We start from the raw sequence: 56,529 nt of genomic DNA, 5'->3' as shown, positions 1-56,529 counted from the left end.
CGACGGCCTCGATGCCAGCAGCCTTCGCACGCTCGGCGATGAGCTCGCCCACGCGCTTGGCCTTGGCGGTCTTGTCGCCGTCGAACGCGCGGAGGTCGGCCTCGAGGGTCGAGGCGGAGACCAGCGTGATGCCCTTGCTGTCGTCGACAACCTGGACGAAGACGTGACGCGAGGAACGGTTCACCACGAGACGGGGACGCTCGGCGGAACCGATGACCTTCTTGCGGAGACGGAAGTGGCGACGGGTCCGAGCCTGCTGCTTGGACTTGGCGGCGCGCTTCTTGTTGATACCCAGAGCCATGGTTACTTACCAGCCTTTCCGACCTTGCGGCGGACAATTTCGCCGGCGTAGCGGATGCCCTTGCCCTTGTACGGGTCGGGCTTGCGCAGCTTGCGGATGTTGGCCGCAACCTCACCGACCTGCTGCTTGTTGATGCCGGAGACCGAGAACTTCGTCGGGTTCTCGACCGCGAACGTGATGCCCTCGGGGGCATCGACGTTCACGGGGTGCGAGAAGCCGAGCGCGAACTCGAGGTTCGAGCCCTTGGCCTGCACACGGTAACCGGTGCCGACGATCTCGAGCTTCTTCTCGTAGCCCTTGGTCACGCCCTCGATCATGTTCGAGATCAGGGTGCGGGTCAGGCCGTGCAGCGAACGCGAGGCGCGCTCGTCGTTCGGGCGGGTCACCGAGAGGGTCGTGTCGTCGAGGGAGACCTCGATCGGGCTGGCCACAGTGTGGGTCAGCTCGCCCTTGGTGCCTTTGACGGTCACCACGGAGCCGTCGATCTTGACCTCGACGCCGGCGGGGACGGTGATGGGGAGACGTCCAATGCGGGACATATCTTCTTCTTCCTTCCCTTACCAGACGTACGCGAGGACTTCGCCGCCGACGCCCTTCTTGGCGGCCTGACGGTCAGTCAGGAGCCCAGAAGAAGTCGACAGGATGGCGATGCCGAGGCCGCCCAGCACGTGCGGGAGGTTCGTGGACTTCGCGTACACGCGGAGGCCCGGCTTGGAGATGCGGCGAACACCGGCGATCGAACGCTCACGGTTCGGGCCGAACTTGAGGTCCAGGGTCAGCTTCTTGCCGACCTCGGCGTCCTCTTCCTTCCAGCTGGCGATGTAGCCCTCTGCCTTCAGGATGTCTGCAACACGGACCTTGAGCTTCGACGACGGCATGGAGACCGTGTCGTGGTAGGCCGAGTTGGCGTTGCGCAGACGGGTAAGCATGTCTGCGACGGGATCAGTCATAGTCATTGTGGGCTCATGCCCTTCCTCGTAACGGTTTCCGGCTGTGCCCTCTTGGGCGCGCCGGACCTTTCACGCAGTGATTCAGTCTTCGGTCTTGAACGGGAAGCCGAGGTGCTTCAGAAGCGCACGGCCCTCGTCATCGGTCTTCGCGGTCGTGACAACCGTGATGTCCATGCCACGGAGGCGATCGATCTTGTCCTGGTCGATCTCGTGGAACATCACCTGCTCGGTGAGGCCGAACGTGTAGTTGCCGTTGCCGTCGAACTGCTTGCCCGAGAGGCCACGGAAGTCGCGGATACGGGGCAGCGCGAGGGTGACGAGGCGGTCCACGAACTCCCACATACGGTCGCCGCGAAGCGTCGTGAAGGCGCCGATCGGCATGCCCTCACGAAGCTTGAACTGGGCGATCGACTTGCGGGCCTTCGTGACCTGCGGCTTCTGGCCAGTGATCAGGGTGAGGTCGCGCACGGCGCCCTCGATGATCTTCGAGTCCTTGGCGGCGTCACCGACGCCCATGTTGACGACAACCTTGACCAGGCGGGGAACCTGGTTGACGTTCTCGTACTTGAACTCTTCCTGGAGCGCCTGCTTGATGTTCTCCGCGTACTTCGTCTTCAGACGAGGAACGACCTTCACCGGAGTCTCGACAGTCTCAGTCATCAGATGTCCTTCCCGGTGGCCTTGGAGTAGCGGACGCGGACGTTCTTCGTGACGCCGTCCTTCTCCACCGTCTCGACGCGGAAGCCAACCCGGGTGGGCTTCTTCGTCTCGGGGTCCACGAGGGCCACGTTGGAGACGTGGATCGGGGCTTCGACCTGCTCGATGCCGCCGGTCTTGGTGCCGCGCTGCGACTGGCCGACCTTGGTGTGCTTCGTGACGCGGTTGATGCCCTCGACGAGCACGCGGTTCGTCTCGGTGAACACCTTCAGGACCTTGCCCTGCTTGCCCTTGTCACCGCCCTTGTCCTGCTTGGTGCCGGTGATGACCTGGACCAGGTCGCCCTTCTTGATCTTTGCGCCCATAAGTCAGAGCACCTCCGGAGCCAGCGAGACGATCTTCATGAACTTCTTGTCACGCAGCTCGCGGCCGACCGGGCCGAAGATGCGCGTGCCACGGGGGTCGCCGTCGTTCTTGAGGATGACTGCAGCGTTCTCGTCGAACTTGATGTAGGAGCCGTCCGCACGGCGGCGCTCCTTCTTGGTACGGACGACGACGGCCTTGACCACGTCGCCCTTCTTCACGTTGCCGCCAGGGATCGCGTCCTTGACGGTGGCGACGATCACGTCGCCGATGCCTGCGTAGCGGCGGCCAGATCCACCGAGAACACGGATGGTGAGGATTTCCTTCGCACCCGTGTTGTCGGCGACCTTGAGCCGCGACTCCTGCTGAATCACTTCTACTCCTTACGTCACGCCGGTTCTCGTACCGCGTTGCAGCATGCGGCCGAGCCTTGCGGAACGGTTGTTGGGGCGTCTCTCGACCCGTCTGGATGTGGCCAGAACGGGCCTGAATCACCGTGCCGAGCGCATTTGTCCCCTTCCTGCCCGAGAGCAGCGCCGGGGCGCTCCCCTTCGGCAGAAGGGCATTATGCGGTGGCACGATGGTTCACGAGGTACTGACGGCATGGCGAAGCCAACCGTACAAGCTCAATATCGTACCACGGCGCTCCTGTCCACCCCGAACGCCCACCTCCAACCCTCGCCTCCACCCCGAACGCCCACTGAGCAGCCCACGCAGGCAGGAACGCCCGACGCCGCTCATGTCCACCCCGAACGCCCACGCCCACCCCGAACGCCCACTGAGCAGCCCGCGCAGGCAGGAACGCCCGACGACGCTCACGTCCACCCCGAACGCCCACTGAGCAGCCCGCCCAGGCGGGAACGCCCGACGCCGCTCATCTCCACCCCGAACGCCCACGCCCACCCGAACGCCCACTGAGCAGCCCGCACAGGCAGGAACGCCCGACGACGCCGCTGGGGTCCCGACGTCGTGCTCCCACTGGCAGTGCTGCCGTAGCGGACAAGCGCCCTTCAAGCGCGCTTGTCCGCTACGGCAGCGCTGCTGGCTGGTCGCAGGCCCATCTGGATGAGCTTCGCGCGAAACTGGGCAGGCCTTTTCAGATCGGACCAATCGAGCCGCAGCACCGGATGGTTGAGACCGAGGAGCCGATTCTCCCGCTTCTTCTCGCGGCGGATGATCTCGCGGGGGTCCTCGCCATGCGTGAGTTCGGTGCGGAAGTACTTGCCCCAGCCATCGAACTCGCCAACCGGCTCGAGCTTCCCCGGAGCCGTCACGGCACGGTTCCCCTCAACGTCGCCCCAGTAATAGTCAGTGCGTCCCACGAATCCGAGCTGGTCGAAGTGTTCCGCCTGGAGCATCGGTTCCGGGAAGCCGAAGAGCAGCATCAGCGCCCGCCCCACGGACTCACCCGGCGACTCGGCGCCCGAGCGGGCCAGGCGTGCGATCCGCTCCGCCCGGGATCGGTGCGAGCGGTGCGGAAGCGCTGCGATCGCGTCGGCCACCGCAGCGCGGTCAAGCAGCGGGACATCGGGCTGACGGCGAAGAACCCCATCTGCGACGGTCAGCGCCCGCGCGAACTTCGCTGTAGCTAGAACCTCCGCAAGCGCATCGGCGAGCGGGACAGCTTCGAACTCGCCGACCGGGATTGACTCGATGGCGGCGTGGTGGTGCCGTCGGATCTGGTGCGAACCACGTTCTCTGGCCTGCATTGCGGACGCCGATTCCCCCCGGACGTCAAAGGTGCTCGGCCGCACGCCAAGTCGGCTGGTTGTCACTGTCGCGACATCTACCGTCAGCGGCGCCTTCACCGTGGGAACCCGATGAAGGAACAAGGCGGTCTCGCCGCAGAAGACCACGCCTGGATTGGCCAGCGCGTGCGCCGCCAACGTCAGGCGGAAACGGCCATCGGCCTCAAGGCCGCACCACACGTCGGTCGGGACATAGAAACCACGGCGCAACCTCGCGATCGCCCCAGCCGCGAACTGGCTCCGCGGATCGGCCGAGGGCCCGTGGAGGTCGCGGCGCGACGTGTCAATGAGATGTCCGAGTGGGTCCATGACCACGAGTTTTGCGGCCGAGAACGCGACGCGCATGCCCCAGTCCGCGCTATGTGGACAACACGCGCTGCGGTCCGCCTGTGGAGGACGAGGGAGGAGGACGAGCGACCGAGTCCGGTCCATGGGGCCCACGCCTGCCCAGTCGTGCCGACGGACCCGAGCGGACTGACCGACAGGTCTGCCGCTCGGGTCCTGCACCCAGACCCGGCACCCCGGGCCCACCCACCGAGGTCCGGTACCCCGGCACCCCGGGCCCGGCACCCACCAGCTCAGCGCCCCGGGCCCGGCACCCACCAGCCCGGCACCCCCGGGAAGCGCTGACGTAGCCGACGAGCGCGCTTGAGAGCGCCTTGTCCGCTACGTCAGCGCTGCCCGAGTAGTGATTGTGCAGAGCAGGGATTGCGGCCGCAAGGCGCAAGGCGGAAGGCCCGCCCCCTCCGAAGAGGGAACGGGCCTTCGCAGCACTGCAGGGAGACGCGGGAGCCGCGAGTCCTTACTTGGCCTTCTCGAGGATCTCGACAAGGCGCCACCGCTTGGTGGCGGACAGCGGCCGGGTCTCCGCGATGAGAACAAGGTCGCCGATACCGGCGGAGTTGTTCTCATCGTGGGCCTTGCGCTTCTCGGTACGGCGGATGACCTTGCCGTAAAGCGAGTGCTTCACGCGGTCCTCAACCTCGACGACGATCGTCTTGTCCATCTTGTCGGACACGACGTAGCCGCGGGCGGTCTTGCGCTGACCGCGCTCCTGGGCAGAAGCGTTCTCCGTCACGTTGTTCTCTTCGCTCACTTGGCGTCCTCCTCGGCAGCCTCGGCCTGCTCGGCCTTGGCAGCCTTCTTAGCCGCCTTCTTGTCGTCCTTCGCCTCGACGACCGCCGGAGCGGCCTCGGCACGAATGCCGAGCTCGCGCTCGCGCAGGATCGTGTAGATGCGGGCGATGTCCTTCTTGACCGCACGGAAGCGGCCATGGTTCTCGAGCTGGCCGGTGGCCGACTGGAAGCGCAGGTTGAACAGCTCTTCCTTGGCCTTCTTGAGCTCCTCGAAGAGGCGCTCGTTGTCCAGCTGGTCGAGCTTCTCAGCCGTCAGGTCCTTCGAACCGACTGCCATTCTCATTCACCACCTTCGCGGCGCACGATGCGCGCCTTCAACGGGAGCTTGTGGATGGCGAGGCGCAGGGCCTCGCGCGCCACCTCGTCAGAGACACCGGAGAGCTCGAAGAGCACACGGCCGGGCTTGACGTTGGCGATCCACCACTCCGGAGAACCCTTACCGGAACCCATGCGGGTTTCGGCAGGCTTCTTGGTCAGCGGACGGTCCGGGTAGATGTTGATCCAGACCTTGCCGCCACGCTTGATGTGACGGGTCATGGCGATACGAGCGGACTCGATCTGACGGTTGGTCACGTAGGCAGGCGTGAGGGCCTGGATGCCGTACTCGCCGAACGAGACCTTGGTGCCGCCGGTAGCAGCGCCGGAACGACCCGGGTGGTGCTGCTTGCGGTGCTTCACACGACGCGGGATAAGCATTTAAGCCTCTCCTCCTTCTGCCGCCGGAGCAGCGGCTCCTTCTGCTGCCGAGGCTGCAGGGGCCTCGGCTGCCGCGGGGGCAGCCTGAGCCGGACGGTCGCCGGCCGGACGACGGCGGCGCTCGCCACCGGGACGACCCGGACGGTCGCCGCGGTCGCCGCGGTCGCCGCGGGGGCCGCGGGACGGAGCGGCGGCTGCCTGGGCAGCCAGCTCCTTCGACGTCACGTCGCCCTTGTAGATCCAGACCTTCACACCGATGCGGCCGAAGGTGGTCTTGGCCTCGTAGAAGCCGTAGTCGATGTTCGCGCGGAGGGTGTGCAGGGGCACACGGCCCTCGCGGTAGAACTCCGAGCGAGACATCTCGGCGCCGCCGAGGCGGCCCGAGCACGCGATACGGATGCCCTTGGCACCGGCGCGCTGCGCCGACTGCATGGCCTTCTTCATCGCGCGGCGGAACGCGACGCGGCTCGAGAGCTGCTCCGCAACGCCCTGGGCGACGAGCTGTGCCTCGATCTCGGGGTTCTTGACCTCGAGAATGTTCAGCTGGACCTGCTTGCCGGTGAGCTTCTCGAGCTCGCCGCGGATGCGGTCCGCCTCGGCGCCGCGGCGGCCGATCACGATACCCGGACGGGCCGTGTGGATATCCACGCGGACACGGTCGCGGGTGCGCTCGATCTCGACCTTGGCGATGCCGGCGCGCTCCATGCCGTTGGTCATGAGCTGGCGGATCTTGACGTCCTCACGGACGAAGTCCTTGTAGCGCTGACCGGGCTTGCTGCTATCGGCAAACCAGTGCGAGACGTGGTCGGTGGTGATGCCGAGTCGGAACCCGTGCGGGTTGACCTTCTGTCCCATTTAGCGGGCCTCCTCGTTCTCCGGGGTCGCCACGACCACAGTGATGTGGCTGGTGCGCTTCTTGATGCGGTATGCGCGACCCTGGGCACGCGGCTGGAACCGCTTCATGGTCGGGCCCTCGTCGACGAACGCCTCAGAGATGTAGAGGTCGCTCTCGTCGAACGCGACGCCGTCGCGGTCGGCGAGGACACGGGCGTTGGCCATCGCCGAGGCGAGGACCTTGTAGACCGGCTCCGAAGCTGCCTGCTGGGCGAACTTCAGGATTGCCAGAGCCTCATTCGCCTGCTTGCCACGAACAAGGTTGACGACGCGCCGGGCCTTCATCGGCGTTACGCGGATGTGACGCGCAATTGCCTTGGCTTCCATTGCTTTCCTTCTCTTTCTCAGAGCTAAGCGCTGCTGCTGCCTCACGGCAGGGATCAGCGGCGCTTGCCCTTCTTGTCGTCCTTCACGTGGCCGCGGAATGTCCGCGTCGGGGCGAATTCGCCGAGCTTGTGCCCGACCATCGACTCGGTGACGAAGACCGGGATGTGCTTGCGCCCATCGTGCACGGCGATCGTGTGCCCGAGCATGTCGGGGATGATCATCGAGCGGCGGGACCAGGTCTTGATGACGTTCTTGGTGCCCTTATCGTTTTCCCTGGCGACCTTCACAAAGAGGTGCTGGTCAACGAAAGGACCCTTCTTCAGGCTGCGTGGCATGTGTCCAGGCTCCTATCGCTTGTTCTTGCCGGTACGACGACGACGGACGATGAGCTTGTCGCTCGCCTTGTTGGGGCGACGCGTGCGGCCCTCGGGCTTGCCGTTCGGGTTGACGGGGTGACGTCCACCGGACGTCTTGCCCTCGCCACCACCGTGCGGGTGGTCAACCGGGTTCATGGCGACACCGCGGACGGTCGGGCGGACGCCCTTCCAGCGCATGCGGCCGGCCTTGCCCCAGTTGATGTTCGACTGCTCGGCGTTGCCGACCTCGCCGACGGTCGCGCGGCAGCGGACGTCGACGTTGCGGACCTCGCCCGACGGCAGGCGGAGCTGGGCGAACTTGCCCTCCTTCGCCACGAGCTGGATCGAGGCACCGGCGGAGCGGGCCATCTTGGCACCGCCGCCCGGACGGAGCTCAACAGCGTGGATCACGGTACCGACCGGGATGTTGCGCAGCGGCAGGTTGTTGCCGGGCTTGATGTCGGCGTCCGGACCGGACTCGACGATGTCGCCCTGAGCGAGCTTGTTCGGCGCGATGATGTAGCGCTTGGTGCCGTCCACGAAGTGGAGCAGCGCGATGCGCGCGGTGCGGTTCGGGTCGTACTCGATGTGAGCGACCTTGGCGTCGACACCGTCCTTGTCGTGACGACGGAAGTCGATCAGACGGTACTGGCGCTTGTGCCCGCCGCCCTTGTGACGCGTCGTGATCTTGCCCGTGTTGTTGCGGCCGCCCTTCTTGGGGAGCGGACGCACCAAGGACTTCTCCGGCGTCGAGCGCGTGATCTCTGCGAAGTCGGCCACGCTCGAGCCGCGACGGCCCGGGGTAGTCGGCTTGTAGTTACGGATTCCCATTTACCTGTTCCTCGTTAAAGTGGTCTCCGCTCAGGCGAGCGGACCGCCGAAGATGTCGATCGTGCTGCCGTCCTTGAGGGTGACGATGGCACGCTTGGTGGACTTGCGCTGGCCCCAGCCGAACTTGGTCCGCTTGCGCTTACCCGGACGGTTGAGAGTGTTGATCGAGTCGACCTTGACCGAGAAGATGCGCTCGATGGCGATCTTGATCTCGGTCTTGTTGGAGCGCGGGTCCACCAGGAAGGTGTACTTGCCCTCGTCGATCAGGCCGTAGCTCTTCTCCGAGACAACCGGCGCGATGACGACGTCCCGCGGGTCCTTGTAGCTGGATGCGTTCACTTGGAAGCCTCCTCATTCGCAGTGCTGTGTCCCTGGGACTTCGACGCCACGAACGCATCGAATGCAGCCTTCGTGAAGACCACGTCGTCGGAGACGAGAACGTCGTACGTGTTCAGCTGGTCGGCGTAGATCGCGTGGACCTCGGCGAGGTTGCGCACCGAAAGGGCAGCGGCCTCGTCGGCACGGTCGATCACGACGAGCAGGTTCTTGCGGTCCGAGAGGGAGCGCAGGGTGCTGAGCGCGTCCTTCGTGCTCGGCTTCTCACCGGAGACGAGGGACTCGACGACGTGGATGCGGCCGTTGCGGGCGCGGTCAGAGAGGGCGCCGCGGAGGGCAGCAGCCTTCATCTTCTTGGGGGTGCGCTGGCTGTAGTCACGCGGCACGGGACCGTGGACGACGCCGCCGCCGGTCATGTGCGGGGCGCGGATCGAACCCTGACGGGCGCGGCCGGTGCCCTTCTGCTTGAACGGCTTGCGGCCGGCGCCGGACACTTCGCCGCGGCCCTTCACCTTGTGCGTGCCCTGGCGTGCAGCGGCCAGCTGGGCAACGACGACCTGGTGCAGCAGCGGGACGTTCGTCTGGACGTCGAAGATCTCTGCGGGGAGATCAACGTTGACAGTTGCGTTAGCCATGAGTTCAGGCTCCCTTCACGGCGGTGCGGACGAGGACGACCGAGCCGCGGGCACCCGGAAGGGCACCCTTGATGAGGAGCAGCGAGTTCTCGGCATCCACGGCGTGCACGGTGAGGTTCATGGTCGTCTGGCGCTCATTGCCCATGCGACCGGCCATGCGGAGGCCCTTGAAGACGCGGCCCGGGGTGGCGCAGGCACCGATGGAACCGGGCTTGCGGTGGTTCTTGTGAGCACCGTGGGAGGCACCGACGCCGTGGAAGCCGTGACGCTTCATGACACCGGCGAAGCCCTTGCCCTTGGTGGTGCCGACGACGTCGATCTTCTGGCCGGCCTCGAAGGTCTCCACGGAGATCTCCTGGCCCAGCTCGTACGAGTCGGCGTCGGCGGTGCGGACCTCGACGAGGTGACGGCGCGGGGTCACGCCAGCCTTCTCGAAGTGTCCGGTCAGCGGCTTGTTGACCTTGCGCGGATCGATCTGGCCGTAGCCGATCTGGACCGCGGTGTAGCCGTCGGTCTCGGGGTTGCGCAGCTGGGTGACGACGTTGGAGTCGGCCTTAACAACAGTGACGGGGATGAGCTTGTTGGTCTCGTCCCAGACCTGGGTCATGCCGAGCTTCGTGCCCAGCAGGCCCTTCACATTACGGGTAGCGGTCATAGTTTTCTCAGCACCTCCCTCTAGAGCTTGATTTCGATGTTGACGTCAGCCGGCAGGTCGAGGCGCATGAGCGAGTCGACCGCCTTCGGCGTCGGGTCGATGATGTCGATCAGCCGCTTGTGCGTGCGCATCTCAAAGTGCTCGCGGCTGTCCTTGTACTTGTGCGGAGAGCGGATGACGCAGTACACGTTCTTCTCCGTCGGCAGCGGAACGGGGCCCACTACCGTTGCGCCTGCGCGCGTGACCGTCTCAACGATCTTCCGAGCCGAAGTATCGATGACCTCGTGGTCATACGACTTCAGCCGGATGCGGATCTTCTGTCCCGCCATATCGCCTGACTCGCTTTCGTCTGTCTAGCCCTGCTGGTGTCAGTTCACTGTTCTGTTGGCTGTGGCTGCCGAAGCATTCAAGGTTGTAACCACCACCGGCCGCACTGCCTGAATCCGGATTCCCGGGTTCCTCAGACAACCGGCCACTCCGACCCCCGCGGTCGGGCGTGTCGCGCCGATTGGCACGCACGTACCCTTAGCCTTTTGCGAAGGTGGGTCATATTTGGTCTCCAGCCTGGACCCTGCACCCGGCATTATCCGGATCGGGACGCGAAGGAGCGCTTGAACAACTCATCTAGTCTGCCAGACAACTGCCCGTAGCGCCAATCGACGCACGCGGCCGCTTCGCCGCACCTCTTGGCGGACCCCTGCGGTCGGCGCGAAGATAGGCGCATGCCGCGTGCCGCCGTCGAACGCCTCGCCAGCCTGATTCCACACGACTTTACTCTCGGTGTCGCGACTTCCGCGTTCCAGATCGAGGGCGCCCTCGACGAGGATGGCAGAGGATCCTCGAGCTGGGATGAATTCGCGGCGCGCCCGGGCGTGATCGACTCCGACGGCTCCCCCGCCCTCGCGTGCGACCACTACCACCGAAGCGGCGAGGACTTGGACCTCGTGGCGGGCCTCGGAGTGGACGCCTACCGTTTCTCCATCGCATGGTCCCGTGTGCAGCCCGAGGGCCGCGGCGCGTGGAACGAGAAGGGGTGGGACTTCTACGACCGGCTCATCGACGGCATGCTCGCGCGCGGCCTCTCACCCATGGCCACGCTCTTCCATTGGGACACACCGCTCGCCCTCGAGCACGACGGCGGGTGGCTGGCCCGGGCGACCGCCCTGCGGTTCGCCGAGTATGCCGCCGAGGCCGGCAGGCGGTTCGGCGACCGGGTGGACCGCTGGGTCACGCTCAACGAGCCGGTCTCACTGACCCTCAACGGCTATGCACTCGGCATCCACGCGCCGGGGAGGCAGCTGCTCTTCGACGCCCTGCCTGCCGCTCACCACCAGCTCCTGGGCCACGGACTAGCGGTCCAGGCGCTGCGCGCAGCACGTGTGCGCGGGCAGATCGGCATCACGAACATGCACGCGCCGGTCCACCCGGCGAGCCGCGGCCCGCTCGACTGGATCCATGCCAAGAGTGCCGACGTCCTGCTGAACAGGCTCTACGCAGACCCCGTGCTGCTGGGCCGCTACCCGAGGATTCCGTCCCTGGGCCGGCGACTCAACCCCACCGACCGCCGCACGCGCGCGGACGATCTCGCGACCATCCACGCGCCGCTCGACTTCTACGGCCTCAATTACTACTACCCCGCACGGATCCGTACGGGCCCAGGTCCGACCCCCAACGGGGTCCAGCACACGGCCGCCATCGGCAAGACGCCATTCCACCTCGCCGAGCTCCCCGAATACGCGGTGACCGGCTTCGGGTGGCCCATCTCGCCTGAGTACTGCGGGGTGGTGCTCGGCGAGCTCAAGCAGCGCTACGGTGCTTCCCTGCCGCCGGTCTACATCACCGAGAGCGGGGCGAGCTTCCCGGAGCCGTCCCAATCGGACGGCATGATGCACGACGACGCGCGCGTCGCCTACCTCGCGTCGCATCTTGAGGCTGCGCTCGCAGCCGTCGGACCGGGCGGCCCTGCCGAAGGGGTCGACCTGCGCGGCTGGTACGTGTGGACCCTCACCGACAACTTCGAGTGGGCCGCGGGCTACACCCAGCGGTTCGGGCTTGTGCACACCGACTTCGCGACGCTCGAGCGCACGCCGAAGGCCTCGTACTACTGGCTTCAGCAGCTGGCCCGGGCTCGGCACCGGCCAGCCGTGAGCGCGTGAGGCCCGCGCCGGCGTCGCGCCAGCCCGACTGGCGCCGGACCCACCCGTGCCCGCGCTGCCCCCACCCGCGCTACCCCAAGCCGGGGCCCGCACTCAAGCGGACCGGCCCTACTCCCCGCGGTCCGATCTGCGGATCTGCCGGAAGCGCTCGATTTCGCGCTTGAAGTTCTTGCGCACCCAGAAGTAGCCAGCCACCAGGACGATGGCGAAGGCGATGACGACGATCCAGCTCACGGCGAAGGCCTTCCCTCGGTTGGCTCACGGGACTCCGGGCCTGCGCCTACCGTAGCAGGGTGCCACGCGGGCGGCGCGCCAGCCACCAGACGGCCGCCGCGATGATCGCGAGGCCGAGGATGCCCAGCAGCGCGTACACGTAGGCGCGTACGGACCAGAGCACACACGCCACCACGCCGGCCACGCCCCAGATCGTGAAGCGCCTCTCGCTCAGGAGGAGCCCTGCCAGCGTGAGCACCGCGAAGGCCACGAGGAGCCAGACCTGCTGGGCGTTGTCCCCCTCGAAGAGCGTCCACAGGCCCGTGAGCGTCAGGGCGCCGGAGGATCCCTCGAGCCAAGCCCTGCCGACGGCCACGGAGCGTCGGACGTAGTAGCGCAGCAGGGCTATGACGGCGGCGACAACCACGTACCACTGCACGAGCCAGAAGGTGCTCGGGTCATGGCCACCGGCAAAGACCGCGCGCTGCACAGCGGCGGTCAGGACGACCGCGCCCACCTCGACGCCGAGCCGGCGGAACCTGGGCCACAGCTCGGGTACGACGACGGCGACGAGCGCCGCGACGAGGAACGGGAGGACTACGGCGGCGGGCGCATTCCACGCCGTCGTGCCCGAGGCCGCGAGGGCCACGACTGCGGCGCCCGAGAGCGACCAACGGCGGACCGGATCGGCGGCAAACCGACCCGCCGCCCCGACGCGCTGCCCCCGGCGCCCGGGCCACCTGCCCGACCAGCGCAGCGCAACAGCTGCGGCCGCGGGGACGAGTGTTCCGGCCATGACCCGCACCGGCTCGCGCCAGACCACCGGAAGCCCATCGACGAGATCGAGCGCAATGGACGACCCGGCGGACAGGGTGAGGAGGACGCCGAGCGGGAAGGTGATCACGCTGATCCACTCAGTCGCCGTCCACACGTAGCTCGCGGCGAGAAGCACCGCCGCGGCCGCCCCGACCGCCACGCCGAGAATCCACGAGCGCTCCGGCATGGCAAGGACGACTGCGGACACCGCAAAGGCTCCAGCACCGGCAGTCCACGCCCAGGGAAGAACCTGTCCACCCCGCTGCGCGCGCGGCTCCCACCGGGCCATGCCCGCGATGTGGGCGAGCGCGACCGCAGCGAGGAGGAGCGCGGTCGACTGGCCGCTGAGCAGAGGATGGACAAGGATCTGCCCGGCCTGGAAGTGCATGCTGGGCCCGAGTGCCACGGCACCGAGAAGGAGCCCCGCGACACCCACGTACCCCGCCCTGGGGTGGCTCCGGAGCGTCGCGAGGACACTCACCACCACGAACAGCGCCTCGAGCAGGATGACCCAACGGCCGCCCTCCGGCCCCTGCCGGGCGAACAGGAGATAGCCGAGCGGTACCGCGAGCTGGCCCGCGAGGCCGCTCCAGTAGGTCGCTTCTTGGAACGGCAGCGCCGCCGTCGCGTGGGCCAGGACGCGGCGGACGACGTGCTGGAGCGCCAGCCCCACCGCGAGGACGACGCTGATCCATGTGGGCGACGCCGTGGCGTCCTGGGCCACCAGCATGGCCAGCGCCACGGGGAGGGCGCGGGCAGCCACGAGGTGCGCTCCCTTGGATGCGGCCTGGGGAGCGAGATACACCATGGCGGCCGAGAACACCGTGAACAGCGCGGTGAGGATCTCGAGGACCCGGAGGTCTCGAGCCGCGACGACGGCCATGACCGCCAGCGCCACCGGCGCGACGGCGGCCGAGGCACGCCGTAGACGGAGCGCCATCCCTGCGAGCGCCGAGGCTACGGCGAAGGCGACCACGATGATCGCGGCGAGGTGGCTGAGCGAGTCGGTCATGCCGACACCGCGGAGGCGCTCCATCGCCACCGCGGCGGTCGCAGGAAGGGCGACGCCGAGGACGACTGCCGCGTCCTCGAGCGTCCACCGGAAGCGGCGTCCCGTGCGGTGGCCCCACAGCTCGACCGCGATGGGGACGGCAACCTGCACGAGGACCACCGCGGCGAAGATGTGCACGCCCGTGATGCGCTCGCCGAACGCCACCGGCCGCCACCCGTCGAGCTCGAGCTCTCGGAACACACCGAGGGCCAGGAGTGTCGCGGCACCTCGGGCCAGCCAGATGTATGCCCAACGCCGGATGGTGGACGACGCACGCCACGCGGAGATGCCGAGCACCGAGACGGAAAGGGCCAGCACCGCGTTGGAGAGCCCGCCTTCGCCGACAAGGAAGGCCTCGAGGGCAAGCACACCGAGCAGGAGGTTCGGCACGGACTCCCCCACGGCTACAAGCCCCGGACGGCCGGTGACCGAGCCGTCGGGATCCAGGCCGACCGGGACTGACGGCACGAGGAAGAGCCCAGCCCAGAGGCCCACGGCACCCGCGCAGGCGACAGACACGGCGGGACCGTAGAGTGGCGACAGATGGCTCGCCGGGGCGAACAAGGTCCCACCCGCGACGCCGACTGTCGTCACGGACACGAAGGCGGTCGAGGCCAGCACCCACGTCATCGCACCCCGACGGTACTCCGGAAGCCGCGCTGCCCCCAGCACGCCTGTCCCGGCCAGTTGGGCGGCGGCTGTGGCCAGGACCGCAAACGCGACGGCCGCGACCCTGGATGAGGGGCGCGTCGAGTCGGGCAGGAGCGCCGCCACGATCGAGGGCACGGCAAGCAGGGATGCGAGCCGCGCGGCCGCAACGAAATGGATCCGTCCCCAGACGGGCAGGGAATCTTCGACCGCCCGGGCTGGCGGCCACACCGCCCTCGAGGCGAAGTAGAGGCAGCCCTCCACGGCGAGGACAGCGAGGGGCCAACGGGCCAGATCGAGGAACGGCAGCACCGCGAACGCGAGGACCGGCAGCCAATCGGCCGGCGCACCCCACCGCCAGGCCACGAACTGCGCCGTGACCCCGAACACGGCCGCGGCAATGAAGAGGTAGCCGTCCGCCCCCGGAGTCGACACGGCCGAGACAACGGCGACCAGCGCGGCCTGCACGAAGACCCCGGTCGCCTGTTCCACCCGTGCCACGCGCGGCGACAGGCCAAGCCCGGGCGCCGCCCGCCACTCGAGCGCGGCGGAGGCGAGAGTCCCCAGCGCGATCATGACGACGGCGGCCACCGCCCCGGCCGCCAGGGCGGAGTGTCCGAACCAGGTCAGCCCGGCGTCCGCCGCCTGCGCCGCGCCGACCCCGGCAGCGATCGCCGACGTCGTGCGTGCGCCCCACCACGAGAGTCGCCGCATGAGCGCACGCCCGGTGAGGAACGAGGTGGCGGCAAGGTAGACGCTCATCGCCGCCACAAGGCCCGGATACTGCCAGCGGTCCAGGCTTTGGACCGTGACGGTGGCGGCAACGAAGGTCGATGGCACCACGTAGGGGTGCAGCTGTGCGATGGGCCGGAGATACAGGGGCGGCACCCATCTGGGCTCAACTGCGGAGACCAGCGCGAGGACTGCCGCGGCCCCGATGAGGGCTGCATAGTCCGCCGCGAGGGCACCGCCGAGCACTTCCGTGCCAGACCAGGCTGTGGTGAACACGAACGTCAGGCTCAGGTAGACGAGGACCCGGCTTTCGATGCGGACGGCGGCAAAGCCGAAGGCGACGAGCCCCACCAGGCTCGTGATGAGCCACGAGAGGCTGGGCCTGTGCAGCACGACGATATCGAGGCCGAGGCCCGTGACCGGTAGGAGCGCGAGGCCCGTCCCGGCGAAGGCAACGGCCGCAGGGCGGAGCCTGGGGAACCGCGCATGGACCACCAGGCCGGCGACGTAGAACAGTGCGGTAACCCCCGCCAGCCCGGCGAGGCGCAGGCCCTTGTCGACGCTGCTCGTGAGGAAGAGCGCGGCTGCCGCCACCATCAGGAGGGCAGCAGCGTACAGGGCGATGTTCGCACTCTGGATCCCGCGCCGTTCCCTGCGGCGTGCGGCCTCCTCGGCCATTTCCTCAGGAGACCGGCTGGGCATGGGCGATGGCGCCTGGCGGCGGGGAGCCGTCGGAATGGACATCACCCGGCGGCCCGCGCGCGGCATTGCTGCCGCTCCGGGCTGGGCTGGGCCCCAGACGGTGGGCGCACCGGGCGACGCCATGGGCGGCGCTCCCGAGCCGACAGCCGGCCAACTGCCCGGCACCGCGACGGCCGACGGCGCCGCCGGCGTGGGCAGGGCGGCAGGGGCCTTGGGCACCACGGGCGCCGGGGCGGACGTCCGCAGGGCCTGGGCCCAACCGGCACGGTGGCCCTCGTAGTACCCAGCGCGGTGCCCTTCGAGGTATCCCGCCCGATGACCGTCCGTGTAGCCGGCCTCGTAGGGACCCTGCCCTTCTGGTGCCCTAGCGTCCACGACTGCCTCCGTCGCCTGCGGTCTGCCCGATCGTGCAACGTCTATCCGATCGGGCATCATTTATCCATTTGTCAGACGAAGAATATCGCTCCGCGCAGGCACCCCATAGAGCCGAAAGGACCCCGTCGCGGTGAAGCGACGGGGTCCTCTGGGACCAGCCCTGAAGGGCGGCAGTTCCTCGAAAGTGAGGAGACTACTTGATGATCTTGGTCACGCGGCCCGAGCCAACGGTGCGGCCACCCTCACGGATAGCGAAGCCGAGGCCCTCTTCCATGGCGATCGGCTGGATGAGCGCAACGGTCATCTCAGTGTTGTCGCCGGGCATGACCATCTCGGTGCCCTCGGGGAGGGTGATGACGCCGGTCACGTCCGTGGTACGGAAGTAGAACTGCGGGCGGTAGTTCGAGTAGAACGGGTTGTGACGGCCGCCCTCATCCTTGGAGAGGATGTAGACGTTCGCCTCGAAGTCGGTGTGCGGGGTGATGGAACCCGGCTTCACGACGACCTGGCCGCGCTCGACGTCCTCGCGCTTGATGCCACGGAGCAGAAGGCCACAGTTCTCGCCGGCCCATGCCTCGTCGAGCTGCTTGTGGAACATCTCGATACCCGTGACCGTGGTCTTCTGGACCGGGCGGATGCCGACGATCTCGACCTCGGAGTTCAGGGCGAGGGTACCGCGCTCGGCGCGGCCCGTCACGACGGTGCCACGACCGGTGATCGTGAAGACGTCCTCGATAGGCATGAGGAACGGCTTGTCGCGGTCACGGATCGGGTCCGGAACGTTCTCGTCCACAGCCTCCATGAGCTCCTCGACCGACTTGACCCACTTGGGATCGCCCTCGAGAGCCTTGAGGCCCGAGACGCGGATCACCGGGGCGTTGTCGCCATCGAAGCCCTGCGAGGAGAGGAGCTCGCGCACCTCCATCTCGACGAGGTCAAGGAGCTCCTCATCGTCGACCATGTCGGCCTTGTTGAGGGCGACGAGCAGGTACGGAACACCAACCTGGCGGGCAAGCAGAACGTGCTCACGCGTCTGGGCCATCGGGCCGTCCGTCGCAGCAACCACGAGGATGGCGCCGTCCATCTGCGCCGCACCCGTGATCATGTTCTTGATGTAGTCAGCGTGACCCGGAGCATCGACGTGAGCGTAGTGGCGCTTCTCCGTCTGGTACTCGATGTGGGAGATGTTGATGGTGATGCCGCGCTGGCGCTCCTCAGGAGCGGAGTCGATCTGCGCGAAGTCGCGCTTCTCGTTGAGATCGGGGTACTTGTCGGCAAGCACCTTCGAAATGGCAGCGGTCAGCGTCGTCTTGCCGTGGTCAACGTGGCCGATAGTGCCGATGTTGACGTGCGGCTTAGTCCGCTCGAACTTTGCCTTCGCCACTGGTTCCTCCTAGAACTGATACAGAAGACTTGCTTCCAGCCGCGACTGTCGCAGCTGAAACTTTTGCAAGTCTACTGTGGGCTGTGTTTTTTCGTGAAATCACGCGGAAGTATACCCCCGCGCGGAGGGTGACCCACCGCCGTCGTGCGCGTTCTCCCGTGCGGGAGAGCACCCACGACGGCGGCGAGCCGCGGTCCAGAACTACTCGCCGCGCGACTTCTGGATGATCTCGTCGGCAACAGCCTTCGGGACCTCAGAGTAGCTGTCGAACTGCATCGAGTAGACAGCACGGCCCTGGGTCTTCGACCGAAGGTCGCCAATGTAGCCGAACATCTCGGACAGCGGCACGAGGGCGCGGATGACCTTGACTCCGACAGCGTCCTCCATGGCCTGGATCTGGCCACGGCGGGCGTTGAGGTCGCCGATGACGTCGCCCATGTATTCCTCAGGCGTACGGACCTCGACGGCCATCAGCGGCTCGAGGAGCACAGGGTTGGCGCGGCGTGCGCCCTCCTTGAACACCTGCGAACCGGCGATCTTGAACGCCATCTCCGAGGAGTCGACGTCGTGGTAGGCGCCATCGGTGATCGACGCCTTGACGCCGACCATCGGGTAGCCGGCCAGGATGCCGAACTGCATGGCGTCCTGGATGCCCGCGTCGACGCTCGGGATGTACTCGCGCGGCACGCGGCCACCCGTGACGGCGTTCACGAACTCGTACATCGTGCCCTCGGCGGTGTCGAGCGGCTCGAACGTGACCTGCACCTTGGCGAACTGGCCGGAACCGCCAGTCTGCTTCTTGTGCGTGTAGTCGACCTTCTCGACCTTCTTCTTGATGGTCTCACGGTACGCGACCTGGGGCTTGCCCACGTTCGCCTCGACCTTGTACTCGCGGCGCATGCGGTCCACCAGGATGTCCAGGTGGAGCTCGCCCATGCCGCCGATCTCGGTCTGGCCCGTCTCCTCGTTGTGGGAGACGGTGAACGTCGGGTCCTCGGCGGAGAGCTTCTGGATGGCCGTGGACAGCTTCTCCTGGTCACCCTTGGTCTTCGGCTCGATGGCCACGAAGATCACCGGCTCCGGGAAGGACATCGACTCGAGGACGATCGGCGCGTTGACGTCGCAGAGCGTGTCACCGGTCGTGGTGTCCTTGAGGCCGATCACCGCGTAGATGTGGCCGGCGTGGACCTCATCGACGGGGTTCTCCTTGTTGGCGTGCATCTGGAAGAGCTTCCCGATGCGCTCCTTCTTGCCCTTCGTCGAGTTCAGCACCTGGATGCCCGAGGTGGCCTTGCCCGAGTAGACGCGGATGAAGTTGAGCTGCCCGAAGAACGGGTGCGCCGCAATCTTGAACGCGAGAGCCGAGAACGGCTCGTCCTCGCTCGGCTTGCGGGTGAGCTCGATCGACTCGTCCTTGGGATCGTGGCCGACCATGGCCGGGACGTCCAGCGGGGACGGGAGGTAGTCGATGACGGCGTCGAGCATCGGCTGGACGCCGCGGTTCTTGAACGCGGAGCCACAGAAGACCGGGTAGATCTCGGAGTTGACCGTGAGCTTGCGGATGCCCGCCTTGAGCTCGTCGACCGAGACCTCTTCGCCCTCGAGGTACTTCTCCATGAGCTCTTCGGAAGCCTCGGCAACGGCCTCGACGAGGTCGGCGCGGTACTGCTCGGCCTTCTCCTGGAGGTCGGCAGGGATCTCCTGCGTCTCGTAGGAGGCACCCATGGTCACGTCGCCCTTGGCGTCGCCGGGCCACACGAGGGCCTTCATGGTCAGCAGGTCTACAACACCGATGAAGTCGCTCTCGGAGCCGATGGGCAGCTGCATGACGAGCGGCTTGGCACCGAGACGCTTGATGATGGTGTCTACGGTGAAGTAGAAGTCGGCACCGAGCTTGTCCATCTTGTTGACGAAGCAGATGCGCGGAACGTCGTACTTGTCAGCCTGACGCCACACCGTCTCCGACTGGGGCTCGACGCCCTCCTTGCCGTCGAAGACGGCAACGGCGCCATCGAGGACACGCAGGGAGCGCTCAACCTCAACCGTGAAGTCCACGTGGCCCGGCGTGTCGATGATGTTGATCTGGTTGTTGTTCCAGAAGCAGCTCACGGCGGCAGACGTGATCGTGATGCCGCGCTCCTTCTCCTGCTCCATCCAGTCGGTCGTCGACGCGCCGTCGTGCGTCTCGCCGATCTTGTGCGTCATGCCCGTGTAGAAGAGGATGCGCTCGGTCGTGGTGGTCTTGCCGGCATCGATGTGCGCCATGATGCCGATATTGCGGACCCTGCTGAGGTCGGTAAGCACGTCGAGTGCCACGGTGTCTCCCTGTTTGTCCCTAATTGGCTGCGCGCCCGCCGCCGGCCCTCGTGGGGCCGGCGGCGAACCCTGGTCTTACCAGCGGTAGTGGGCGAAGGCCTTGTTCGACTCGGCCATCTTGTGAGTGTCCTCGCGGCGCTTCACCGCGGCGCCGAGGCCGTTGGAAGCGTCGAGGATCTCGTTCTGGAGACGCTCGGTCATCGTCTTCTCGCGGCGGGCCTTGGAGTAGCCCACGAGCCAGCGGAGGGCCAGCGCGGTCGCGCGGCCCGGCTTGACCTCGACCGGAACCTGGTAGGTCGCGCCGCCGACGCGGCGGGACTTGACCTCAAGGGTCGGGCGGACGTTGTCCATGGCCTTCTTCAGCGCGGCGACGGGATCGCCGCCCGTCTTCTGGCGCGCACCCTCGAGGGCACCGTAGACGATGCGCTCGGCGGTGGACTTCTTGCCGTCGACGAGGACCTTGTTGATGAGCTGCGTCACGAGCGGCGAACCGTAGACCGGATCGACGACGAGAGGACGCTTCGGGGCCGGGCCCTTACGAGGCATTACTTCTTCTCCTTCTTGGCGCCGTAGCGGCTGCGTGCCTGCTGGCGGTTCTTGACACCTTGGGTGTCAAGCGCGCCGCGGACGATCTTGTAGCGGACACCCGGGAGGTCCTTGACGCGGCCACCGCGGACGAGCACGATCGAGTGCTCCTGGAGGTTGTGGCCGACGCCGGGGATGTACGCCGTGACCTCGACGCCGCCGTTGAGGCGGACACGCGCAACCTTGCGGAGGGCAGAGTTCGGCTTCTTCGGGGTCGTGGTGTACACACGGGTGCACACGCCACGACGCATGGGGCTGCCCTTGAGGGCAGGAGCCTTGGTCTTGGAGACCTTCGGCGTGCGGCCCTTACGGACCAACTGCTGAATAGTAGGCACTTTCGCTCCGTACTTTGTACTTGCGTACTTCGTTGAACTTTCGCCGACGCGGGCCCCTGTCGGGGATTCGGTAGACGCTGTCGGTTGCTTCGCACTTCCGCGGGCAACCAACCGTAGGCGTGCAAAAGTGTGGCATCCGTTGCGCACCAACCCCGCAACCCGGAAACAGGCCCCGTCATCGCCGCGCGGACGCGTCCAATCTGACGGCCTTCATCCATTGCCACACAGAAACAATCGAAGAAAGCCTATCACGGCCGGGGTCTCCGACTGAAAACGGCGCACGACGGCGGCCCTCGCCGAACGCTGTGCACTCCCCTACCTCGGGGGCCAGCCGAGGCGAGGCGGGCAGACGCCGGCGGCCGGCACCCCGCGAAGGGTACCGGCCGCCGTCGTGCGCACGAGGCGCGTGCACTATGAACGCTACGAACTCAGCGGTAGTCGCCGCCGAGGTCGTAGTCGTCCAGGGGGATCGCGTGGAACTCCTGGACGCCGTCGCCGTTCAGCGGATCGTAAGCGAAGTCGCTGAACGCGCTCGGACCGGTGAAGAGCGTCGCCTTGGCCTCCTCGGTGGGCTCGACCGTAATGTCCGTGTACCGGGGAAGACCGGTACCGGCCGGGATGAGCTTGCCGATGATGACGTTCTCCTTGAGGCCCAGCAGCGGATCGCTCCTGCCCTCCATAGCCGCCTGCGTGAGGACGCGGGTGGTCTCCTGGAAGGACGCGGCCGAGAGCCAGGACTCCGTGGCGAGCGACGCCTTGGTGATGCCCATGAGCTCGGGACGGCCAGAGGCCGGCTTCTTGCCCTCGGACACGACGCGGCGGTTCTCGTCGCGGTAGCGGCGGCCCTCGGCGAGCTCGCCCGGCAGCAGATCCGTATCGCCGGACTCGATGACCGTGACGCGGCGCAGCATCTGGCGGACGATGACCTCCACGTGCTTGTCGTGGATGCCGATGCCCTGGCTGCGGTACACACCCTGGACCTCGTCGACGAGGAACTTCTGCGCCTCGCGCGGGCCCTGGATGCGCAGGACCTGCTTCGGATCGACCGGGCCGTTGACGAGCTTCTGCCCGACCTCGACGCGCTCGCCGTCCTCGACGAGGAGACGGGACCGGCGGGAGACCGGGTAGGCGATCTCCTCGGTGCCGTCGTCCGGCGTCAGCACGAGCCGAAGCTGCTTCTCGGTGTCCTCGACCGTGATGCGGCCAGCCGCCTCGGAGATCGGCGCCACACCCTTCGGGGTACGGGCCTCGAAGAGCTCCTGGATACGGGGCAGACCCTGGGTGATGTCCTCGCCGCCGGACGCCGAGACGGCGCCACCGGTGTGGAAGGTACGCATGGTCAGCTGCGTGCCGGGCTCGCCGATGGACTGCGCGGCGATGATGCCCACGGCCTCGCCGATGTCCACGAGCTTGCCCGAGGCCAGCGAACGGCCGTAGCACTTCGCGCACGTACCGACTGCCGACTCGCACGTGAGCACCGAGCGGACCCGGATCTCCGTGATGCCGGAGTCGATGAGCTCGTTGATGAGCACATCGCCGAGGTCGGCGCCGGCCTCCGCGAGGACATTGCCCTCGGAGTCGGTGACGTCGACCGCAAGGGTCCGCGTGTAGGCCGTGTTCTCGACGTTCTCGTCATGGACGAGCTCGCCGTTGTGGTCCGCCGTCGCGATCGTGACCATGAGGCCTCGCTCGGTGCCGCAGTCGTCCTCACGCACGATCACGTCCTGGGACACGTCCACCAGACGACGCGTCAGGTAGCCCGAGTTGGCCGTACGGAGAGCCGTATCGGCCAGACCCTTGCGGGCACCGTGCGTCGCGATGAAGTACTCGAGGACCGAGAGGCCCTCGCGGTACGAGGACTTGATCGGGCGCGGGATGATCTCGCCCTTCGGGTTGGCCACGAGGCCACGGATACCGGCGATCTGACGGACCTGCATCCAGTTACCACGGGCACCAGAGGAGACCATGCGGTTGATGGTGTTCATCTTCGGGATGGACTCCCGCATGACCGCAGCGATCTCGTTGGTCGCCTTGTCCCAGATCTCGATGAGCTCGGAGCGGCGCTCCTCGTCATCGATCAGGCCCTTGTCGTACTGGCTCTGGATCTTCGCGGCACGATCCTCGTAGCCGGCCAGGATGGCCGGCTTGGCCTCGGGGACGGCGATGTCGGAGATCGCCACCGTGACGCCCGAACGCGTGGCCCAGTGGAAGCCCGCGTCCTTGAGGTTGTCCAGCGTCGCCGCGACCACGACCTTCGGGTAGCGCTCCGCGAGGTCGTTGACGATCTTGGAGAGCTGGCCCTTGTCCGCAACGGCCTCGACCCACGGGTAGTCCTCGGGCAGCGTCTGGTTGAAGACAACCTGACCGAGCGAGGTCTCCACGAGCGCCGGCGTGCCGGGCTCCCAGCCCTCGGGGGCCGGACGCTCGGCCGAGGGCACGAAGCCCTCGAGACGGATCCGGACCTTCGAGTTGAGGTGCAGCTCGCGGGCGTCGTGCGCCATGATCGCCTCGGCCACCGAGGAGAACACACGGCCCTCGCCGACGGCGCCCTCACGCTTGGTGGTGAGGTGGTACAGGCCGATGATCATGTCCTGCGAGGGCAGGGTGACCGGACGGCCGTCCGACGGCTTGAGGATGTTGTTCGAGGAGAGCATGAGGATGCGCGCCTCGGCCTGGGCCTCGGGGCTCAGCGGCAGGTGCACAGCCATCTGGTCGCCGTCGAAGTCGGCGTTGAACGCCGCGCACACGAGCGGGTGCAGCTGGATGGCCTTGCCCTCGACGAGCTGCGGCTCGAACGCCTGGATGCCGAGACGGTGCAGGGTAGGTGCGCGGTTGAGCAGCACCGGGTGCTCGGTGATGATCTCCTCGAGCACGTCCCACACCTGCGGGCGGTAGCGCTCCACCATCCGCTTGGCGCTCTTGATGTTCTGGGCGTGGTTGAGGTCCACGAGCCGCTTCATGACGAACGGCTTGAACAGCTCGAGCGCCATCTGCTTCGGCAGACCGCACTGGTGCAGCTTGAGCTGCGGACCGACGACGATGACCGAACGGCCCGAGTAGTCCACACGCTTGCCGAGCAGGTTCTGGCGGAACCGGCCCTGCTTGCCCTTGAGCATGTCCGAGAGGGACTTGAGCGGGCGGTTGCCCGGACCCGTCACCGGACGGCCACGGCGGCCGTTGTCGAACAGCGAGTCCACAGCCTCCTGGAGCATGCGCTTCTCGTTGTTGACAATGATCTCCGGCGCACCGAGGTCAAGCAGTCGCTTGAGGCGGTTGTTGCGGTTGATCACGCGGCGGTACAGGTCGTTCAGGTCGGACGTCGCGAAGCGGCCGCCGTCGAGCTGGACCATCGGGCGCAGCTCCGGCGGGATCACCGGAACGGCGTCGAGGACCATGCCCGTGGGCTTGTTGTCCGTGGTCAGGAACGCGTTGACGACCTTGAGGCGCTTGAGCGCACGGGTCTTGCGCTGGCCCTTGCCGTTCTGGATGATGTCGCGGAGCAGCTCCGCCTCGGCATCCAGATCGAACGACTGCAGGCGCTTCTGGATCGCCTCGGCGCCCATCGAGCCCTCGAAGTACATGCCGTAGCGGTCACGGAGCTCGCGGTAGAGCGCCTCGTCGCCCTCGAGGTCGGCGACCTTGAGGTTCTTGAAGCGATCCCAGACGGCCTCGAGGCGCTCGATGTCGGCATCCGCACGCTTGCGGATGGTCGCCATCGTCTTGTCGGCGACGTCGCGGGCCTTCTTCTTGTCGGCTGCCTTGGCACCCTCGCCCTCGAGCTTGGCGAGGTCGCCTTCGAGGTCGCGGGCCACCGCCGCGATGTCGGAGTCGCGGGTGTCCACGAGGCGCTTGCGCTCGAGGTCGTGCTCGGCCTGGAGGTTGGGCAGCTGCTCGTGGCGGCGCTCGTCGTCGACCTTGGTGATCATATAGGCCGCGAAGTAGATGACCTTTTCAAGGTCCTTCGGGGCCAGATCGAGGAGGTACCCGAGGCGCGACGGAACACCCTTGAAGTACCAGATGTGCGTCACGGGCGCGGCGAGCTCGATGTGCCCCATCCGCTCGCGACGGACCTTGGCGCGGGTCACCTCAACGCCACAGCGCTCGCAGATGATGCCCTTGAAGCGCACGCGCTTGTACTTGCCGCAGTAGCACTCCCAGTCACGGGACGGGCCGAAGATCTTCTCGCAGAAGAGTCCGTCCTTCTCGGGCTTGAGCGTGCGGTAGTTGATGGTTTCCGGCTTCTTGACCTCACCGTGCGACCAGGTACGGATGTCGTCCGCAGTCGCGAGGCCGATCTGCATGAAGCCGAAGGAGGATTCGTTGGACAATGTGGTCCCTTATCTCTCGTGTCTCTAGAGTCTTTGCTGCTGCCGGTGGTGGCGGAGGGATCAGACCTCTTCGACGGAGCTGGGCTCGTCGCGGGAGAGGTCGATGCCCAGTTCCTCCGCAGCAGTGAAGACTGCATCGTCGGCGTCACGCATCTCGATCGTCGCGCCGTCGGTGGAGAGGACCTCCACGTTCAGGCACAGCGACTGCATTTCCTTGATGAGGACCTTGAAGGACTCCGGAACGCCCGGCTCGGGGATGTTCTCGCCCTTGACGATCGCCTCGTAGACCTTGACACGGCCGTGGATGTCATCCGACTTGATCGTCAGGAGCTCCTGGAGCGTGTACGCCGCGCCATAGGCCTCGAGCGCCCACACCTCCATCTCGCCGAAGCGCTGGCCGCCGAACTGCGCCTTACCACCGAGCGGCTGCTGGGTGATCATCGAGTACGGGCCAGTGGAGCGGGCGTGGATCTTGTCGTCGACAAGGTGGTGGAGCTTCAGGATGTACATGTAGCCCACCGAGACCGGGTCCGGGAACGGCTCGCCGGAGCGGCCGTCGAAGAGCTGGGCCTTGCCGGACGAGCCAATGAGCCGCTGGCCGTCGCGCGTGACGTTCGTCGAGTCGAGGAGACCGGTGATCTCCTCCTCGCGGGCGCCGTCGAACACCGGCGTCGCCAGGTTCTGGTTCGGGCCCACCTCGCGCGGCATCTTCGGCAGGTTCTGGATCCACTCGGGCTCGCCCTCGATTTTCCAGCCCGTCTTGGCAATCCAGCCGAGGTGCAGCTCGAGGACCTGGCCCACGTTCATGCGGCCGGGGACGCCGAGCGGGTTGAGGACGACGTCAACAGGGGTCCCGTCGGGGAGGAACGGCATGTCCTCGATCGGCAGGATCTTCGAGATGACGCCCTTGTTGCCGTGGCGGCCGGCGAGCTTGTCGCCGTCCGTGATCTTGCGCTTGGCAGCCACGTAGACGCGGACGAGCTGGTTGACGCCCGGGGGGAGGTCGTCGTCATTGTCACGGTCGAACACGCGGACGCCGATCACGGTGCCGGACTCGCCGTGCGGAACCTTGAGGGACGTGTCGCGGACCTCGCGGGACTTCTCGCCGAAGATCGCGCGCAGGAGGCGCTCCTCGGGAGTCAGCTCGGTCTCGCCCTTCGGGGTGACCTTGCCGACGAGGATGTCGCCGGCCTCGACCTCGGCGCCGATGTGGATGATGCCGCGCTCATCGAGCTGCGCGAGCACCTCCTCGGACACGTTGGGGATGTCGCGGGTGATCTCCTCGGCGCCCAGCTTCGTGTCGCGGGCGTCGATCTCGTGCTCCTCGATGTGGATCGAGGACAGGACGTCCTCGGCCACGAGGCGCTGGGAGAGGATGATCGCGTCCTCGAAGTTGTGGCCCTCCCACGACATGAACGCGACGAGAAGGTTCCGGCCGAGCGCGAGCTCGCCCTGATCCGTCGCGGGCCCGTCGGCGATGATGCCGCCGAGTTCGAGACGGTCGCCCTCGTTCACGAGCACGCGGTGGTTGTAGCAGTTGCCCTGGTTCGACCGGGAGAACTTGCTGATGCGGTAGTTCGTCTCGGTGCCGTCATCGTTGAGCATGACGACGAGGTCCGCGGAGACCTCGGTGACAACGCCGGCCTTCTTGGCCACGACGACGTCGCCCGCATCCACTGCGGCGGCGCGCTCCATGCCGGTGCCGACGAACGGCGCCTCGGAACGGACGAGCGGCACGGCCTGGCGCTGCATGTTCGCACCCATGAGGGCGCGGTTGGCGTCGTCGTGCTCGAGGAACGGGATGAGGGCCGTGGCCACGGACACCATCTGGCGCGGGGAGACGTCCATGTACTCGACCTCGTCGGCCGGGACGAGCACGGGCTCGCCGCCGCCGCCGCGCTGGCGGACGAGGACCGTCTCCTCGGCAAAGGAGCCGTCCTCGTTCAGGGGCGAGTTCGCCTGGGCGATCTGGACCTCGGCCTCGTCGTCGGCCGTGAGGTAGTCGACCTCGTCGCTGACGACGCCGTCGGTCACCTTGCGGTACGGCGTCTCGATGAAGCCGAACGGGTTGATGCGGCCGTACGAGGCGAGCGAGCCGATGAGGCCGATGTTCGGGCCTTCAGGGGTCTCGATCGGGCACATGCGGCCGTAGTGCGACGGGTGGACGTCACGGACCTCCATGCCAGCGCGGTCGCGGGAGAGTCCGCCGGGGCCGAGCGCCGAGAGGCGACGCTTGTGGGTCAGGCCCGAGAGCGGGTTGTTCTGGTCCATGAACTGCGAGAGCTGGGAGGTTCCGAAGAACTCCTTGATCGCAGCGACCACCGGGCGGATGTTGATGAGGGTCTGGGGCGTGATCGCCTCGACGTCCTGCGTCGTCATGCGCTCGCGGACAACGCGCTCCATGCGGGACAGGCCCGTGCGGACCTGGTTCTCGATGAGCTCGCCCACGGCACGGATGCGGCGGTTGCCGAAGTGGTCGATGTCGTCGACCTCGACGCGGACGTCGACCTCCTCGCCGTCGCGGGTGCCCTTGATCGTCTTCTCGCCAGCGTGGAGCGCGACGAGGAACTTGATCATGGCGACGACGTCCTCGATGTGGAGGATCGACGCCTCGGGGTCCGAGAGCGGGCGGTCGATGCCGAGCTTGCGGTTGACCTTGTAGCGGCCGACCTTGGCCAGGTCGTAGCGCTTGACGTTGAAGTACAGGTTGTCCAGAAGGGCCTGCGCGGCGTCGACCGTCGGCGGCTCGCCCGGGCGGAGCTTGCGGTAGATGTCGAGGAGTGCGTCCTCGCGCGTCTCGGTCGTGTCCTTCTCGAGCGTCGCGCGCATCGAGTCGTACTCGCCGAACTCCTCGAGGATCTGGCCCTCGGTCCAGCCGAGCGCCTTGAGCAGCACCGTGACCGACTGCTTGCGCTTGCGGTCGAGGCGGACGCCGACCTGGTCCCGCTTGTCGATCTCGAGCTCGAACCACGCACCGCGCGACGGGATGATCTTCGCGGTGTAGATGTCCTTGTCGCTCGTCTTGTCCGCGGTGCGCTCGAAGTAGGCACCCGGGGAACGCACGAGCTGCGAGACCACGACACGCTCGGTGCCGTTGACAACGAACGTGCCCTTGTCGGTCATGAGCGGGAAATCACCCATGAAGACGGTCTGCTGCTTGATCTCGCCCGTGTTGTTGTTCATGAACTCGGCCTTGACGTACAGCGGGGCCGAGTACGTGGCGTCCCGGTCCTTGCACTCCGCCATCGTGAACTTCGGGTCGGCGAACTCGGGATCGGAGAAGCTCAGGGACATCGTGCCCTGGAAGTCCTCGATCGGGGAGATCTCCTCGAAGATGTCGGCAAGGCCGGACGTCGTCGCCACACTGTCATCGTTCTTCGCCTGGGCCTCGACAACGCGGGCCTGCCAGCGCTCGTTCCCTACGAGCCAGTCGAAGCTCTCGGTCTGGAGGGCCAGAAGATTCGGAACATCCAGCGGTTCGTGAATCTTTGCGAATGAGAGCCGACGGTTTGCACCGTCGGTGGTAGCGGTTTGGGTTTCAGAGGTGCTCGAGGCGACCAAGAGGGATCCTTCCACAGACCTTCAGGATTGTCCGCACCCTCCCCAGACAAGGCAAGACCCACCCAACTTGTTCAGTTGACCGTGATTGCCGTCCCGAGAGCCCACCGCTATATGAAGGCAACGGTTAAAGGGAGAACGCAAAGAATCACCATACCGCAGATGGGCGCACGTGTCTACCGCAGACTCCGTCCCCGGTCAAGTGTCTCCTCGGAGACGACCCCGGAGGGGCAGTCTCAACGAGTCGCCGGAGGCAAACCGCGAGCAACACTGTACACCCGGGGGACAGACCGCGAGCGGGTGCGCCGATGGCGCGGGTGCGCCGGTAGCACAGAGGTATCACAGAGGGATGCGCCGGTCGCAGAGAGGTGGTTGGGCTGTAGCCTGATGCACAGGAGATCAAAGGAGAGATCCATGAGCAACGGTGCTTCCGGCAACAATGATGTTGTCATCCTGTCCGCCGCGCGGACCCCGCTGGGTCGGCTCAACGGGCAGCTCGTCTCGTTCAGCGCGGTGGACCTCGGGGCTCATGCCATCACCGCGGCGATCGCCCAGGCGGGCATCGGAGCCGACGCGGTCGACGCCGTCATCATGGGCCAGGTCCTGCAGGCCGGTGCTGGCCAGAACCCCGCCAGGCAGAGCGCCGTCGCCGCGGGAGTGGGCTGGAACGTCCCGTGCGTGACCATCAACAAGGTGTGCCTCTCGGGGCTCACCGCAGTGATCGACGCCGCGCGGCTCATCCGCTCGGGCGAGGCGACGGTCGTCGTGGCGGGCGGTCAGGAGTCCATGTCCCGCGCGCCGCACGTCCTTCCCGGCTCCCGCCAGGGCTGGACCTACGGAACTGTCGGCGCGCTCGACGTCGCGGCGCATGACGGCCTCACGGACGCCTTCGACGGACAGTCCATGGGCCTGTCCACCGAGGCGAAGAACCTGACCCTCGGGATCGACCGCAAGTCCCAGGACGAGGTCGCGGTGGCCTCGCACGTGCGCGCCGCGATCGCGCAGAAGGAGGGCGTGTTCGAGGGCGAGATCGCGCCCATCGTTGTGAAGCAGCGCAAGGGCGATCCGATCACGCTGACCGAGGACGAGGGCGTCCGCCCCGGCACCTCGCTCGAGACCCTCGCACCGCTGAGGGCGGCCTTCGCCTCCGACGGCACGATCACCGCAGGCAACTCCTCTCCCCTCTCCGACGGCGCCGCAGCCCTCGTGGTGACGACCCGCGCCTACGCCGAGGAGCACGGGCTGCCCTGGCTCGCCGTGGTGGGGAAGCCGGGACAGGTTGCTGGCCCCGACAACTCGCTGCACTCGCAGCCTTCCCACGCCATCCAGCAGGCGCTCTCCCGTGCCGGGTGGACCACTGAGGACCTCGACTTCATCGAGATCAACGAGGCCTTCGGCTCCGTGGCCGTGCAGTCCCTCAAGGACCTGCACTACTCGCTCGAGAAGTGCAACATCCACGGCGGCGCGATCGCGCTCGGCCACCCGATCGGCGCCTCTGGGGCCCGGCTCGCTGGCCACGCAGCCCATGAGCTCGCCCGCCGCGGTTCGGGCAAGGCCGCCGTGTCGCTGTGCGGCGGCGGCGGTCAGGGCGAGGCGCTCCTCCTCTACAGGGACTGACCCGTGAACGACGACGACGTGGCGCACGACGGCGCCGGGCCGGGTGCCGCCCGAGGCGCGGCTCCCGCGCGGGGTGCGGGACCGGCGTCGGGCGCCCCCGGCGATGGAGAGCCCACCGACGGCAAGCCCACAGATGGCCATGCGCGGTTCCTCGCCGACGCCAAGTCGCGCGGCGTCGAGGTCGAGGTGGCCGAGAGGGGCCGGGCGCACAGCCTCGAAGAGGCGGCCGCCAACCTGGGGATCGAGCCACGGGACATCGTGAAGTCGCTCGTGGTGAAGCGCTCGGACGGCTCGTTCCTGTTCGCGCTGATTCCCGGCGACCGGCAGATCTCCTGGCCCAAGCTCCGAAAGCTCGTCGGCGTCAACAAGCTGTCCATGCCTCCGGCCGGGGTGGCCCTCGAGGCGACGGGCTACGAGCGCGGCACCATTACCCCGCTCGGGTCTACGACCGCGTGGCCGGTGTGGGCGGACTCGTCGATCTCGGGCCGCATCTCGCTCGGGGCAGGTGTCCACGGGCGCAGTGCGTTCGTCGATTCGGGCCAGCTGTTCGCAGCCCTCGGGGCGTCCGTCGCGGACATCAGCGACCCCGCCTGACGCCCGCTCCGACAGCTGGCGCCGCAGCGCACCGTTCGTGAACGATCCCTTCCACACGGAAGAGGCCCCGCATCCGTCGTAGACGGTTGCGGGGCTCTTCGCAGGAGCCGGGGCTCCGGGTGAAGCGGGGAACCTACTTGAGGGTGACCCTGGCGCCAGCGGCCTCGAGGACCTCCTTGGCCTTCTCGGCAGCTTCCTTGGTCGCGCCCTCGAGGACGGCCTTGGGGGCGGCGTCGACGAGGTCCTTGGCCTCCTTGAGACCGAGGGACGTGAGGGAGCGCACCTCCTTGATGACCGCGATCTTCTTGTCGCCAGCAGCCTCGAGGATGACGTCGAAGGCAGTCTGCTCTTCCTCGGCAGCAGCCTCGGCGCCGCCGGCGGGGCCCGCGACGGCAACCGCAGCAGCGGTGACCTCGAAGACCTCCTCGAACTTCTTCACGAACTCGGAGAGCTCGATGATCGTAAGCTCCTTGAAGGCCTCGATCAGCTCGTCCTGGGTGAGCTTCGCCATGATTGGCGTCCTTTCGCTAGGTGGTGCTCCGCCGTCGTACAGCGCCGCACCGAGAGTGGGGGTGGGTGGAAGAGAATCAGTTCTCTTCGGCGGGGGCCTCGGCGGCGGCCGGAGCCTCAGGTGCTTCGGCCGGAGCCGCAGCCTCCTGCGCCGTGGCCTCCTCAGCAGCGGGAGCGTCGGCGGCAGCCGGAGCGCCACCCTCCTCCTCGAGCTTGAGACGCAGTGCGTCGATGGTGCGTGCAGCCGCGGCCATGGGGGCCTTGAGGATGCCGGCAACCTTGGCGAGCTGCAGCTCGCGGGACTCCAGTGCCGCAAGGGCAGCAACGGCGCTCGCATCGAGCGCCTTGCCCTCGAAGAAGCCGGTCTTGATGACCAGCTGCTTGTTGTCCTTGGCAAAGTCGGTCAGGCTCTTGGCAGCCGCAACGGCGTCACCCTTGATGAACGCAATCGCGGTCGGTCCGGCAAGCTGGCCGTCGAACGCATCGACGCCGGCCTCCTTCGCGGCGATGGCGGTCAAGGAGTTCTTGACGACCGAGAACTTGTTCTCGGTGCCGAGCGAACGACGCAGCTTCTTGAGCTGGGCGACGGTGAGCCCGCGGTATTCGGTCAGGACTGCAGCGTTCGACTCCTGGAAATCCTTGGTGATCTCCTCGACAGCTGCCACCTTGTTAGGCGTTGCCATAACCCTCCTTCCGGGGAACAGTGCCGGTGGGGGCGGTCCCGGGAACGTGAAACGCCCCGCGCAGATGCACGGGGCGTGGCATTCGGGCTTGTCGGCCGCGAGCGTTCGCTCAGTTCACCTGCGCAGGCCGCCCCATGCTCGGGGACCTTCGGTGGAGACGCGTACCGCTTATCGGCACGCACCATCCATCGACCGGCGGTCTTTGGTCCTTCAACAGTACGCGACGATGCCCAGCATGCCAAATCGAAGCGCGTCCGATCAGGCGGGCTGGACCGCGTCCGATCGGGCGGGCTGGACCGGGGCCGGGCGGAGGGGGCCCGAGAGGCGGACCGGGGTACGTTCCGCCGCCCGGGACGCGCACGACGTCGGTGACTCACCGGCGGCGACCGGCCCGCCGGCGTCGTGCGTCGCGTGAGGTGTCAGGCCGGCGCGCGTCCTGCCGCAGCCTGCGCGCGCCTGCGGCCCATCAACAGGGCCAGGACAAGTGCCACCAGGGCAGTCGCGGCCAGAAGCAGCAGCCCGATCGCGTAGGAGTGCTCCTGGGCATTGTACGTGGCACCCATGACGAGCGGCGGGAAGTAGCCGCCCAGTCCGCCCGCAGCGCTCACCACGCCTGTCACGGCGCCGACAGTTCCGGGAGGGGCCTGCTTGCCGACCCATGCGAATACGCCGCCCGTGCCGAGCCCGAGGGATGCGGCCATCGCAAGGAACGTGAGTCCGGTGGCGACCTCGCCGGAGGGCTGGGAATTCACGACGAACGCGAGGCCAGAGACGCCGATGAGCGCAACGACCACGACCAGCTTCGACCCGATCCGGTCGGCGATGATCCCGCCGATCGGGCGGGCGATGACCGCCGCGAGTGCGAAGCCTGCCGTGCGCGTGCCGGCCGAGGTGAGGTCGAAGCTGTAGATGTCCCGCAGGTAGGTGGGAAGGTACGTGCTGAAGGAGACGAACCCGCCGAACACCACGGCGTAGAGGAAACAGAGCTGCCACGTGACTGCCATCTTCGCGGCGTTCACGAGCTTGCCGAAGCTCCCGGAGGTGACCGGTGTCCAGGTCGGCGATTCGCGCATGAAGAAGAACACGACCGCCGCCATGATCAGGAGGAGGGCGGCAACGATGATGTGGGTCTGCCAGTATCCGATCGAGGTGACCAATCGCGGCGTCAGGAACGCCGAGAGCGCCGTGCCTCCCATGCCCATCCCGAAGATCCCTGTTGCAAAGCCCTGTCTGCTCTTCGGGTACCACGCCGCAGAGAAGGGGATGCCGGCCGTGAACACTGTGCCCGCCACTCCGAGGAAGAAGCCGACGACGAGCAGGAGCGCATACGACTTCATGCTGCCCGCGAGCGCGATGAGCAGGACGAGGGGCGCAGTCAGCACGAGGATGACGGTCAGGAGCCGCCTTCCACCGAACTTGTCGGTCAGAACGCCCACGGGCACGCGGCCTACGGCGCCGACGAGGACGGGCATGGCAACGAGTGCACCCGTCTGCGCCGCGTTGAGTCCCAGATCATGCGCATAGCGCGTGCCGAGGGGCGCAATCACGGTCCAGCCCCAGAAGCCCACCACGGAGGCCAGGGTCGCGAGGGTGAGGTTGCGGGCGGCCCCCGGGTGGGATGCCGCGGGATCACCCGTGGCGGCTGCCGCAGGGCCGGCAGCTCGGCGGGATCTAGGGTCGGGTGCGGTGCTCACGGGTCCTCCTGGCCTGGGGATGGGTGCTCAGGTGCTCAGTGCTGCTTGGCTCAATGGTCGCGGTCACGCGTGCCGGTGGTCTCCCAGCCTCGGCGAACCTCGCGGGCGCCCGGAGCCGCGCCCTCGTCGCGCGTGCGGTAGACGATGTAGGGACGGAACAGGTAGTGGAACGGTGCCGTCAGGGCGTGCACGAGCCGCGTGAACGGCCACATCGCGAACAGGATCATTCCCACGACCGTGTGCCACTTGAACTCCATCGGCGCGGCGGCCATCGAGGCGACGTCCGGCTGCAGCACGAAGAGCGATCGGAACCAAGGGCTCACGGTCTCGCGGTAGTCGAAGGCGGTGTTGGAGGGCTGCGCGGCGCTCACGAGAGTGGTCCACACGCCGAGCGCGATGGCCCCGACGAGGAAGACGTACATCGCCTTGTCGTTCCGGGTCGTGGCCATGAACACAGGGCCGGTCCGCCGTCGGCGGATGACGAGCAGGACAATGCCCAGCAGCGTCGAGACGCCCGCGATGAGGCCCACCGAGAGCGCGAGGGCGTGATAGAGGGCCTCTGACATGCCCACGGCATCGGTCAAGGACTTCGGGATCACGAGCCCCACGAAGTGCCCAGCGACGACGAACACGAGGCCGTAGTGGAACATCGGCGAGGCGATCCGCAGGAGTCTGGACTCGTACAGCTGGGACGAGCGCGTGGTCCAGCCGAACTGGTCGAACCGGTAGCGCCAGATACTGCCGCCGATGAGGATCAGCACCATGAGGTACGGGGCAACGCCCCACAGCAGGACGTCCATCAGTGCGCTCCTTGAGTCACAGTGCGGCCGCTCCGGTTCTGCGGCGGCGTGGCCTCTGCAAGCGGCAGGAGCCGGGGGTCGAAGGGCTCGAGGCCCACCTGCTCGACGGGCGGGCCCGCGAGCGCCATGGCCTCAGCACGGCTCGTGGGCGACGGGCCTGGCAGCGTGCTGCAGACCGCCTCGAGGACGGGCGCATAGACCGGCGCATCGGCGGCCAGCTCGATCCGCAGGAGCTCGAGGCTCGCACGGTACTCCGCAAGGAGCGATCGGCCGACTGTATAGTCCACCCGCGCGGTGAATTCGAGGACGAGCGGAAGGAAGTCGGGGAGTTCACCGCCGAGGTCCACGAGCCAGCCGCTGTCGCGGTACCGCTGCTTGAACCGCCCGAGGGTCTCTCCGCGGCGGCGCGTGTCCCCGTCTGTCCAGTAGGAAAGGTGCAGGGCGTGCCGTCGCGAGAGGTCGAACGTGTCCACGTAGCGGCGGCACGCGACCGGCTCGTCGTCGTCCGCTATCTGAGCCGCGGTCGCCTCGAGGAGCCGCGGCAGCGGACCAGCTTGCTCTGCGAGCGCGGCCCGCAGCGTGGGGAGCAGTCCGCGGACCCGCACGTCCGGATAGTCGAGGAGCACGGCGGCCGCCGCGTACAGGACACGGTTGCGCGGTTCAGTCCCCCGCATCGCCGCCCCCGTTCGTCGGGAACAGGCCGTCCGGCACACCGCGACCGTCCCAGTTCAGCAGGTTGACGCGCCCGCGCAGGGAGCCCGGCTGCGCCTCGCCTCCCGACGTCTGACGCTGCTTGAGCGCGTGGAACGTCTCCACCGCCACGGGGACGGGCTTGCCGCTGCCCTCGCCGAACACGTCCGACGGGTACATTCCGGGGCCGTCCTCGAAGTCGAGGGAGCAGCCCATCTCCTCGAGGTTGTGCGCCTGCTCGACGTGGGCCTTCGGGATCACGTAGCGATCGCTGTACTTCGCGATCGCCATGAGCCGGTACATCTCCTGGATCGTCTGTCCATCCAGCCCGACGCCCTCGGCGATCGACTCGTCGGTGCCTGTCCCGAGCGAGATTCCGCGCATGTAGGCGCGCATCGCGGCGAGGCGCCGCAGCACGCCGTCGATGATGCCGGTGTCTCCCGCGGTGAACAGCTCGGCGAGGTACTCGGACGGAATCCGGAGGGCGTCGATGGCTCCGAAGAGGGTACCGGCGTCTTCCGCATCGTGGCCCTGGCTGCTGAGGAGGTCCACGATCGGGGACAGCGGCGGGATGTACCAGACCATCGGCATGGTCCGGTACTCGGGATGCAGCGGCAGGGCCACTTGGTAGACCTTGGCCAGCTTGTAGATCGGCGAGCGCCGAGCGGCGTCGAGCCAGTCCTCGGGGATCCCGTCGCGGCGGGCCGCTGCAATCACGTCGGGGTCGTTCGGATCGAGCAGGAGGTCGAGCTGGGCGCGGTAGAGGTCCTTCGGATCGGGGGTCGACGCCGCCGCGGTCACCGCGTCGACGTCGTAGAGGAAGATGCCGAGGTACCTGAGGCGGCCCACGCAGGTCTCGGAGCAGACGGTCGGCAGGCCGATTTCAATGCGCGGGTAGCAGAACGTGCACTTCTCGGCCTTGCCGCTCTTGTGGTTGAAGTACATCTTCTTGTACGGGCAGCCCGTGATGCATTGGCGCCAGCCACGGCAGCGGTCCTGGTCCACCAGCACGATCCCGTCCTCGGCCCGCTTGTAGATAGCCCCTGAGGGGCAGGAGGCCATGCAGGAGGGGTTGAGGCAGTGCTCGCAGATGCGCGGGAGGTAGAACATGAACGTCTGCTCGAACTCGAACTTGATCTTCTCGTTCGACTCCCGGCGGAGCTTCTCAACGATCGGATCGAGTTCGCCGTTCTGCATGGAACCGCCGAGATCGTCGTCCCAGTTCGCGCTCCACGTGATCTTCGTGTCCTCGCCCGTGATGAGGGACTTGGGCCGGGCCACCGGGAAGTCATCGCCGAGCGGGGCCTCGATGAGCGTCTTGTAGTCGTAGGTCCAGGGCTCGTAGTAGTCCTTGAGCTCGGGCTGGACCGGGCTCGCGAAGATCCCGAGGAGCTTCTTGACCCGCCCCCCGCCCTTGAGCCGGAGGCGTCCGCGCCGGTTCAGTTCCCACCCGCCGCGCCACCGCTCCTGGTCCTCGTACCTGCGGGGGTAGCCCTGACCAGGGCGGGTCTCGACGTTGTTGAACCACACGTACTCCGTGCCCGCGCGGTTGGTCCAGGCCTGCTTGCAGGTCACGGAGCACGTGTGGCACCCGATGCACTTGTCGAGGTTCATCACCATGCCGACTTGGGCCATGACCCTCATGAGACTGCCTTCCGGTGGAGAGTTCCCATCAGTACGTGACCTCCTGCGAACGCTTGCGGATGGTGCTGACCATGTCTCGCTGGTTGCCTGTCGGGCCGAGGTAGTTGAACGCGTACGAGAGCTGCGCGTAACCGCCGATGAGGTGCGTCGGCTTCACCAGGAGCCGGGTGGCCGAGTTGTGGATGCCGCCGCGCCGTCCCGTGGCCTCCGACTTCGGGACGTCGATCGTGCGCTCCTGGGCGTGGTACACATACACGACGCCGGCCGGCATGCGGTGGCTCACGATCGCGCGCCCCACGAACACGCCGTTGGCGTTGACGCATTCGATCCAGTCGTTGTCCTCGACGCCGATTGCGGCAGCGTCCTCGGAACTCATCCAGCACGTCGGGCCGCCCCGCGAGAGCGAGAGCATGAACAGGTTGTCCTGGTACTCGGAGTGGATGGACCACTTGCTGTGCGGGGTGAGGAACCGCACCGTGACCTCCATGCCGTTCTGCCCGAGCCGGGGTTCGCCGAAGAGCCGGTGCATGTCCAGCGGCGGCCGGTAGATCGGCAGCGCCTCGCCCAGATCCCGCATCCAGTCGTGGTCGAGGAAGAAGTGCATCCGCCCGGTGAGCGTGTGCCAGGGCTTGAGGCGTTCGACGTTGATGGTGAACGGCGCGTACCGCCGACCACCGGTCTCGGACCCCGACCATTCGGGGCTCGTGATGACGGGGACCGGGGCGGCCTGGGTGTCCGCGAACCGGATCAGCTTCTCCTCCGAGCCCTCGGCGAGGTCTGCGAGGCGGCGGCCCGTGCGGCGTTCGAGCTGGCGGAAGCCCTGCACGGCGAGTTCGCCGTTGGTCGTTCCCGAGAAGGCGAGGACCGCCTCGGCGAGCTTCGCGTCCGTGTCGATCGCCGGCAGGCCCGCCGCCACGCCGTGGGACATGACGCCGTTCGCGCCCGCGAGCCGGTCGAGCGTGTGCCCGAGCTCGAACGTCACGTTCTTGACCGTGAACCCCTTCTCACGGGCGAGGGGACCGATGGCCGCGAGCTTCTCGGCGATGGCAGTGTAGTCGCGTTCCACGACGGTCACCTGCGGCATGGTCACGCCTGGGATGGCCGGGACGTCCGCGTCCCGCCAGTCACGCACGACGCCGCCGGGCTGGGCGATCTGTCCCGGCGTGTCATGCTGGAGCGGCACCGTGACGAGGTCTCGCCGGACCCCGAGGTGGGTGCGGGCCTGCTTGGACAGCTCCTGCGCGAGCAGGTGGAACATCTCGAAGTCCGTCTTCGTCTCCCACGGCGGATCGATCGCGGGGCTGAAGGCATGCACGTAGGGGTGCATGTCGGTAGAGGAGAGATCGTGCTTCTCGTACCAGGTCGCGGCGGGGAACACGATGTCGGAGAGGAGCGTCGTGGACGTCATGCGGAAGTCCGCAGACATCAGCAGGTCGAGTTTGCCCTCCGGCGTCTCCTCGCGCCACGCGACGTCCCGCGGGTGCGGCATGCCCGGCTCGGCCTCGTTCCCCATGACGTTGTGGTGCGTCCCGAGGAGGTTCTTGAGGAAGTACTCATTGCCCTTCGCGGACGATCCGAGAAGGTTCGAGCGCCACAGCACGAGCGTCCGGGGCCAGTTCTCGGGGGCGTCGATGTCGTCGACCGCGGCGGTAAGGGCGCCGGCCTTGAGCTGTGCAGCGACGTAGGCGGCCTCAGTCTCCGCGGCCCCGGCCGCGACGGCCTCGTGGGCCTCATCGGCGACCTCGAGCGGGCTGCGGTTGAACTGGGGGTAGAAAGGCATCCAGCCGAGCCGGGCCGACTGCGCGATGGCGTCCGCCGTATGCATGCCGTCGAGGTTGCCCTCGGCCAGCGGCGAGGCGAGGGACGAGGCGGAGTAGCCGTCGTTGCGCCACTGGCCGGTGTGCATGTACCAGTACGAGGTACCCGTCATCGTGCGCGGCGGCCGCGACCAGTCGAGTCCGTTCGCCAGCGAGACCCAGCCCGTGAGCGGGCGGGTCTTCTCCTGGCCTACGTAGTGGGCCCATCCCCCGCCGTTGCGTCCCATCGAGCCAGTCAGAAGCAGCAGGGAGAGGACCGAGCGATACGTGACGTCGCCGTGGAACCACTGGCAGATGCCGGCGCCCATGATCACCATGGACCGGCCGTTGGACTCCTCGGCGTTGCGGGCGAACTCGCGGGCGACCCGGAGGCACTGGGCGACGGGAACGTTGGTGATGCCTTCCTGCCAGGCCGGGGTGTAGGGGGTGCTTGCGTCCTCGTAGCCGGTGGGCCACTCCCCCGGCAGGCCGGGACGGGCCACGCCGTACTGGGCCAGCATGAGGTCGAACACCGTCGTGACGGTCCTGCCGGACACCTCGCGCACGGGGACACCGCGGCGCAGCACCGATCCGGAGCCGTCCGCGGCTTCGAAGCACGGGAGCATCACTTCGGCGACGCGCGACGGCGGGGCGACCCCGCCGCCGTCGGCCGCGGAGAGCAGCGGGTCGACACTGCCCAGATCGAGGTTCCAGCGGCCCTCGTCGGAGGAGTTGTACCGGAAGCCGATCGATCCGTTCGGGACCACGGGCTCCCCCGTGGCGGAGTCGAGCAGGACCGTCTTCCACGCGGCGTCGGCCTGGCCCTCCTGCCCCGGAAGGTCCGCGGCGGTGAGGAACTTGCCCGGCACGAGCCCCGCGCCGTCCTGCGAGGGGACCAGCGTGATGAGGAACGGCAGGTCCGTGTAGCGCTTCGCGAAGTCGGTGAAGAACGGCACTTCGCGGTCGAGGTAGAACTCCTTGAGGATTACGTGGCCCATGGCCATCGCTAGCGCCGCATCGGTACCGGCCTGCGGCGCCATCCACTCGTCGGCGAACTTGGTGTTGTCCGCGTAGTCCGGGCTCACGACGACGACCTTCGTGCCCCGGTAGCGCACCTCGGTCATCCAGTGGGCATCCGGCGTACGGGTCACCGGGACATTCGATCCCCACATCACGAGGTAGGTCGAGTCCCACCAGTCCCCCGACTCCGGGACGTCGGTCTGGTCGCCGAACACCTGGGGGCTTGCCACGGGCAGGTCGGCGTACCAGTCGTAGAAGCTCGTCATGACGCCGCCGATGAGCTGGATGAACCGCGTACCCACGCAGTGGCTCACGATCGACATGGCCGGGATGGGAGAGAAGCCAGAGCAGCGGTCCGGCCCGTAGGTCTTGATCGTGTGGACATGGGCGGCCGCGGCCATCTCGACGGCCTCGTTCCAGCTCGCGCGGACGAGTCCGCCCTTGCCGCGCGCCTGTTGGTAGCGTCGCCGACGCTCCGGGTCCGAGACGACGTCGGCCCAGGCCTGCACCGGGTCCCCGAGGCGGTGCTTCGCCTCGCGGTACATCTCGAGCAGCACGCCTCGCACGTAGGGGTAGCGCACGCGCGTCGGCGAGTACGTGTACCACGAGAAGGCGGCACCGCGCGGGCAGCCTCTCGGCTCGTATTCCGGACGGTCCGGTCCGACGGACGGATAGTCGGTCTGCTGCGACTCCCAGGTGATAATGCCGTCCTTGACGTACACCTTCCACGAACAGGACCCTGTGCAGTTCACGCCATGGGTCGAGCGCACCACCTTGTCGTGGCTCCACCGGTCCCGGTAGAACACGTCACCGGCCCGTCCGCCCTCGCGGAAGACGGCACGCCCATCGTCCGTCTCCTCCCAACGTGTGAAGAAGCGCCCCATCGCGAGCATCGCGTCTGAAGCGCTTCCATCGAGTCCTGAGCGGATCGGTCCGGCTGCCATGGGCACACTCTAAGAATCGGAGGATCGCCGAGGGAAGGCCATAAGTCCCTAGGGCACACAAATTTGCTCTAATTCGATACCAGCTTTAGGAGAGCGGGTCCTCAAGCCGACGCGCATCCTCGACGGCGGCCGCGACATTCCTCGTCAACAGCACGAGCCACGCTAGGATGTCCCCCGCGACGACGAGCTCCATCGCGGTCATGTTGTAGTACCCGAGCGGCCACCACATCATGACCGAGAGGACCGCCCCCGCCAGCATGAAGTAACCGGCGAGGTAGAACGTCCGGCTGAGCCCGGGAAGCCATGCGTGCGCGCGGAGCACGAGCAGGGTGTAGACGGCGGTCATGGCCGTGGCCATTGAGTTGTGCACCGGAATGGAGAGGTCCACCGCCACGAGCCCGGTAGCCGCAAGGAACGCGCCGATGGCGGCGATGCACGCCAGCAGAACGGCCTCGCGGTTCCGGGCCAGCACGACGCCCGCATGCTCGCGGTAGAGGTCGAGCGCCCGCACGTCGCGGGTCATGTACTCGGCGAGCAGCGCAATCACGGCGCCAGCCGTCACGAGCGTTCCGTTGAACGCGAGGGAGACCCCATAGTCGGCCGCTCCGAGCACGCTCATGTTGACCTGCCACCAGTCGGAGCGGTTGGTCGTGACCATCGAGGTCAGGACCCCGGCAGCCAGGAATGTGGCAATGAGGTTCGAGAGCGCATAGCTGTCCATGCGCGAGCCGGACTGATAGGCAGCGTAGGAGGCGAGCGCGCCCGCGAGCGAGGTCAGGAGTGCCGCCGCGAACGCGTCGAGCGTGACGCCGCTGAAAGCCCGCTGGAAGATCTGGAAGCTCGCCCACGTCACCATGAACGCGATGGCTGCGTGCGCGAACGCGAGCGCGACCAGGCCGAGCAGCCGCCTCCATAGGGCCCGCTCGGCGAGCCATCTTCGGTCGGGCTCCGCATAGGAGCGGCGGTAGGCGACAGCGCAGGCCAGGAGAGCGGCGAATCCGGCCACGAGCGCCGCGACGTCCCCCACGCCGTGGTCGCCGGAAAGTGCCGGACGGCGGCCGGCGAAGGCCGCAAGTGCCACCGCAAGGCCCAGGAGGACGGCCGCAAATGCCGCGAGGAGGGCGTGCGCCTCGACGGCGGTCGCCGTCATCGGCTCCCCCAGCCGGTCGCCGGGCGTGCGGCGCCTGTGGTCGGGCCCGGCGTCCCGGCTCACGCAAGCCTCCGGTACCACTCGCCGTCGTACCCCGCCGGCCTGAAGCCGAGGGCCTCGTTGATTGCGAGCATGTGCACGTTCTCCTCGGCGTTGGACGTCACGACCTTGCGCGCACTGGGGAACCGCGCGCGGTACTGGGCGAGGTTGGCGAGCTTGATCCACATCCCGAGGGAGTGGCCGCGGTGCCCGATCCGCACGAGCGTGTCGTCCTGATCCCCGACCTCCTCCTTGCCGCGCCTGATCCACAGGACCGTGTAGGCCGCAAGCTGACCGCTCGCCCGGTGCCGCGCCACCGCGTACAGAGGCGTGGTCCCTCCCTCAGCGAGCAGGCCGTCCAGGGCCGCGACACGCGCTGCGTCCCAGACGGCGGGCTCGTAGACATCCTCGCCCTGGGGCGCATCGACGGACATGCGCGCGAACAGCTCCGCCATGCCTCCCCGGTGCTCTGGCGGGACCCCCTGCCAGAGCAGGAGGTCGTAGTCGGCCGCCGCCCTGGCGGTCGCGGCCGCCTCGAGTGCCGCCCACACGGCGTCGTGCTCCGAGCCCTCCTCGGGCAGCACCACCTCGCTGAAACGGGTCACCTGGCTCAGCGAGAAGCCGGCCGCCCGCGCGAAGCGGACGGATCGGTCGCGGGCGGGGAGCGTGCCGGTGCCCGTCGAGGGCACGACGGCGTCGGACGGCCCCTCCGCGTGCACCGAGCCCACAGGATGCTCGGTGAAGGTGTCCAGAAGGGTACGGCCGCGGCGCGCGGCCTCCTCGGCCACCGTGGCGGCAAGGAGGCGGCCGATGCCCCGTCCCGAGGCCTTGTCGAGCACCTCGACGTGCACTGTGGCCCGGTTGAGGTCCTCCTTGAGCGGGGTCCGGCAGATCGCCCGGCCCACCATGCGGCCGCCCTCGCAGACAAAGAACAGCGCAGACGAGTCGTAGGCGGAATCCCGCCATACCCGCAGGCGGTACTCAGGCGGGGAGCAGCGGTCCTCGTGCCCCCAGATCTGCCGCTGAACGGCATCCGCGAGCTGCGAGAACTCCATGAACTCAGCGGCCTCCGGCCCCTCAAGGCTCGGGGGCAGGCGCAGCCGCTGAACGCGGTGCTCAGCGCTCATGGGCGCAAGTCTAGTGCGACACCCGCGGGCGCCCGTGGAACGCGGGCCCGCCGGCAGAAGAGCCCCCTCCCGCAGGGGGAGGAGGCTCTTCAGCGGTACAGCCTTCGGGGCTGGATCAGCCCTCGATGATGACCTTGGTAGCGTTCGGGTCAACCGGGATGCCCGGGCCGAACGTCGTCGCGACGGTCGCCTTCGTGATGTAGCGGCCCTTCGAAGCGGAGGGCTTGAGGCGAAGCACCTCTTCGAGAGCGGCCGCGTAGTTCTCGGCCAGCTGGCGGGCGTCGAAGGAGGTCCGGCCGATGATGAAGTGCAGGTTCGAGTGCTTGTCGACGCGGAAGTCGATCTTGCCGCCCTTGATGTCCGTGACGGCCTTCGCGACGTCCGGGGTCACCGTGCCGGTCTTGGGGTTCGGCATGAGGTTGCGGGGGCCGAGGATCTTGCCGAGGCGGCCGACCTTGCCCATGAGCTCCGGGGTGGCGACGGCGGCGTCGAAGTCCGTCCACCCGCCCTGGATGCGCTCGATGAGGTCATCGGAGCCGACGACGTCTGCACCGGCGGCCTCGGCGGCCGCGGCCTTGTCGCCGGTCGCGAACACGACGACGCGGGCGGTCTTGCCCGTGCCGTGCGGGAGGTTGACCGTGCCACGGACCATCTGGTCCGCCTTGCGGGGGTCGACGCCGAGGCGGAACGCGACCTCGACGGTGGCCTCCGACTTCGACGGGTTGATCTCCTTGGCGAGGGCCACGCCCTCGGCGGGAGCGTAGAACTTCCCGGCCTCGATCTTCGCGGCCGCTGCCTCGTATGCCTTGCTGCGCTTTGCCATGCTGCTCTTGATCTCCTTGTGCAGGTGTGGTCATTGTGGGCCGCGCTCGGCCCTGCCACGTACTTCTTCAAGTGGCGGTCCCGTGTGGTGACCGCCCGATAGTGGGGTCGGAACCCCGCTTCGAGGGACTCAGCCCTCGACGGTGATGCCCATACTGCGGGCGGTGCCCGCGATGATCTTCTTCGCGGCCTCGACGTCGTTGGCGTTGAGGTCCTCGAGCTTGGTCTTGGCGATCTCCTCGACCTGCGAGTCGGTGAGCTTGGCGACCTTGACGGTGTGCGGCGTGGCCGAGCCCTTCTGGACGCCCGCAGCCTTCTTGATCAGCTCAGCGGCCGGCGGGGTCTTCGTGATGAAGGTGAAGGAGCGATCCTCGTAGACCGTGATCTCGACGGGGATGACGTTGCCACGCTGGGATTCCGTCGCGGCGTTGTACGCCTTGCAGAACTCCATGATGTTGACACCGTGCTGACCGAGCGCAGGACCGATCGGCGGGGCCGGGTTGGCGGCGCCTGCCTGGATCTGCAGCTTGATGAGGCCGGTGACCTTCTTCTTGGGAGCCAATGTAGGGTCCTTTTCTTCCTTACGTGTCCTGGAGCAGCAGGAGCGCCGCCCAGGTGGTGACTGCCATGGCCCGGCAGTCGGCCGCCCCGGGACCGGAAGGCATCCGGTTCCGGGGCGAAGTCTTCAATTGTACTGTGTCGCGCGTTCCCCGGCCGAGCTCAGATCTTCGAGACCTGATTGAAGGCGAGGGTCACAGGGGTCTCGCGCTCGAAGATCGAGACGAGCACCACGAGAGTCTGCGACTCAGGCTTGATCTCCGAGATCGTGGCCGGGAGGGTCTCGAACGGGCCCTCCTTGACGATGACGGACTCGCCGACCTCGAAGTCGACGGCGACCGGTGCGGCCTGGGCCTTCAGGCCTGCCTTGCCGGCGGCCTTGGCCTCGGCGGCCTGCTCGGCCTCGAACACGGGGGCGAGCATCGAGACGACCTCGTCGAGCGTCAACGGGACCGGGTTGTGGGCGTTGCCCACGAAGCCCGTGACGCCCGGGGTATGGCGGACAGCGCCCCACGAGGCGTCCGTCAGATCCATGCGCACGAGCACGTAGCCGGGGATGCGGACCCGGTTGACGATCTTGCGCTGGGCGTTCTTGATCTCGACGACTTCCTCCATCGGGACCTGGATCTCGAAGATGTAGTCTTCCATGTCCAGCGTCTGGATGCGGGTCTCGAGGTTGGCCTTCACACGGTTCTCGTAGCCCGCGTAGGAGTGGATCACGAACCAGTCGCCCGGCTGGCGGCGGAGCTTGGCGCGGAACTCCTCGGCAGCCTTCGCGGCGGCCTCGGCCGGGTCCTCATCCTCGGCAGCCTCGTGCTCGCCGGAAGCGTCGTCGGCCTCGACAGCGGCAGGCTCGCCCGCGGCGTCGTCCGCCTCGTCAGCCTCGAAATCAGCGGTTTCCGAGCCGGCTTCTTCGGAATCGATCAGCTCGACAGTCTCATCCGCTGCGGACGAGTCCTCGTCTGCGTCCGCTTCCGTGTTCTCGGCGTCAGCGTCGTCGGCTGGGGCACCGGCGTCATGGGAAACGGCAGGCGCGGCGGGGGCAGCGGCGGCGTCGGAGAAGGCAGGCTCGAAGGCCGCCTCCTCGTGCTCGGTCCCGCGATCCTCGAGCTCGTGCTCAGACACTTAGTCTCCTGCTTTCCTCGTAACGACTGACTCGTTGTACCCGTTGCGGCTTAAATGGCTCATCCGCACACCGTCCCTGATTCCGGTCTCCCGGTCTCAGGTCCTGGTCTGCGGATCCAAGCCTATTTGGTGGTGGTCGACCCGCCGAAGACCCAGCCGACGCCAATCCCGAAGAGGAAGTCGAGGATGAACACGACCACCATCATCACGACGACGAATGCCAGCACCACCAGCGTGTAGTTCACGAGCTCTTGACGCGTCGGCGTGACGACCTTCCGAAGCTCGCCAATCACCTGCCGGACGAAGAGCGCGATCCGGCCGAAGAAGCCAAGCTTCCTGGCCTGCTTGGGGCGGCCCGAGCTGCTCGAAGCTGTTTCGGTCAACCGATTCCTCGCTCACTCGCTGTGCCCGCAGGACTTCCCCGCCGGATCCGTTCTGTGGGTGCGGGAAGAACCCGGAACGATCCGGGCTGATTCCTGCGCAGGGCAGACAGGACTCGAACCTGCAACCTGCGGTTTTGGAGACCGCTGCGCTACCAATTGCGCCACTGCCCTTCGGCGGCAAACCGCCTGAGACGCGGAATAGCCGTGGACTACCTTACCAAGGATCCGAGGACATCATGCCATCGCGGATCCGGCAGGCACAGCCACTCACTGCTTCCGGCGCCGAGGAACTAGTTTACGCACATTCTTCACCGACGTCGAACCGCGTTGCGGCCGGGACCCCGTGCGGCGTGGATGGACCGCCTAGAGTGGGTACCACCAGCCCCACGACCCTAAGGATCGCCCCATGACCTCCGCACGCGTCTCCCAGCGCATCGGATCCATCGCAGAATCCGCCACCCTGGCCGTCGACGCGAAGGCGAAGGCCCTCAAGGCCGCTGGCCGGCCGGTGATCGGCTTCGGCGCCGGCGAGCCGGACTTCCCGACGCCCGGGTACATCGTCGAGGCGGCGATCGAGGCAGCACGCCAGCCGCGCTTCCACCGCTACTCGCCCGCGGGCGGCCTGCCCGAGCTCAAGCAGGCCATCGCCGCGAAGACGAAGCGGGATTCCGGCTACGAGGCCGATGCCTCCCGGGTGCTCGTGACCAACGGTGGCAAGCAGGCCGTCTACAACACGTTCGCGACACTCCTCGACCCGGGCGACGAGGTCCTCCTCCCGACCCCGTACTGGACCACGTACCCGGAGGCGATCCGCCTCGCGGGCGGCGTCCCCGTCGACGTGTTCGCCGGGCCAGAGCAGGGCTACCTGGTGACTGTCGACCAGCTCGAGGCTGCCCTCACCGAACGCACGAAGATCCTCCTCTTCGTCTCGCCCTCGAACCCGACGGGCGCGGTGTACTCCCCCGAGCAGACCAAGGAGATCGGCCAGTGGGCCGCCTCGAAGGGCCTGTGGGTGGTCACCGACGAGATCTACGAGCACCTCACGTACGACGGCGTGCCGTTCACCTCGATCGCGACGGCCGCCCCCGAACTCGGCGACAAGGTGGTGATCCTCAACGGCGTCGCCAAGACGTACGCGATGACCGGCTGGCGCGTGGGTTGGATGATCGGCCCGGCCGACGTCATCAAGGCCGCCACGAACCTCCAGTCGCACGCGACGAGCAACGTGGCCAACGTCTCCCAGATGGCGGCCCTCGCGGCGGTGTCCGGGCCGCTCGACGCCGTCGAGGAGATGAAGGTCGCCTTCGACCGGCGCCGCAAGACGATGGTCAGCATGCTCTCCGCGATCGACGGCATCAACTGCCCGACCCCGAAGGGCGCCTTCTACGTCTACCCCGACGTGCGCGGGATCCTCGGCAAGGAGATCGCCGGCATCCGCCCGGCCACATCCGCCGAGCTCGCCGCACTCATCCTCGACAAGGTCGAGGTGGCGATCGTCCCCGGCGAGGCGTTCGGTCCGAGCGGGTACGTGCGGCTCTCGTATGCTCTCGGCGACGCTGATCTCGCCGAGGGCGTGGGCCGCATCCAGGAGCTGCTGGGCGCCGCGAAGTAGTCACGTCCGTCCCCGGACGCGCAGGTGACTCCCGGGGCGTGGCCCGCAGATCTGGGAGTCACGTCCTGGGACTCACCTTCCGGGAGTCAACTCCTGGGGATCACCAGATGCGCCGGTCGGCGGCCCAGCGCGAGAGCTCGTGCCGATTGGTGAGCTGGAGCTTGCGCAGCACAGCCGAGACGTGGGTCTCGACCGTCTTGACGGAGATGAAGAGCTCCTTCGCGGTCTCCTTGTACGAGTACCCTCGGGCGATCAGGCGCATGACCTCGAGCTCGCGCGCGGAGAGCTTGTCGAGCTCGTCGTCGGCCACGGACTGGGTGCCGAAAGCGTCCAAGACGAAACCCGCGAGCCGGGGCGAGAACACGGCGTCGCCCCCCGCCACGCGCAGCACGGCGTCGGTGATCTCGGGGCCGGAGGCCGTCTTCGTCACGTAGCCCCGGGCGCCTGCGCGGATCACGGAGACGACGTCCTCGGCGGCATCTGAGACGCTGAGCGCGAGGAACCGGACCTCGGAGAGCAGGGCGGCGCAGCGGGTCAAGACCTCCCGACCGCCGCCGCCCAGGCCTCCGGGCAGGTGGACATCCAGCAGGACCACCTGCGGGCGGAGCTCCTCGATGGCCTCGAGGGCACCCTCGACCGTCCCCGCCTCGCCGACCACCCGGACGCGCTCGTCGAGGTCGGCCTTGAGACCCGAGCGGAAGATCGTGTGGTCGTCCACAATCACCACGCTCACGGGCCCGACGCCGGATGGCTGGCTCATGACTCCTCCGTTCTGGGCAGCCGCAGCCGCACCTCTGTGCCATCAGGCCCGCTCACGATCGTCGCCTCGCCCCCGTGGCGCCGCATGCGCCCCACGATCGACTCGCGGACCCCGAGCCTGTCCGCGGGGACGGCGTCAGGGTCGAAACCGGTTCCGCGGTCCTTGATGAAGACCTCCGTCGCGTCCTTGCCGGACTCTGCATAGACGGACACCGGGCCTGCCCCATGGCGGACGGCGTTGAGCATCGCCTCGCGGGATGCCTGCAGCAGCGCGTCCTGGGCCTCCGCGGCGCGGGCACCCTCGGACCCGTTGCCCGGCTCCGGGCCGCCAGCCCGCGAGCCGTCGCCGGGCTCGGTCCCGCCCACGGTGACGACGTCGATCGGCACCCCGTGGAGGTCCTCGACCTGGCCGGCGAGCTCGGCGATCCGGTCCGCGAAGGTCCCCTGACCGCTGCGGGAATCCCGGTACAGCCACTCACGGAGCTCGCGTTCCTGCGCGCGGGCCAGACGGGTGACGTCTGCCTCGCTGCCCGCACGGCGCTGGATGAGCGCAAGGGTCTGCAGGACTGAATCGTGAAGGTGTGCGGCGATCTCGGCCCGCTCCTCCTCGCGCACGCGGGCCGCGCGCTCGGCGCCGAGCTCGCGCCAGAATTTGAGTCCCCACGGGAGCAGCACCAGCGCGACGCCGGCCAGGACGGCGAAGGAGGCGAGCAGTGCGAGGCCCAGCACATTCCACTGGCTCCCCGACACGGCGAGCGTCACTCCGGCCACCACAAGAACGATGCCGGCGCCGAGCCGCAGCCACCCGGTCCAGCGCTCGCCACCGGCCCCGCGGACGAGCTTCTCGCGCCGCTCCTCGTCGAGCTGCATCCACGCGAGCGCCACACCGCCGAGGATCGCCGCAACGGGAACCACCGTGTCGAGGGGCACATCGATCCCGATGAGCGGACCGCCCAGAGCCACAGCACCGAGGAGGAGCACGACGCCGAGCAGCACCTCCCGCGCGTAGCGCGGCATGTGCGCCCGCGGCCGCGGGCCCCCCTGCAGGTGGACGGGGACGCTCACCGCCGGGGCGATCGGAGACGCCGGACGACGGGTCTGGCGCCTCTGCGCCTCGGCCGCCGTCGGCACCATGATCCACAGCCACCCGTACAGGACGATCCCCGCCCCGCCGAGGAGGGCCGCGGCCGCCATGATCCATCGGACGACGTCGGTGCGGAGCCCCAGATGCCGGGCGAGGCCGGAGCACACGCCCGCGATCACGCGGTCCTCCCCCCGCACGAGCGGCGGCCGGACGATGGCGGTGTTCATGCCTCCATCCAAGCACCAATGCCCCGCCTCAGGGTCGCTCCGAGGCCGAACCCGGGGGTCTTTCAGGGTTTGTTCAGGGTGTCCCCCGATGGGTGCGCACGAGGCCGGGCGGAAGGATGGATGCATGAGCAGCGAACAGACCCCTGGCGGTCAGCCAGCACCCCAGCCTCAGGACGACGAGCCCCACCCGACCAGCGAGCCGACCCGGGACGAGAGCCCCCACGTGGGCTCGGCCCGCACCGACTCGCCAGATTCCGGCTCGCCGCGCCCCGGTAGGGCCCAACCCGCGCCCCGGGGCAACGACTTCTTCAGCTGGATCCGCGGCCTCGGCGTCACGCGTGGCGGCGACCGATGGATGGGCGGCGTCGCGAGCGGCCTGGCCCACCGCTGGGGCGTGGATCCTGTCCTCGTCCGCGGCCTCTTCATCGTCGCGGCGATCTTCCTCGGCATCGGGGTGCTCGCCTACGGCCTCCTGTGGCTCCTTCTCCCCGAACCGGACGGCCGCATCCATGTCCAGGAGGCCGCACATGGGCGCTGGACGGCCGGCATGACCGGCGGCCTCATCGTCACGATCCTCGGCTTCGGCGGTGCGCGTGCCGGATTCTGGTTCGGAGAGCGCGGAATCGGCGGCGCCTTCTGGGGCCTCTTCTGGGTGGCCGTCGTGGCCTGCTGCATCTTCTCCATTGTGCGGGGCGGCCGTCGGCGGTCGATGCGCGTGGGCGCGGGACGCGCGGGATACGGCAGCGGGTACCGGGGGTCGGGATACGGCCCGTATCGGTACTCCGCCCCCCACGCTGCGGGCACGCCGCCTTACGCGACTCCGACGGCGGGTTCTGAGTCCGCGGGCGGCGTCCCCACCGCCGGTGACCCCTACTACGCGAAGCCAACCACCCCGCCGTCGTACTCGACGGACTACAGCGGCTACGCCGGCTATGCCGGCAATACGGGCTACGCCGGCAGTACCGGCTATGCCGGCGATACGGGCGACGCGGGCTACGCCGGCGCACCGGCGGCACCCCCGTACTACGGCGGATCCGTTCCGCCCGTTCCCCCCGCGGCCAACCAGCGGCCCCCGCGAGCGCCCCGCCCTCCACGGCGGCCCCGGGCCTCGGCCCCCTACCTGCTCGTGGTGCTGGGTATGGCGGCCCTCGTGGCCGGCGCCCTCGGCGCTCTCGTCGCCACGGGAGCCATCACCCTCGCGGCGAGCGCGGTCTGGACGGTTGTCGCCATCGTGATCGGCCTCGGCATCCTCGTGGCAGGCCTCCGCGGTCGCCGGGCTGGCATCCTCACTCTGTTCGCCATCGTGGCCCTCGTGGCCAGCGCCGCGACCCAGAGCGTCGACCGGTTCTCCAACCTCCAGTCCCGGCAGTCCAGCTACGCCCCGACAAGCCTCCAGCAGGCCGCCGGCGGCTACGACCTCGCAGCGGAGAAGGGGACGCTCGACCTGAGCGCCCTGGACGCTTCGGGCCCGCTCGCGAGTGAGACCGTCATTCCGGTCAAGACCACCATGAGCGACGTCGTCATCACGGTCCCGAAGGACATCCCCGTGCAGGTCAGGACCTCCTCGACCATGGCCAAGGTCCAGACACAGGGCCAGACCTCGGCGGGATTCTCCCGGCACGACACCACCACCTACAACTCCGGCCGGCCGGGGTCAGCCCTCGTCCTCCAACTGGACGCGACCCTGAGCAACGTCACGATCAACGAGGAGCGCTGAGATGAGCACACAGCAGGACTTCCGGCCCGAGACTTCCGGGCCTTCCATCGGCACAATCGTGTGGGGAGCAGTGGTGATCGTGGTGGGAGCGTTCATGCTCGCCAACCGGCTGGGATGGTTCAGCATCGATCCCGGCTACGCGGCTGCCGGCATCCTGCTCGTCGCCGGGCTCGCGCTCGTAGTCGGCGGGATCGCGGCCTCGCGCCGCCGCCACGTTCTCACGCACGACGGCGCGGCGGCCACCTCAGGCGGCGACCTCACGGGCGCTCCGACCACCGCCGATGCCTATGCCGAAACCCGGCGGCCAAGCCCCTACGACAGTTCCGCGGGCCAGACGGGGACCCGCAACCCGCCCGCGACAGACTGACGGTAGACGCCCAGCCCACGCCGCTATCTGCCCCAATCAGCACGCCAACCAGCACCCCACCCAGCACCCCACCCAGCACCCCAACCCTAGGAGAGACCATGGAATCCTTCTTCAACGCCCTCCGCTCGGCAGGGCTCAAGCGCGGCCCCCGCCGCATCGTCGGAGGCGTGCTCGGCGGCATCGCCGACAGGCTCAATATCGACCCGGCGTTCGTCCGCATCGTGTTCCTCGTCCTGTGCCTGCTCCCCGGCCCGGCGATCCTCGCCTACATCGTGGCCTGGGTCCTCCTTCCGGACCAGGACAACCGGATCATCCTCGAGGGCTGGATTCGGCCCAAGGGCGTGGGCCCCGCAGGCCCCGGCCCCGGGTCAGTGGGCCCCGGCCCGGGCGACCCGACCGCGTGAGCTGAACCCCTCGGGCCCCCGCCAAACGCGGGGGCCCAATGCCTCTAGAGCCGCCGTATCCGCCGCTCGACACTGGAGGCATTGGTTCACATGGGAAGGATGGAGCCATGAGCACCGAACACCCATACGGGGGCTCCGGAACCCCCTCCCCGGGCCAGCCCTCCGGCCGGGCCGGGGCCGACTTCTTCGCTTGGATCCGCGGTCTGGGCGTCCACCGTGGCCCAGACCGCTGGGGCGGAGGCGTCGCCAGCGGCCTCGCCCACCGGTGGGGCGTCGATCCGATCCTCGTCCGCGGCCTCTTCGTGGTCGCCTCGATCTTCCTCGGCGTCGGCCTCCTCGTCTATGGCCTCATGTGGCTGCTCCTACCAGAGCCGGATGGCCGCATCCACGTGCAGGAGGCCATGCAGGGCCACTGGACAGCGGGCATGACCGGAGGCCTGGTGTCCACGGTCCTCGGCCTCGGCGGGACGCGCACCGGGCTCGCCTTCGAGGCCACCGGCAACGGCCCGCTCTGGGGAGCCATCTGGGGTGTGTTCTGGGTGGCCGTGACCGTACTGATCGTGGTCACCATCGCGCGGTCACGCCGCTCACGCCGAGGTGGTCTCTCTAGCCCATCCGCTTCCTCCGGTCCACCCGCTGCCGGTATGCCGACGGGCGACGGCGTGTTCCCCGCGTCGGTCGCTCCGACGGGCGCCCCGACGGATTCCCCGCCGCCGCTCTACCCGCCGGGGACCTTCTCGGGTCAGGTACCTCAGGGGCCCGCAGGGGCGCCGTGGCCGCCGGGAACCGCGGCCCCAGAGGCCCACTACCTCGCGGATCCTCGGTACGGCCAACAGCCCTCCGGCGCAACGACCGCCGGCGCCACAGCGCCGGTGTGGGTGCGTCCGCATCGGCCCGGCCCGGGCGGCCCCTTCGCAACGGTTGTCGTGGGACTCGCGGTCCTCGTCGCCGGCACGCTTCTGGCCTTCCAGCTCGCGGGGAACGCGATCGTAGATCCTGCCTCGGGAGCGCTGTGGGCGATCGCCGGTGCGATCATCGGCCTGGGAATCGTTGTGGCAGGCATCCGCGGACGTACGGGCGGGATCCTGTCCTTCTTCGCCGTCGTCGCCCTCGCGAGCGCAGCCATCACGCAGCCTGCCTACCAGCTGAGCCGGTCCCAAGGAGCGGTCAGCCTCTCCCCCACCACCGTCGCGCAGGCGACCTCGGGCTATTCCCTCACCGGCGCGTCGGGGCAGCTGGATCTTCGAGGACTCGATTCCGCAGGGCCGCTCGCCAGCGAGGCAGTGGTCCCGGTGCACATCACCCTCAGCGATATGAGGATCACGGTCCCCAAGGACGTCCCGGTCCGGGTGGAGGCTAGCGCCACCCTGAGCAACGTCCACTTCGGCTCGAAGTCAATCGCCGGGATCACCGCGAAGGACACTGAGACCTACAACGCGGACAAGCCGGGAGCGGTCCTCGTCGTCAAGGCCGACGTGACGCTGGCCAACCTCGACATCCGCCAGGAGCAATGAGATGAGCACGAACTTCAAGGCACAGCACGAGTACCCGCAGGGTCCAAGTGTGGGCACGATCGTCTGGGGTGCGGTCCTCGTGGCGACCGCCGCGCTCATCATCGTGGGCCGCATCGGATGGCTCTCGGTGGACCCCGGCGTCGCCGCCGTGGTCCTCCTCCTCATCGCGGGTCTGGGTCTCGTCGTCGGCGGCGCCCTCGCAGGCGCACGCCGCCGCCGTACTGTCGGCACAACGTCCGACGCTGCGGTCGGCACCGCAGCAGGCGGCGCGGAGCGCACGATCCGCGAGGACGCGCCGTCCTCCGATGACGCCCGGTCGGGAGATGGGCAGCCGATGCGAAGCCCGTATGCCACTGACATCAGGCCGTCCGACCCGAAGACCCATCAGGACGGCCCCGCCGTCTGAACGCCTGTCCCGCGTCCGAGCCCGCGCCGTCGTGCGTCACGGCCCCCCGTCATGTGGTGTACGCCACGGTCGCCGTGGCTAGAATGGGCGCGGGCTCAACGCGGCGCCTCCTCCACACCACCGGCGGACCGCCTGCGCAGCGCATCGGCCGCACCTACGGGAAGGCCCCTGAATGAAGATCGGCATCCTCACCTCCGGCGGCGACTGCCCCGGGCTCAACGCTGTTATCCGCGGTGCGGTGCTCAAGGGCATCGCCGTGCACGGGCAGGAGTTCGTGGGGTACCTGGACGGCTGGCGCGGCGTCGTCGAGGGCGACGTGATCGATCTGCCCCGCACCAGGGTGCGGGGCATCGCCAAGCAGGGCGGCACGATCCTGGGCACATCCCGCACCAACCCGTTCGAGAACGGCGGCGGACCCGCGGTCATCAAGGGCCACATGGACCGCCTCGGGATCGACGCGATCATCGCCATCGGCGGCGAGGGGACGCTTGCCGCGGCCCGGCGCCTCACGGACGCCGGCCTGAGGATCGTGGGCGTCCCCAAGACCGTCGACAACGACCTCGACGCGACGGACTACACGTTCGGCTTCGACACGGCCGTCGAGATCGCCACCGAGGCGATCGACCGGCTCCGCACCACCGGCGAATCCCACCATCGCTGCATGATCGCCGAGGTCATGGGGCGCCACGTCGGGTGGATCGCGCTGCACTCGGGGATGGCCTCTGGCGCCCACGCAATCCTCATCCCGGAGCACAAGGTCACGATGGACCAGGTCACCACGTGGGTCCAGCTCGCCCGGGACCGCGGCCGCGCACCCCTCGTGGTCGTTGCCGAGGGGTTCGTCCTGGAGGGCATGGCCGCACCCCACTCCGAGCGAGGCCTGGACACCTTCGGCCGCCCCCGCCTCGGTGGCATCGCGGAGCAGCTCGCCCCCGAGATCGAGGCCCGCACGGGCATCGAGACCCGTGCGACAACCCTCGGGCACATCCAGCGCGGCGGCGTTCCGACCGCCTTCGACCGGGTTCTCGCCACCCGGCTCGGCATGGCCGCGATCGACTCCGTCGTGGAGGGCCGCTGGGGCACGATGGTCTCGCTGCACGGCACCGAGATCGCCCACGTCGGCTTCGAGGAGGCCCTCGGCCGGCTCAAGACCGTGCCGAAGCACCGGTACGACGAGGCCGCGGTCCTCTTCGGGTGAGCATGCCCCACTCGTTCCACGAGGGAAGCCGCGGGATCGTGCGGCTTGCGTGGGCGCGTCGCCTCGGCCTTCCCGACCTGTCCTTCTCGGACGACGGCGAGCGGCTGCTCGGGTGCCGTGACGCGGCGCGCGAGCTGGTCGCCGTCGTGCTCTTCGGGCAACTGGCCCTTTCGGGGCCGACAGAGCTCGTCGAGGCGGCGGCCGACCTCGACGTCGACGACCTCGTGGAAGGGGGCGCGCTCCTGCGCCTAGCCGGTCCCGGAGCACACGGGCTGCGGACTGCTGTGCTCGGGTTCGCTGACGAGCTTCCTCTCGACCAGCCGGACGCCGAGCCGCAGGTCTCCCGCGGTGCACCGGAGGCGATCGAGCTCGAAATGCGCTGCCCACCCGACGATGTCTCCTCTGCCGGGCTGACCGAACGGGAGCATCGCTTCACCGTCATGCTCCCCGACGGGCCGGCAGCGTGCGCCGCATATTCGGAGCGGGATGGGCTCCTCGCCGACCTGAGCGTCCTGGTCGCCCCCAGCCTGCGGCGGCGCGGGCTCGGGCGGCTCGCCGCCTCCGTCGCTGCGCACGAGGCCCTGGCCGATGGGCTGATCGTCCAAGTGGCCGTGCCGTCCCACGCGATCGCGGGGCTCCGGCTCGCGGACTCGCTCGGAATCAAGCCTCAGGGGCATCTCACCTCAGTCACGCTCCCCCGGCGCTGACGCGCGCCGCGCAATATCACTCGCACACCGGGTGACTTCAGCGCCACACCCGGTGACCTCAGCGCCACACCCGGTGACCTCGGCACCACACCCGGTGACCTCGGCACCACACCCGGTGACCTCGGCACCACACCCGGTGACCTCGGCACCACACCCGGTGACCTCGGCACCACACCCGGTGACCTCGGCGGAGGTGTCAGCGGCGGGAATCGGCCACTGTGTCCCGCGCACCGGCGCCCGGCTCGGGTGCGGCG

Annotated in this window: 54 protein-coding genes and 1 tRNA gene (2 of these 55 only partly in view); 12 read left to right on the top strand and 43 right to left on the bottom strand. The window is 68.1% G+C overall.

Features of this window, described 5'->3' with window-relative positions; translation table 11 throughout:
• The 18 genes from rplR to rpsJ form a co-directional block, all read right to left on the bottom strand.
• A protein-coding gene (gene rplR / locus RBS60_RS01020) for a 50S ribosomal protein L18 (RefSeq protein WP_307955647.1) crosses the window boundary here: on the bottom strand, nt 1–301 show its 5' portion. 83 nt of this gene lie to the left of the window's left edge; the window shows 301 of its 384 coding nt (coding positions 1–301); it begins with the start codon at nt 299–301; the stop codon falls past the left edge of the window.
• Nucleotides 302–303: 2 nt separating this feature from the next.
• The gene (gene rplF / locus RBS60_RS01015; protein WP_307955646.1) at nt 304–840 is read right to left on the bottom strand and encodes a 50S ribosomal protein L6; all 537 of its coding nucleotides are present in this window, start codon (nt 838–840) and stop codon (nt 304–306) included.
• Between the two features lie 18 nt (nt 841–858).
• The gene (rpsH, locus tag RBS60_RS01010) at nt 859–1,257 is read right to left on the bottom strand and encodes a 30S ribosomal protein S8 (protein WP_307955645.1); all 399 of its coding nucleotides are present in this window, start codon (nt 1,255–1,257) and stop codon (nt 859–861) included.
• A gap of 75 nt (nt 1,258–1,332) precedes the next feature.
• Complete coding sequence (gene rplE, locus RBS60_RS01005) at nt 1,333–1,911, bottom strand: 50S ribosomal protein L5 (RefSeq protein ID WP_307955644.1); 579 nt, start codon at nt 1,909–1,911, stop codon at nt 1,333–1,335.
• Nucleotides 1,911–2,273: a 50S ribosomal protein L24 gene (rplX, locus tag RBS60_RS01000; RefSeq protein ID WP_307955643.1), complete on the bottom strand. Its 363-nt coding sequence runs from the start codon at nt 2,271–2,273 to the stop codon at nt 1,911–1,913. The genes rplE and rplX overlap by 1 nt, the downstream gene beginning before the upstream one ends.
• 3 nt (nt 2,274–2,276) lie before the next feature.
• Nucleotides 2,277–2,645, bottom strand: a complete 369-nt coding sequence (gene rplN / locus RBS60_RS00995; RefSeq protein WP_043119386.1) for a 50S ribosomal protein L14 — start codon at nt 2,643–2,645, stop codon at nt 2,277–2,279.
• Nucleotides 2,646–3,281: 636 nt separating this feature from the next.
• Entirely contained in the window at nt 3,282–4,328 is a 1,047-nt protein-coding gene (locus RBS60_RS00990) for a hypothetical protein (RefSeq protein WP_307955642.1), read from the bottom strand.
• Between the two features lie 493 nt (nt 4,329–4,821).
• Nucleotides 4,822–5,115, bottom strand: coding sequence for a 30S ribosomal protein S17 (gene rpsQ, locus RBS60_RS00985; protein ID WP_307955641.1), 294 nt, complete (start codon nt 5,113–5,115; stop codon nt 4,822–4,824).
• Nucleotides 5,112–5,432, bottom strand: coding sequence for a 50S ribosomal protein L29 (gene rpmC, locus RBS60_RS00980; RefSeq protein WP_307955640.1), 321 nt, complete (start codon nt 5,430–5,432; stop codon nt 5,112–5,114). The genes rpsQ and rpmC overlap by 4 nt, the downstream gene beginning before the upstream one ends.
• Before the next feature lie 2 nt (nt 5,433–5,434).
• The gene (gene rplP, locus RBS60_RS00975; protein ID WP_208709945.1) at nt 5,435–5,851 is read right to left on the bottom strand and encodes a 50S ribosomal protein L16; all 417 of its coding nucleotides are present in this window, start codon (nt 5,849–5,851) and stop codon (nt 5,435–5,437) included.
• Nucleotides 5,852–6,706: a 30S ribosomal protein S3 gene (gene rpsC / locus RBS60_RS00970; protein WP_307955639.1), complete on the bottom strand. Its 855-nt coding sequence runs from the start codon at nt 6,704–6,706 to the stop codon at nt 5,852–5,854.
• Nucleotides 6,707–7,072: a 50S ribosomal protein L22 gene (gene rplV, locus RBS60_RS00965; protein ID WP_208709949.1), complete on the bottom strand. Its 366-nt coding sequence runs from the start codon at nt 7,070–7,072 to the stop codon at nt 6,707–6,709.
• Between the two features lie 53 nt (nt 7,073–7,125).
• On the bottom strand, nt 7,126–7,407 hold the full coding sequence (gene rpsS, locus RBS60_RS00960; RefSeq protein ID WP_208709951.1) for a 30S ribosomal protein S19: 282 nt from the start codon (nt 7,405–7,407) through the stop codon (nt 7,126–7,128).
• 12 nt (nt 7,408–7,419) lie between these two features.
• Nucleotides 7,420–8,259, bottom strand: a complete 840-nt coding sequence (gene rplB / locus RBS60_RS00955; protein ID WP_307955638.1) for a 50S ribosomal protein L2 — start codon at nt 8,257–8,259, stop codon at nt 7,420–7,422.
• A gap of 30 nt (nt 8,260–8,289) precedes the next feature.
• On the bottom strand, nt 8,290–8,598 hold the full coding sequence (rplW, locus tag RBS60_RS00950) for a 50S ribosomal protein L23 (protein ID WP_307955637.1): 309 nt from the start codon (nt 8,596–8,598) through the stop codon (nt 8,290–8,292).
• Nucleotides 8,595–9,230 carry a 50S ribosomal protein L4 gene (gene rplD, locus RBS60_RS00945; RefSeq protein ID WP_307955636.1) on the bottom strand — a complete coding sequence of 212 codons (636 nt, stop codon included), beginning with the start codon at nt 9,228–9,230 and terminating at the stop codon, nt 8,595–8,597. The genes rplW and rplD overlap by 4 nt, the downstream gene beginning before the upstream one ends.
• Before the next feature lie 4 nt (nt 9,231–9,234).
• On the bottom strand, nt 9,235–9,885 hold the full coding sequence (gene rplC / locus RBS60_RS00940; RefSeq protein WP_307955635.1) for a 50S ribosomal protein L3: 651 nt from the start codon (nt 9,883–9,885) through the stop codon (nt 9,235–9,237).
• 20 nt (nt 9,886–9,905) lie between these two features.
• Nucleotides 9,906–10,214, bottom strand: coding sequence for a 30S ribosomal protein S10 (gene rpsJ / locus RBS60_RS00935; protein WP_043119398.1), 309 nt, complete (start codon nt 10,212–10,214; stop codon nt 9,906–9,908).
• Nucleotides 10,215–10,607: 393 nt separating this feature from the next.
• Between rpsJ and RBS60_RS00930 the strand changes: the two genes are divergently transcribed.
• A complete protein-coding gene (locus RBS60_RS00930) occupies nt 10,608–12,041 on the top strand; it encodes a GH1 family beta-glucosidase (RefSeq protein ID WP_307955634.1) in 1,434 nt (477 codons plus the stop codon).
• A 108-nt stretch (nt 12,042–12,149) separates the two neighbouring features.
• Here RBS60_RS00930 and RBS60_RS00925 read toward each other — a convergent pair whose 3' ends face one another.
• Together RBS60_RS00925 and RBS60_RS00920 are read right to left on the bottom strand one after the other, a co-directional pair.
• Complete coding sequence (locus RBS60_RS00925) at nt 12,150–12,275, bottom strand: hypothetical protein (RefSeq protein WP_307955633.1); 126 nt, start codon at nt 12,273–12,275, stop codon at nt 12,150–12,152.
• Nucleotides 12,276–12,321: 46 nt separating this feature from the next.
• Nucleotides 12,322–16,179 carry a hypothetical protein gene (locus RBS60_RS00920; RefSeq protein ID WP_307955632.1) on the bottom strand — a complete coding sequence of 1,286 codons (3,858 nt, stop codon included), beginning with the start codon at nt 16,177–16,179 and terminating at the stop codon, nt 12,322–12,324.
• Between the two features lie 58 nt (nt 16,180–16,237).
• Here RBS60_RS00920 and RBS60_RS00915 point away from each other — a divergent pair, with 58 nt between their 5' ends.
• Nucleotides 16,238–16,483 carry a hypothetical protein gene (locus tag RBS60_RS00915; RefSeq protein WP_307955631.1) on the top strand — a complete coding sequence of 82 codons (246 nt, stop codon included), beginning with the start codon at nt 16,238–16,240 and terminating at the stop codon, nt 16,481–16,483.
• Between the two features lie 288 nt (nt 16,484–16,771).
• On the opposite strand, the gene tuf is transcribed toward RBS60_RS00915, so the two are convergent.
• The 6 genes from tuf to rpoB form a co-directional block, all read right to left on the bottom strand.
• A complete protein-coding gene (gene tuf, locus RBS60_RS00910; protein ID WP_307955630.1) occupies nt 16,772–17,962 on the bottom strand; it encodes an elongation factor Tu in 1,191 nt (396 codons plus the stop codon).
• 201 nt (nt 17,963–18,163) lie between these two features.
• Nucleotides 18,164–20,278 (bottom strand): elongation factor G, encoded by a 2,115-nt coding sequence (gene fusA, locus RBS60_RS00905; RefSeq protein ID WP_307955629.1) that lies wholly within the window; start codon nt 20,276–20,278, stop codon nt 18,164–18,166.
• Between the two features lie 75 nt (nt 20,279–20,353).
• Nucleotides 20,354–20,824, bottom strand: coding sequence for a 30S ribosomal protein S7 (gene rpsG / locus RBS60_RS00900; protein WP_307955628.1), 471 nt, complete (start codon nt 20,822–20,824; stop codon nt 20,354–20,356).
• Nucleotides 20,824–21,198 carry a 30S ribosomal protein S12 gene (gene rpsL, locus RBS60_RS00895; protein ID WP_043119407.1) on the bottom strand — a complete coding sequence of 125 codons (375 nt, stop codon included), beginning with the start codon at nt 21,196–21,198 and terminating at the stop codon, nt 20,824–20,826. The genes rpsG and rpsL overlap by 1 nt, the downstream gene beginning before the upstream one ends.
• Before the next feature lie 428 nt (nt 21,199–21,626).
• The gene (locus tag RBS60_RS00890) at nt 21,627–25,526 is read right to left on the bottom strand and encodes a DNA-directed RNA polymerase subunit beta' (protein ID WP_307955627.1); all 3,900 of its coding nucleotides are present in this window, start codon (nt 25,524–25,526) and stop codon (nt 21,627–21,629) included.
• A gap of 60 nt (nt 25,527–25,586) precedes the next feature.
• Nucleotides 25,587–29,087: a DNA-directed RNA polymerase subunit beta gene (gene rpoB, locus RBS60_RS00885; protein ID WP_307955626.1), complete on the bottom strand. Its 3,501-nt coding sequence runs from the start codon at nt 29,085–29,087 to the stop codon at nt 25,587–25,589.
• Nucleotides 29,088–29,498: 411 nt separating this feature from the next.
• Between rpoB and RBS60_RS00880 the strand changes: the two genes are divergently transcribed.
• Both RBS60_RS00880 and RBS60_RS00875 read left to right on the top strand, forming a co-directional pair.
• Nucleotides 29,499–30,701, top strand: a complete 1,203-nt coding sequence (locus tag RBS60_RS00880; RefSeq protein ID WP_307955625.1) for an acetyl-CoA C-acetyltransferase — start codon at nt 29,499–29,501, stop codon at nt 30,699–30,701.
• Between the two features lie 3 nt (nt 30,702–30,704).
• Nucleotides 30,705–31,295 (top strand): YbaK/EbsC family protein, encoded by a 591-nt coding sequence (locus RBS60_RS00875; protein WP_307955624.1) that lies wholly within the window; start codon nt 30,705–30,707, stop codon nt 31,293–31,295.
• A gap of 133 nt (nt 31,296–31,428) precedes the next feature.
• Here RBS60_RS00875 and rplL read toward each other — a convergent pair whose 3' ends face one another.
• The 14 genes from rplL to RBS60_RS00805 form a co-directional block, all read right to left on the bottom strand.
• Entirely contained in the window at nt 31,429–31,806 is a 378-nt protein-coding gene (rplL, locus tag RBS60_RS00870; protein WP_307955623.1) for a 50S ribosomal protein L7/L12, read from the bottom strand.
• A 76-nt stretch (nt 31,807–31,882) separates the two neighbouring features.
• Nucleotides 31,883–32,488, bottom strand: coding sequence for a 50S ribosomal protein L10 (gene rplJ / locus RBS60_RS00865; protein WP_307955622.1), 606 nt, complete (start codon nt 32,486–32,488; stop codon nt 31,883–31,885).
• Nucleotides 32,489–32,907: 419 nt separating this feature from the next.
• On the bottom strand, nt 32,908–34,182 hold the full coding sequence (locus RBS60_RS00860) for an MFS transporter (RefSeq protein ID WP_374049190.1): 1,275 nt from the start codon (nt 34,180–34,182) through the stop codon (nt 32,908–32,910).
• 50 nt (nt 34,183–34,232) lie between these two features.
• On the bottom strand, nt 34,233–34,982 hold the full coding sequence (gene narI, locus RBS60_RS00855; protein WP_307955621.1) for a respiratory nitrate reductase subunit gamma: 750 nt from the start codon (nt 34,980–34,982) through the stop codon (nt 34,233–34,235).
• Nucleotides 34,982–35,656, bottom strand: coding sequence for a nitrate reductase molybdenum cofactor assembly chaperone (gene narJ / locus RBS60_RS00850; RefSeq protein WP_307955620.1), 675 nt, complete (start codon nt 35,654–35,656; stop codon nt 34,982–34,984). Before narJ ends, narI begins: the two co-directional genes overlap by 1 nt.
• Complete coding sequence (gene narH, locus RBS60_RS00845) at nt 35,643–37,316, bottom strand: nitrate reductase subunit beta (RefSeq protein ID WP_307955619.1); 1,674 nt, start codon at nt 37,314–37,316, stop codon at nt 35,643–35,645. Before narH ends, narJ begins: the two co-directional genes overlap by 14 nt.
• 28 nt (nt 37,317–37,344) lie before the next feature.
• On the bottom strand, nt 37,345–41,076 hold the full coding sequence (locus tag RBS60_RS00840) for a nitrate reductase subunit alpha (protein WP_307955618.1): 3,732 nt from the start codon (nt 41,074–41,076) through the stop codon (nt 37,345–37,347).
• 85 nt (nt 41,077–41,161) lie between these two features.
• Nucleotides 41,162–42,289 (bottom strand): hypothetical protein, encoded by a 1,128-nt coding sequence (locus RBS60_RS00835; RefSeq protein ID WP_307955617.1) that lies wholly within the window; start codon nt 42,287–42,289, stop codon nt 41,162–41,164.
• Nucleotides 42,286–43,392 (bottom strand): GNAT family N-acetyltransferase, encoded by a 1,107-nt coding sequence (locus RBS60_RS00830; RefSeq protein WP_307955616.1) that lies wholly within the window; start codon nt 43,390–43,392, stop codon nt 42,286–42,288. Before RBS60_RS00830 ends, RBS60_RS00835 begins: the two co-directional genes overlap by 4 nt.
• A 115-nt stretch (nt 43,393–43,507) precedes the next feature.
• Nucleotides 43,508–44,215 carry a 50S ribosomal protein L1 gene (rplA, locus tag RBS60_RS00825; protein ID WP_307955615.1) on the bottom strand — a complete coding sequence of 236 codons (708 nt, stop codon included), beginning with the start codon at nt 44,213–44,215 and terminating at the stop codon, nt 43,508–43,510.
• A gap of 129 nt (nt 44,216–44,344) precedes the next feature.
• A complete protein-coding gene (gene rplK, locus RBS60_RS00820) occupies nt 44,345–44,776 on the bottom strand; it encodes a 50S ribosomal protein L11 (RefSeq protein WP_307955614.1) in 432 nt (143 codons plus the stop codon).
• Nucleotides 44,777–44,934: 158 nt separating this feature from the next.
• Complete coding sequence (gene nusG / locus RBS60_RS00815) at nt 44,935–45,897, bottom strand: transcription termination/antitermination protein NusG (RefSeq protein ID WP_374049189.1); 963 nt, start codon at nt 45,895–45,897, stop codon at nt 44,935–44,937.
• Nucleotides 45,898–46,019: 122 nt separating this feature from the next.
• Nucleotides 46,020–46,280: a preprotein translocase subunit SecE gene (gene secE, locus RBS60_RS00810; RefSeq protein WP_307955613.1), complete on the bottom strand. Its 261-nt coding sequence runs from the start codon at nt 46,278–46,280 to the stop codon at nt 46,020–46,022.
• A gap of 98 nt (nt 46,281–46,378) precedes the next feature.
• Nucleotides 46,379–46,451 (bottom strand) — tRNA-Trp (locus RBS60_RS00805).
• Nucleotides 46,452–46,686: 235 nt separating this feature from the next.
• Here RBS60_RS00805 and RBS60_RS00800 point away from each other — a divergent pair.
• Complete coding sequence (locus tag RBS60_RS00800) at nt 46,687–47,892, top strand: pyridoxal phosphate-dependent aminotransferase (protein WP_307955612.1); 1,206 nt, start codon at nt 46,687–46,689, stop codon at nt 47,890–47,892.
• 100 nt (nt 47,893–47,992) lie between these two features.
• Here RBS60_RS00800 and RBS60_RS00795 read toward each other — a convergent pair whose 3' ends face one another.
• Both RBS60_RS00795 and RBS60_RS00790 read right to left on the bottom strand, forming a co-directional pair.
• Nucleotides 47,993–48,652, bottom strand: coding sequence for a response regulator transcription factor (locus RBS60_RS00795; RefSeq protein ID WP_307955611.1), 660 nt, complete (start codon nt 48,650–48,652; stop codon nt 47,993–47,995).
• Complete coding sequence (locus RBS60_RS00790) at nt 48,649–49,962, bottom strand: PspC domain-containing protein (protein ID WP_307955610.1); 1,314 nt, start codon at nt 49,960–49,962, stop codon at nt 48,649–48,651. The genes RBS60_RS00795 and RBS60_RS00790 overlap by 4 nt, the downstream gene beginning before the upstream one ends.
• 124 nt (nt 49,963–50,086) lie before the next feature.
• Between RBS60_RS00790 and RBS60_RS00785 the strand changes: the two genes are divergently transcribed.
• From RBS60_RS00785 to RBS60_RS00755, 7 genes are all read left to right on the top strand, one after another.
• Nucleotides 50,087–51,679: a PspC domain-containing protein gene (locus RBS60_RS00785; protein WP_307955609.1), complete on the top strand. Its 1,593-nt coding sequence runs from the start codon at nt 50,087–50,089 to the stop codon at nt 51,677–51,679.
• A 1-nt stretch (nt 51,680) separates the two neighbouring features.
• Nucleotides 51,681–52,046, top strand: a complete 366-nt coding sequence (locus RBS60_RS00780) for a hypothetical protein (RefSeq protein WP_307955608.1) — start codon at nt 51,681–51,683, stop codon at nt 52,044–52,046.
• A gap of 98 nt (nt 52,047–52,144) precedes the next feature.
• The gene (locus RBS60_RS00775; protein WP_307955607.1) at nt 52,145–52,450 is read left to right on the top strand and encodes a PspC domain-containing protein; all 306 of its coding nucleotides are present in this window, start codon (nt 52,145–52,147) and stop codon (nt 52,448–52,450) included.
• A 107-nt stretch (nt 52,451–52,557) separates the two neighbouring features.
• A complete protein-coding gene (locus RBS60_RS00770; RefSeq protein ID WP_307955606.1) occupies nt 52,558–53,964 on the top strand; it encodes a PspC domain-containing protein in 1,407 nt (468 codons plus the stop codon).
• 1 nt (nt 53,965) lies between these two features.
• Complete coding sequence (locus RBS60_RS00765; RefSeq protein ID WP_307955605.1) at nt 53,966–54,370, top strand: hypothetical protein; 405 nt, start codon at nt 53,966–53,968, stop codon at nt 54,368–54,370.
• Nucleotides 54,371–54,542: 172 nt separating this feature from the next.
• Nucleotides 54,543–55,568: a 6-phosphofructokinase gene (locus tag RBS60_RS00760; protein ID WP_307955604.1), complete on the top strand. Its 1,026-nt coding sequence runs from the start codon at nt 54,543–54,545 to the stop codon at nt 55,566–55,568.
• Between the two features lie 2 nt (nt 55,569–55,570).
• Nucleotides 55,571–56,275, top strand: a complete 705-nt coding sequence (locus RBS60_RS00755) for a GNAT family N-acetyltransferase (RefSeq protein WP_307955603.1) — start codon at nt 55,571–55,573, stop codon at nt 56,273–56,275.
• 196 nt (nt 56,276–56,471) lie between these two features.
• Here the strand turns inward: RBS60_RS00755 and RBS60_RS00750 are convergent, their stop codons facing one another.
• Nucleotides 56,472–56,529, bottom strand: the 3' portion of a protein-coding gene (locus RBS60_RS00750) for a DHA2 family efflux MFS transporter permease subunit (protein WP_307955602.1). 1,445 nt of this gene lie beyond the right edge of the window; the window shows 58 of its 1,503 coding nt (coding positions 1,446–1,503); the start codon falls outside the window, past its right edge — the gene reads right to left on this strand; the stop codon is at nt 56,472–56,474.

It is taken from the genome of Sinomonas sp. ASV486 (assembly GCF_030908215.1).
GTDB lineage: Bacteria > Actinomycetota > Actinomycetes > Actinomycetales > Micrococcaceae > Sinomonas > Sinomonas puerhi.
The sequence above is the reverse complement of the archived record's forward strand: the minus strand, read 5'-3'. Positions and strand labels throughout refer to the sequence as shown.

What these genes read in the sequence shown, in the direction of transcription:
- rplF (WP_307955646.1), bottom strand. Translation starts at nt 840, where the DNA reads ATGTCCCGCATTGGACGTCTCCCCATCACCGTCCCCGCCGGCGTCGAG.
- rpsH (WP_307955645.1), bottom strand. Translation starts at nt 1,257, where the DNA reads ATGACTATGACTGATCCCGTCGCAGACATGCTTACCCGTCTGCGCAAC.
- rplE (WP_307955644.1), bottom strand. Translation starts at nt 1,911, where the DNA reads ATGACTGAGACTGTCGAGACTCCGGTGAAGGTCGTTCCTCGTCTGAAG.
- rplX (WP_307955643.1), bottom strand. Translation starts at nt 2,273, where the DNA reads ATGGGCGCAAAGATCAAGAAGGGCGACCTGGTCCAGGTCATCACCGGC.
- RBS60_RS00990 (WP_307955642.1), bottom strand. Translation starts at nt 4,328, where the DNA reads ATGGACCCACTCGGACATCTCATTGACACGTCGCGCCGCGACCTCCAC.
- rpmC (WP_307955640.1), bottom strand. Translation starts at nt 5,432, where the DNA reads ATGGCAGTCGGTTCGAAGGACCTGACGGCTGAGAAGCTCGACCAGCTG.
- rplP (WP_208709945.1), bottom strand. Translation starts at nt 5,851, where the DNA reads ATGCTTATCCCGCGTCGTGTGAAGCACCGCAAGCAGCACCACCCGGGT.
- rpsC (WP_307955639.1), bottom strand. Translation starts at nt 6,706, where the DNA reads ATGGGACAGAAGGTCAACCCGCACGGGTTCCGACTCGGCATCACCACC.
- rplV (WP_208709949.1), bottom strand. Translation starts at nt 7,072, where the DNA reads ATGGAAGCCAAGGCAATTGCGCGTCACATCCGCGTAACGCCGATGAAG.
- rpsS (WP_208709951.1), bottom strand. Translation starts at nt 7,407, where the DNA reads ATGCCACGCAGCCTGAAGAAGGGTCCTTTCGTTGACCAGCACCTCTTT.
- rplB (WP_307955638.1), bottom strand. Translation starts at nt 8,259, where the DNA reads ATGGGAATCCGTAACTACAAGCCGACTACCCCGGGCCGTCGCGGCTCG.
- rplD (WP_307955636.1), bottom strand. Translation starts at nt 9,230, where the DNA reads ATGGCTAACGCAACTGTCAACGTTGATCTCCCCGCAGAGATCTTCGAC.
- rplC (WP_307955635.1), bottom strand. Translation starts at nt 9,885, where the DNA reads ATGACCGCTACCCGTAATGTGAAGGGCCTGCTGGGCACGAAGCTCGGC.
- rpsJ (WP_043119398.1), bottom strand. Translation starts at nt 10,214, where the DNA reads ATGGCGGGACAGAAGATCCGCATCCGGCTGAAGTCGTATGACCACGAG.
- RBS60_RS00930 (WP_307955634.1), top strand. Translation starts at nt 10,608, where the DNA reads ATGCCGCGTGCCGCCGTCGAACGCCTCGCCAGCCTGATTCCACACGAC.
- RBS60_RS00920 (WP_307955632.1), bottom strand. Translation starts at nt 16,179, where the DNA reads ATGGCCGAGGAGGCCGCACGCCGCAGGGAACGGCGCGGGATCCAGAGT.
- RBS60_RS00915 (WP_307955631.1), top strand. Translation starts at nt 16,238, where the DNA reads ATGGACATCACCCGGCGGCCCGCGCGCGGCATTGCTGCCGCTCCGGGC.
- rpsG (WP_307955628.1), bottom strand. Translation starts at nt 20,824, where the DNA reads ATGCCTCGTAAGGGCCCGGCCCCGAAGCGTCCTCTCGTCGTCGATCCG.
- RBS60_RS00880 (WP_307955625.1), top strand. Translation starts at nt 29,499, where the DNA reads ATGAGCAACGGTGCTTCCGGCAACAATGATGTTGTCATCCTGTCCGCC.
- rplL (WP_307955623.1), bottom strand. Translation starts at nt 31,806, where the DNA reads ATGGCGAAGCTCACCCAGGACGAGCTGATCGAGGCCTTCAAGGAGCTT.
- rplJ (WP_307955622.1), bottom strand. Translation starts at nt 32,488, where the DNA reads ATGGCAACGCCTAACAAGGTGGCAGCTGTCGAGGAGATCACCAAGGAT.
- narI (WP_307955621.1), bottom strand. Translation starts at nt 34,982, where the DNA reads ATGGACGTCCTGCTGTGGGGCGTTGCCCCGTACCTCATGGTGCTGATC.
- narJ (WP_307955620.1), bottom strand. Translation starts at nt 35,656, where the DNA reads ATGCGGGGGACTGAACCGCGCAACCGTGTCCTGTACGCGGCGGCCGCC.
- narH (WP_307955619.1), bottom strand. Translation starts at nt 37,316, where the DNA reads ATGAGGGTCATGGCCCAAGTCGGCATGGTGATGAACCTCGACAAGTGC.
- RBS60_RS00840 (WP_307955618.1), bottom strand. Translation starts at nt 41,076, where the DNA reads ATGGCAGCCGGACCGATCCGCTCAGGACTCGATGGAAGCGCTTCAGAC.
- RBS60_RS00830 (WP_307955616.1), bottom strand. Translation starts at nt 43,392, where the DNA reads ATGAGCGCTGAGCACCGCGTTCAGCGGCTGCGCCTGCCCCCGAGCCTT.
- rplA (WP_307955615.1), bottom strand. Translation starts at nt 44,215, where the DNA reads ATGGCAAAGCGCAGCAAGGCATACGAGGCAGCGGCCGCGAAGATCGAG.
- RBS60_RS00800 (WP_307955612.1), top strand. Translation starts at nt 46,687, where the DNA reads ATGACCTCCGCACGCGTCTCCCAGCGCATCGGATCCATCGCAGAATCC.
- RBS60_RS00795 (WP_307955611.1), bottom strand. Translation starts at nt 48,652, where the DNA reads ATGAGCCAGCCATCCGGCGTCGGGCCCGTGAGCGTGGTGATTGTGGAC.
- RBS60_RS00790 (WP_307955610.1), bottom strand. Translation starts at nt 49,962, where the DNA reads ATGAACACCGCCATCGTCCGGCCGCCGCTCGTGCGGGGGGAGGACCGC.
- RBS60_RS00785 (WP_307955609.1), top strand. Translation starts at nt 50,087, where the DNA reads ATGAGCAGCGAACAGACCCCTGGCGGTCAGCCAGCACCCCAGCCTCAG.
- RBS60_RS00780 (WP_307955608.1), top strand. Translation starts at nt 51,681, where the DNA reads ATGAGCACACAGCAGGACTTCCGGCCCGAGACTTCCGGGCCTTCCATC.
- RBS60_RS00775 (WP_307955607.1), top strand. Translation starts at nt 52,145, where the DNA reads ATGGAATCCTTCTTCAACGCCCTCCGCTCGGCAGGGCTCAAGCGCGGC.
- RBS60_RS00770 (WP_307955606.1), top strand. Translation starts at nt 52,558, where the DNA reads ATGAGCACCGAACACCCATACGGGGGCTCCGGAACCCCCTCCCCGGGC.
- RBS60_RS00765 (WP_307955605.1), top strand. Translation starts at nt 53,966, where the DNA reads ATGAGCACGAACTTCAAGGCACAGCACGAGTACCCGCAGGGTCCAAGT.
- RBS60_RS00760 (WP_307955604.1), top strand. Translation starts at nt 54,543, where the DNA reads ATGAAGATCGGCATCCTCACCTCCGGCGGCGACTGCCCCGGGCTCAAC.
- RBS60_RS00755 (WP_307955603.1), top strand. Translation starts at nt 55,571, where the DNA reads ATGCCCCACTCGTTCCACGAGGGAAGCCGCGGGATCGTGCGGCTTGCG.